This window comes from Pseudomonas sp. NPDC087804, assembly GCF_044742965.1.
GTDB lineage: Bacteria > Pseudomonadota > Gammaproteobacteria > Pseudomonadales > Pseudomonadaceae > Aquipseudomonas > Aquipseudomonas rustica.
On sequence record NZ_JBIUVN010000016.1, the window covers coordinates 1 to 56453 of the forward strand.

The window sequence follows — 56453 nt, forward strand, 5'->3', positions numbered from 1 at the left end:
CTGCGGCGCTGCAGTCGCGGTGAGCTGTTCGGCCCAGGTAACGCGCAACTGCCCGCCCCGAACATGCTGATGGTGGATCGCATCACCCATATCAGTGAAGAGGGTGGCAAGTACGGCAAAGGTGAATTGGTCGCCGAACTGGATATCAACCCTGACCTGTGGTTCTTCGCGTGCCACTTCGAAGGTGATCCGGTGATGCCGGGCTGCCTGGGTCTGGATGCCATGTGGCAACTGGTCGGCTTCTTCCTGGGCTGGCAAGGCCTGCCGGGCCGTGGCCGTGCGCTGGGTTCGGGCGAAGTGAAATTCTTCGGTCAGGTACTGCCGACCGCCAAGAAAGTCACTTACAACATTCAAATCAAGCGCGTCCTCAAGGGCAAGCTGAACCTGGCTATTGCCGACGGTTCGGTGTCTGTTGACGGTCGCGAAATCTACACCGCCGAAGGCCTTCGCGTCGGCGTGTTCACCTCCACTGACAACTTCTAAGGGTTATTCGCATGCGCCGCGTCGTTATCACTGGTCTGGGCATTGTTTCGTGCCTGGGCAATGACAAAGAGACCGTCTCCGCTAACCTGCGTGCAAGCCGCCCTGGCATCCGGTTCAACCCGGAATATGCAGAAATGGGTCTGCGTAGCCAGGTTTCCGGCTCCATCGACCTCAACCTTGAAGAGCTGATCGATCGCAAGATCTATCGCTTCGTCGGCCACGCAGCGGCTTACGCCTACCTGGCCATGAAAGACGCCATTGCTGACTCCGGCCTGACCGAAGAGCAAGTGTCCAACCCGCGTACCGGCCTCGTTGCTGGCTCCGGTGGTGCTTCCACGCTGAACCAGATGGAAGCGCTGGACATCCTGCGCGAGAAAGGCGTGAAGCGCGTTGGCCCATACCGTGTCACGCGGACCATGAGCAGCACCGTTTCCGCTTGCCTGGCCACGCCATTCAAGATCAAAGGCCTGAACTACTCCATCGCTTCTGCCTGCGCCACCAGTGCTCACTGCATCGGTACCGCCATGGAACAGATTCAGATGGGCAAGCAGGACATCGTCTTCGCCGGTGGCGGTGAAGAAGAGCACTGGAGCCAGTCGTTCCTGTTCGACGCCATGGGCGCTCTGTCCAGCAAGCGTAACGACACTCCGGAACTGGCTTCCCGTGCCTACGACAAAGACCGTGACGGTTTCGTCATCGCTGGCGGTGGCGGCATGGTCGTGGTTGAAGAGCTGGAACACGCTCTGGCCCGTGGCGCGAAAATCTACGCCGAAATCGTTGGCTACGGCGCGACGTCCGACGGCTACGACATGGTTGCCCCAAGCGGCGAAGGCGCGATCCGCTGCATGCAGATGGCGATGTCCACCGTTGATACCCCGATCGACTACCTGAACACCCACGGCACTTCGACTCCGGTCGGCGACGTTGCGGAAATGAAAGGTGTGCGTGAAGTGTTCGGCGACAAGGCACCTGCGATCAGCTCGACCAAGAGCCTGTCCGGTCACTCCCTGGGCGCTGCCGGCGTTCACGAAGCGATCTACTGCATGCTGATGATGGAAGGCAACTTCATTGCCGGCTCCGCCAACATCGACGAACTGGACCCTGAAGTGGCCGATCTGCCGGTGCTGACCAAGACCCGCGAGAACGCCACCATCAACACCGTGATGAGCAACAGCTTCGGCTTCGGCGGCACCAACGCCACGCTGGTACTGAAGCGCTGGGAAGGCAAGTAATTCCCCGAGCTTGAGCCACACATAAAAACGCCCCGACTGGTTCGGGGCGTTTTTTTTCGTCTGAAGAAAACTCCTGGCCCAACACAAATCCCCTATCTGATCGTTCCCACGCTCTGCGTGGGAACGATCAACGATGCGGAGCGTGGGAACGATCAAGATCGCAGCCTTCGGCAGCTCCTACACAGGGTTGCGTGCGTCTGGAAATGAAACTTCTGTCATGAAACTTTACCCCCTGCGACCGAATGTCGCGGTTTACGGGGGCTGCAGCACTGTTGCAAAAACCGCAACAACACATTGCATAAATCAGCCGTTTACTTAGCAAGCTAACAAAACATATAAAAGAGTCCTGCACACGCCTTGCTGCAGATAAACCAGAGATTGGAGCTAGCAGATGACTGTAAAAGTAACTGAACGCGACGATTCACACATGTCCCATGAAGGCGTAGCCGCGGGTATACGGATCTGGGATGTGCATCAACAAGACTTGCTGGTCGGCATGTTCCACAACGAGATCGATGCCCACAACTACAAGGCCGAACTGGAAGTGCAAGAACAGCAACGGGATCTACGATCCGCCTGACTCACCACTCTTCAGGGTTGCAGCCTGTCCCTTTCGGGGGGGCAGGCTGCAACAACATCAAAACCTTCACACCACGCGAATCACACTCAAATGAAGGTTGTCGTCGATTTCCTCCGAAGCTATTTCATCGACGATCAGCCCCTCCTCGAGTCTGACCACCTCACATGCACCACGGCCCATGCCGTCATTCCTGATCGAGTATTGCACGGCAGTCGGGTGCTGCTTGTCGTAGTCCAAGGACATGCCGCAGGCAATCAGAAAGTCGATTTTCACTTCAGGGATTTCAACTTCCTTATCCCGCTCACCTTCCCTCAGCACGGCATAGTCAAGGCACACGTTAATGCCGAACGGGCATCCCGGCACCAGGCTATTGATAAACAGCCCTTCGTATCCGTCAAAGTAACTGTGCTCCGCGCTGACGGAACTGTGATCCTTGACCTTGATGACAAACTCATCAAACAGCCTGAAGAACCAGAAACCATCTTCATTGCCAATATGCTGACCAAAATCGATGCCGGAAACATGACGCTTGGGCCACATCGACATCAACGGTATATCTGCCTCGTATTCTTTATTTGTGATGGTCAGCAAATAGTTGATGACCTCGTAATAACTTGCGTCACCCTCGCCTATCTTTACCAACGTCGCACAACTTCCCGCCAACAGTACAATCTTGCCATAGCGTTCCATCGGCAGATCTTTCATTAGCGACGAAATGTACGCGGGGACTTTTTCCAGGTAAGCGGTCGTTAGTTCGTGAAGCTCTTCTTCGCTGTCGACTTCACGCCAAGGGATATTCCAGAAAAACTCTGGCAAGGTGAAGAACAGACAGTCCGCGCCATCGTGATCCGCGGCAGCGGCCTTGGCGGCGATCCTGATCTTGCGGCGTACGTACTCGGCCCGCACATCCAGTTCGCTGATCACGTAATCGGTAATTGACTGGCCAGGCGCCCGCAACTCAAAAAACTGCGGTTCAAAAGTCGGTTGGCGCAACGAAGCAATGCTTAATAACATTAGCAATATCCTTATTCATTCAAGTTAATTCCATTTATTCTCCCCTACAAAAAAACCTATATAAAAATGCAACGCGCTGTTTATAAGCAGCGCAAAATCCTCACACTTCAAACACGTTAATTTCTGCCAAAAGAAAACCCGCCGATCGTATCGATACGAATCGGCGGGTTCAATCTATAAACACTTTCAAAGTACTAGCAAAGATGTAAGCCGCTAGAACATTAAAACCATTACCACATCAGATCATCAGGAATCTGATACGCCGCATACGGATCATCTTCGGTGCTGACTTCTTCGGTCTGCACGTTGAGTTGCACGACGCGCTGCGGATCGCGCTCCTGGATCTTCAGGGCCGCTTCACGCGGAATCACTTCGTAGCCGCCGGCATGGTGGACGATCGCCAGCGAACCGCTGCTGAGCTTGTTGCGCATCAGCGTGTTGACCGAGATCCGCTTGACCTTCTTGTCGTCGACGAAGTTGTAGTAGTCCTCGGTGGTCAGCTTCGGCAGACGCGAGACTTCAATCAGTTGCTTGACCTGAGCAGCACGCGCCTTGGCTTCAACTTTCTCCTGCTGTTGGCGGTTCAGCTCCTGGTCGCGCTTGACCTTCTCGGCCTTGGCTTCCTGAGCGGCGCGCTGTTGCGAGTCATCCAGTTCGATCTGGCCTTTATGCGCCAGACGCTGCTGCTTCTGCTTGTCTTTGCCGACCTGTTTGGCCTGCTTTTGGTTGACCAGGCCTGCTTTGAGCAACTGGTCGCGAAGGGAAATACTCATTAATGCTTACTCACTTGGGCAGTTGCTCAGCCGCAGCTGGGCGCATTCTTTTCCTGACGTTTGGCTTCGCCCCACAGGGCGTCCAACTCTTCGAGGGTGCAATCTTCTATGGGACGGTGGGTGTCGCGCAATGCCTGTTCGATAAAACGGAAGCGTCTTTCGAATTTGCTGTTGGCGCCACGCAGCGAAGTTTCCGGGTCGACCTTCAGATGCCGGGCAAGATTGACCACGGAAAACAGCAAGTCGCCGATCTCGTCCGCCACGGCGACAGGATCGTTTTGTGACATGGCTTCAAGAACTTCATCGAGCTCTTCGCGCACCTTGTCGAATACCGGCAAAGCCTCCGGCCAGTCGAAACCGACCTGCCCGGCACGCTTCTGCAGCTTGGCTGAACGCGACAAGGCTGGCAGCGTGGCCGGCACGTCGTCGAGCAGCGACAGTTGCTCGGGCGCAGTGGATTGCTCGGCGCGTTCTTCGGCCTTGATCTCTTCCCAGCGCTGCTTGACCTGTTCTTCGCTCAAGCGCGGAACGTCCAGCGGCGCGTACAGATCGCCCGTTGGGAACACATGCGGATGACGACGGATCAGTTTGCGAGTGATGCTGTCGATCACCCCGGCAAATTCGAAGCGCCCTTCTTCCTTGGCCAACTGGCTGTAATAGACGACCTGGAACAGCAGATCGCCGAGCTCGCCCTGCAAATGATCGAAGTCGCCACGCTCAATGGCGTCGGCCACTTCGTAGGCTTCTTCAAGGGTGTGCGGAACGATGGTCGCGTAGGTTTGCTTGATGTCCCACGGGCAACCGAACTGCGGATCGCGCAGGCGGCTCATCAGATGGAGCAGGTCTTCAAGGCTGTACATCATTTATCTCTCACCACAAAACCTTGTGGGAGCGAGCCTGCTCGCGAAAGCGGTGTGTCTGCAACAATGATGTCGACTGACACACCCTCTTCGCGAGCAGGCTCGCTCCCACAGTTGATCGGCGTCGATCTTCACGGGGTACGGTTACGCCGCGTTTCGATGATGTTCGGCAACTGCGATATACGCCCCAGCAACCGCCCCAGCGCGTCCAGACCCGGGATCTCGATGGTCAGGGACATCAACGCGGTGTTGTCCTCTTTGTTCGAGCGGGTGTTGACCGCCAGCACGTTGATGCGCTCATTGAGCAGTACCTGCGAAACGTCACGCAGCAAACCGGAACGGTCGTAGGCACGGATGATGATGTCCACCGGATAGGTGAGCACCGGCACCGGGCCCCAGCTGACCTGAATGATCCGCTCTGGCTCGCGCCCCGACAGTTGCAGCACCGAGGCGCAGTCCTGACGGTGAATGCTCACACCACGGCCCTGTGTGATGTAACCGACGATCGCATCGCCCGGCAGCGGTTGGCAGCAGCCGGCCATCTGCGTCATCAAGTTACCGACGCCCTGAATCTGAATGTCGCCGCGCTTGCCCGGTTTGTAACCGGTGGCTTTGCGCGGTATCAGTTCCAGCTGCTCGTTACCACGCTCCGGCTCGACCAGTTGTTGCGCGAGGTTGACCAGTTGCGCCAGACGCAAGTCGCCGGCACCAAGGGCGGCGAACATGTCTTCGGCGGTTTTCATGTTGGCCTTGTCGGCCAGCTTGTCGAAGTCCACCGCAGGCAGACCGAGGCGCGCCAGTTCGCGCTCGATCAGGGTTTTACCGGCGGCGACGTTCTGATCACGCGCCTGCAATTTAAACCAGTGAACAATCTTCGCCCGCGCCCGCGAGGTGGTGACGTAACCGAGGTTCGAGTTCAGCCAGTCGCGGCTCGGCGTGCCGTGCTTGCTGGTGATGATCTCGACCTGTTCACCGGTCTGCAGGCTGTAGTTGAGCGGGACGATGCGCCCGTTGATCTTCGCGCCACGGCAGTTGTGACCGATCTCGGTGTGCACGCGGTAAGCGAAGTCCAGCGGCGTCGCGCCTTTCGGCAAGTCGATGGCGTGACCGTCGGGGGTGAAGATGTAGACCCGATCCGGTTCGATATCGACGCGCAACTGTTCGGCCAGACCACCGATATCGCCCAGTTCTTCGTGCCACTCGAGCACCTGACGCAGCCAGGAGATTTTCTCTTCGTAGTGATTCGAACCGGATTTGACGTCGGTGCCTTTGTAGCGCCAGTGCGCGCAGACGCCGAGTTCGGCCTCTTCGTGCATCGAGTGCGTACGAATCTGCACCTCAAGCACTTTACCCTCAGGGCCGATCACCGCCGTGTGCAGCGAGCGGTAGCCGTTCTCTTTCGGGTTGGCGATGTAGTCGTCGAATTCTTTCGGGATGTGCCGCCACAAGGTGTGGACGATACCGAGCGCGGTGTAGCAGTCGCGCATTTCCGGCACCAGCACACGCACCGCACGCACGTCGTAGATCTGGCTGAATTCCAGACCCTTGCGCTGCATTTTGCGCCAGATCGAATAGATGTGTTTGGCCCGGCCGCTGATGTCGGCGTCAACGCCGGTGGCCTGCAATTCGTCCTTGAGCTGGGTCATCACGTCGGCGATGAAACGCTCGCGATCAAGCCGTCGCTCGTGGAGCAACTTGGCGATCTGCTTGTATTGATCCGGCTCGAGGTAACGGAAGGACAAGTCCTCCAGTTCCCATTTGATATGACCGATGCCGAGGCGGTGCGCGAGCGGCGCATAGATGTCGAACACTTCGCGGGCGACACGGTTACGCTTTTCATCGTCGGCGGTTTTCACCGCACGAATCGCGCAGGTACGTTCGGCGAGTTTGATCAGCGCGACGCGCACGTCGTCGACCATCGCCACGAGCATCTTGCGCAGGTTTTCCACCTGCCCTTGCGTGCCCATCACCATCGACTGACGCGGACTGAGGCTGGCGCTGATCGCAGCCATGCGCTGCACGCCGTCGATCAGTTTGGCCACCACCGGGCCGAAGCGCTGGCTGATGGCCGCGAGTTCGATCTGGCCTTCGCGCACGCCGCGATACAGCACCGCAGCGACCAGCGAATCCTGATCGAGTTTGAGGTCGGCGAGAATCTCGGCGATCTCAAGTCCCGTGCTGAAACTGCCGGAGCCTTCGGCCCACAGATTCTTCTTGGCATTGGACTGTTGTTCGGCCTCGCGAGCGAACTCGCAGGCTTCTTTCAAGGCTTCGCGATCCAGTGCCAGATCGACACTGACCGCGTGATCGAGCCAAGCCTCGAGATTGATACTGCCGTCAGTGTTGATCGGCTGGTGTGCTCTCACCTGTACCATCTTGCTTTACCTTCCCTACGACGCAGATTCAATGCGTCAAATCGCTGACCTCTACTGCCCGTTTGCGCTCGCGGGGCTGATGCGAGCGCTGCGCGGACAGGTCAGGCGGATTCAGACGAGCCGTCCTGGCTCGCTTCAAATAACGCCATGGCCTCGACATGTGCCGTCTGAGGAAACATATCGAGAATCCCGGCACGTTTTAACCGGTAGCCCTGCTTGATCAATTCGACCGTGTCGCGCGCCAGCGTGGCCGGGTTGCACGACACATACACCAACCGCTTCGCGCCCAGGGTCGCAAGCTTGCGTACCACCTCGAAAGCACCGTCACGCGGTGGATCCAAGAGTACCGCAGAAAAACCGTTTCCGATCCACTGAGCATGGCTCAAAGGCTGGGATAAATCGGCTTGAAAAAACTTTGTGTTATGCAAATTGTTACTAGCAGCGTTGGCTGCGGCGCGATCAACCATGGTCTGCACGCCTTCGACCGCAACCACTTCACGCACGGATTTAGCCAGCGGCAAGGCAAAGTTGCCGAGGCCGCAGAACAGATCCAGCACGCGCTCATCGCTGCCCGGCTTCAACCAGTCCAGCGCCTGCGCGACCATCGCCTCGTTGACGCCGGCGTTGACCTGAATAAAGTCGCCCGGCCGGTACGCCAGGTTCAAATCCCACTGCTCCAGGCGATAGCCCAGCGACTGCGTGGCATCGACCGGTTGCGGTTCGCCTTCGCCATGCAGCCACAGTTGCGCTTCATGGAATTGGCAGAAGTCCTTGAGGATGCTCAGATCCGCCTCGGACAACGGCGCCATGTGCCGCAGCAATACCGCCAGCGACGAGCCGCTGAACAACTCGACGTGACCCAACGCTTGCGGCTTGCTCAAGCGACGGAGCATCTCCGGCAAACGGGTCATGATCGGTTGCAAGGGCTGTACCAGCACCGGGCATTCGCTGATCGCGACGATGTCCTGACTGCCAGCCGCGCGGAAACCGACTTCGAGTTTCTTCGCTTTCATGTCCCAGCGCACCGCGATCCGGGCACGACGGCGATAGCCGAATTCCGGGCCGGTCAGCGGCGCTGCCCACTCTTCAGGTTCGACACCGGCAACGCGCGACAATTGCTCGGCGAGCATGCGCTGTTTCAGGGCAAGCTGTTCGCTGTGGGGCAAATGCTGAACGCTGCAACCGCCACAACGACCGGCATGCTGACACGGCGCCGGGCGACGCAGTTCGCTGGCGGTGAACACGCGCTCGGTGCGCGCCTCGACCACTTTGCCGTGGGCGCCGAGCACCCGCGCTTCGACCTCTTCACCGGCAAGGGCGCCGAGGACGAACCAGGTTTTGCCTTCGAAAAACGCGATACCGCGACCGTCATTGGCCAGGCGCTCGATGCTCAAGCGCTGCTTCTTGCCGGTCGGAATTTGCGGGGCCTTGCTGCCGCCAGTGGGCTGAAAGCGCAGGCCTCTCTCGTGCTTGGCCATCAGTTGGGCGCGTCGAAAATGCCGGTCGACAGGTAACGGTCGCCACGGTCGCAGATGATCGCGACGATCACCGCGTTTTCAACTTCTTTGGACAGGCGCAGCATCGCTGCCACCGCACCGCCCGAGGACACGCCGCAGAAGATGCCTTCTTCGCGGGCCAGACGACGGGTGACGTCCTCGGCCTCGCTTTGCGCCATGTCGACGATGCGATCAACACGGTCAGCCTGATAAATCTTCGGCAGGTATTCCTGCGGCCAGCGGCGGATACCGGGAATGGCCGAGCCTTCCATCGGCTGCAAACCGACGATCTGCACGTTGTCGCTCTGCTCTTTCAAGTAGCGCGAAACGCCCATGATGGTGCCGGTGGTGCCCATCGAACTGACGAAATGCGTGATGGTGCCCTGGGTCTGACGCCAGATTTCCGGGCCGGTGGTGGTGTAGTGCGCTTCAGGATTGTCGCCATTGGCGAACTGATCGAGCACCTTGCCACGGCCTTCGGCTTCCATACGCTGCGCGAGGTCGCGCGCGCCTTCCATGCCTTCTTCCTGACTGACCAGAATCAGCTCGGCACCGTAAGCGGTCATCGCCGCTTTGCGCTCGGCGCTGGAATTGTCCGGCATGATCAGGATCATCTTGTAACCCTTGATCGCGGCGGCCATGGCCAGCGCAATGCCGGTGTTACCCGAAGTCGCTTCAATCAGCGTATCGCCGGCATGGATCTGCCCGCGCAGCTCGGCGCGAGTGATCATCGACAACGCCGGACGGTCCTTGACCGAACCTGCCGGGTTATTCCCTTCGAGCTTGAGCAATAGGGTGTTGCTGGTGGCACCGGGCAGGCGCTGCAAACGCACCAGCGGAGTGTTGCCGACGCAATCGGCGATGGTTGGGTACTGCAAGGTCATGGCGTATTCGCAATCCAGACGTGCGGGGGCGCCTATCATACCGGCAAACCCGCGCAGGCCATATCACGCAAAGTACGGTGCTTATGGTTTATGGGAATAAGCAGCATTTGTCTCACCACTGGTGAGAGTTTTAAGGTGAATACTGAATCGAAGGGCCTCATCGCGAGCAGGCTCACTCCTACAGGGGATCGATGCTGTTCAGACGATCTGCGGTGAACGCAAATCCAATGTAGGAGTGAGCCTGCTCGCGATGGCGTCAGTCGGCGCAACACAATCATCCGCCATCAAGCGCAAATTCAGCCGCAACCCCGCCCCGCTATTCTCCGCCCAAATAAACCCGCCCTGACGCTGCACCGCATTGCGCGCAATGCTCAGCCCCAAACCAAACCCTCCGTCGCCGGGCCGCGAGCCGTCGAGTCGGGTGAATGGCAAAAAGATCCGCTGCAGATCCGCGTCAGCCACGCCACCGCCCTGATCCTCCAGCCACAAATGCCAGTAATCGCCATCACGCCGCCCATCGAGCCGGACGATCCCGCCTTCCGGCGAATGACGAATGGCGTTGCGCAGAATGTTTTCCAGCGCTTGCGCCAAGGTATTCAGATTGCCGCGCACCCAGCACGATGCCTCGACCGAACACTGCAATTGCAGGCTCGGCCAGCCGCTTTCGTAACAGGCGTTGTCGGTAAGCATTTCCCACAGCGCCTGAATCTGGATCGCCTCGTCCGGCAGTGGCGTGCGGTCGGTGTCGAGCCAGGCCAGTTGCAAGGTGTCTTCGACCAGCCGTTGCATGCCGTCGACTTCACGCCCGATGCGCTCGCGCAATTGCGGCAGACCTTGCTCACTTTCGCTGGCCACGCGCAGGCGGCTCAGCGGCGTGCGCAATTCGTGGGACAGGTCGCGGAGCAATTGCTGTTGCAGGGCGACGGTGGATTGCAGGCGTTCGGACATCGAGTCAAACGCCCTTGCCAGTTCGCCGAGCTCATCCGGGCGCTGGGTAATCCCGCTCGACAACCGCACATTCAATTGATCAGCACGCCAGGCGTTGGCCTGTTCGCGCAAATTATTCAGCGGCACCACCAGCAAGCGATACAACCCGACACACAACAGCAAAGTGAACAGTCCCGGAATCACGCCGTTGGTGATCACCCGCCAGAACACCCGATATTTGCCCGGCAGAAAACGCTCGGGCAATTCGATCACCAGACTGCCGGCGGCCGGGTCTTTGGGAAATGGAATGCGCAGCCACGGCCGCCCCTGTTTGTGAATCGGCCAGTCGAGGCCGCGCAAAAAGGTCAGGTGCTGGGTTTCCTGATCATTCAGCGGGTCGTTGCTCAGCGACTGCAAATTGCCGCCGATCACGCCGACCCAACTGGCCTCGCGCAATTCCATGCTCTGTAACCAGTCATCAATACCGCTGCGGCCGCCGCGCTGCCAGGCACGTTCGGCCTCCCCGGCATACCGCGCCAGCGTGCCGCGCGCCTCATCGGAGAGAAACTGATTGCGCTCCTCCATATAGCGGCCCCACGACCAGCTCAGCCAGATCATCAGCAGGCAGAAAGCGACCAGCAGACAGGCGAGTTTCCAGAACAGCGAATGGCGGCCCGGCAGTTCAGACAGTTTCATCGGCACCGCTCAGTACATAACCCTTGCCCCACACCGTGCGCACTTCCCGCTCGGTGTAACCGATGGCTTTGAGTTTGCGGCGGATCTGGCTGATGTGCATATCGAGGCTGCGATCGTGGGCCGCGTAGCCGCGTTGCAAAACGTGCTGATAAAGGAAGGCTTTGCTCAGCACTTCTTCATCATTGCGGTTGAGGGTTTCCAGCAGACGGAATTCGCTGCGGGTCAGCCCGGCAGGTTGATCGCGGAAAAACACGTCGCACTGTTCATCGTCAAAATGCAGCGCGCTGATCGTCGCGGCAGGCGCACTCGCCGCCGGACGTCGATCCAGCGCGACCCGGCGCAGGATCGCTTCGATGCGCACATGCAGCTCGGCCATGCTGAACGGCTTGGGCAGATAATCATCCGCGCCCAGTCGGAAACCGCTGATGCGATCCGCCTCGGCACCCAGGGCCGACATCAGCAGCACCGGCGTCGAATGGCTCTGGCGCAATTGCGTCAGCACGTTCAAACCGTCCATGCCCGGCAGCAGAATATCCATCAGCACCACGTCGAACGGCTGGCGCTTGGCAATGTTCAAGCCCTCCTGACCGTTCTGGCACCAGGTCACCTGAAAGCCGCTGCGGCCCAGATGTTCGTGAACATAGGCGCCGAGCACCGGATCGTCCTCGATGGAAAGTATGCGTGGCTGGCCAACGGAAACAGGAGTCATGAGTATCTGCAAGTCATTCTCAGTTGAGGGCGATTATTCAAGATTGCCGGGCATCGGGCAACTGATGGTTAGCCCTTCGGACAAACGAGCACCCACACGCTGACCGATGGCGACACCATTTTTCCGGAGATTGCCCGCGAGCAAATCGCTACACTGCGCCAATGTCGCGTGCCGGATGCACGCATGAGTCAACAGATCAGCGGGATGCAGGAGATAGGCGTGCTCAAGAAACTGGGAATCAAAGGTCGCGTGTTGTTGCTGACCTTGTTGCCGACCAGCCTGATGGCGCTGGTGCTGGGTGGCTATTTCACCTGGATGCAGCAGTCCGACTTGCAGAGCCAATTGATGCAGCGCGGCGAAATGATCGCCGAACAACTGGCCCCGCTGGTCGCGCCCGCCATGGGTCACGGCAACAATGAGTTGCTCGAGCGCATCGCCACGCAATCCCTTGAACAACCCGACGTGCGCGCGGTGACGTTCCTAGCGCCGGATCGCTCGCCGCTGGCCCACGCCGGGCCGACCATGCTCAATCAGGCGCCGAGCGGTGACAGCGCGCAACTGCAACGACGCAGCGGCAATGATGCGACGCGTTACCTGATGCCGGTGTTCGGCAAGCACCGCAACCTCGCCGGCGAACTGATCCCGGCAGAGTCCGATCGCCTGCTCGGCTGGGTCGAACTGGAGCTGTCGCACAACGGCATGTTGCTACGCGGTTATCGCAGTCTGTTTGCCAGCCTTCTATTAATAGTCGCCGGTCTGGCCGGTGCCGCGCTGCTCGCGTTGCGCATGGGCCGCACCATCAACCGTCCGCTGGGCCAGATCAAACAGGCCGTCGCACAACTCAAGGACGGTCATCTGGAAACCCGTCTGCCGCCGCTCGGCAGTCAGGAACTGGACGAGCTCGCTTCCGGCATCAATCGCATGGCCGGCACCCTGCAGAATGCCCGCGAAGAGTTGCAGCACAGCGTCGATCAGGCCACCGAAGACGTGCGCCAGAATCTGGAAACGATCGAGATCCAGAACATCGAACTGGATCTGGCGCGCAAAGAAGCGCTGGAGGCGAGCCGGATCAAATCCGAATTCCTCGCCAACATGAGCCACGAGATCCGCACGCCACTCAACGGCATTCTCGGCTTCACGCATCTGTTGCAGAAAAGCGAACTGACCCCGCGTCAGCTCGATTATCTGGGCACCATCGAAAAATCCGCCGACAGCCTGCTGGGGATCATCAACGAGATCCTCGACTTCTCGAAAATCGAGGCCGGCAAACTGGTGCTCGACCATATTCCATTCAACCTGCGCGACCTGTTGCAGGACACCCTGACCATCCTCGCCCCAGCCGCGCACGCCAAGCAATTGGAGCTGGTCAGTCTGGTGTATCGCGACACGCCGCTGTCGCTGGTCGGCGATCCGCTGCGCCTCAAGCAGATCCTTACCAATCTGGTCAGCAACGCGATCAAGTTCACCCGCGAAGGCACCATCGTCGCCCGCGCCATGCTCGAAGAAGAGCACGAAGACAGCGTGCAACTGCGCATCAGCATTCAGGACACCGGCATCGGCCTGTCGAATCAGGACGTGCGCGCACTGTTTCAAGCGTTCAGCCAGGCCGACAATTCGCTGTCGCGCCAGCCCGGCGGCACCGGGTTGGGGCTGGTGATTTCCAAACGCTTGATCGAGCAGATGGGCGGCGAAATCGGCGTCGACAGCACGCCGGGCGAAGGTTCGGAATTCTGGATCAGCCTGAGCCTGCCGAAAACCCGTGATGATGCCGAAGACCTGCCCGCCGCGCCGCTGCTCGGGCGCCGCGTGGCGGTGCTGGAGAATCACGAACTGGCGCGTCAGGCCTTGCAGCATCAACTGGAAGATTGCGGCCTCGACGTCACGCCGTTCAATACCCTGGAAACCTTGACCAATGGCGTCACCGGCGCACATCAGACCGATCAGGCGATTGATCTTGCGGTCATCGGCATCACCAGCAACGACATGCTGCCGGAGCGTTTGAACCAGCACATCTGGGATCTCGAACACCTCGGCTGCAAAGTGCTGGTGCTGTGCCCGACCACCGAACAGACACTGTTCCATCTGTCGGTGCCCAACCCGCACAGCCAGTTGCAGGCGAAACCGGCGTGCACGCGCAAGTTGCGTCGCGCCCTGTCCGATCTGGTCAATCCGCGCCAGATGCGCAGCGAACCGGGCGAGCCGTTGTCGAGTCGTGCGCCGCGTGTGCTGTGCGTCGACGACAACCCGGCAAACTTGTTGCTGGTGCAGACCTTGCTCGAAGACATGGGCGCCAAAGTCCTCGCGGTCGAGAGCGGTTACGCCGCCGTCAAAGCCGTGCAAACGGAATCCTTCGATCTGGTGCTGATGGACGTGCAGATGCCCGGCATGGACGGGCGCCAGAGCACCGAAACCATTCGCCAGTGGGAAAGCGAGCGGCATTGCACGCCGCTGCCAATCGTCGCCCTCACCGCCCACGCGATGGCCAATGAAAAACGCGCGCTGCTGCAAAGCGGCATGGACGATTACCTGACCAAACCGATCAGCGAGCGGCAACTGGCGCAAGTGGTGTTGAAGTGGACCGGTCTGGCGTTGCGCAATCAGGCGCCGGATCGACTCAGCGACAGCGCTGCGCTCAACCATGAATTGCCGGTGCTCGATCACGACGAAGGTTTGCGTCTGGCCGCCGGCAAAGCCGATCTGGCGGCGGACATGCTGGCGATGCTGCTGGCCTCGCTTGAAGCCGACCGCGAAGCGATTCGCACGGCCCGCGACAGCCACGATCAAAACGCTTTGCTCGAGCGCGTGCATCGCCTGCATGGCGCCACCCGTTACTGCGGCGTGCCGCAATTGCGCGCGGCCTGCCAGCGCAGCGAAACCCTGCTCAAGCAAGACGACCCCAAGGCCTCGGCAGCGCTGGATGAACTGGAACGCTCGATCAATCGCCTGGCCACCCAAGCGAAGATCAGCGCCTGACCCAGCGCAACACCGCTTACCGCTGTTGCCGCTAAAGTGCTCGCGGGTGTTTCAACCCGCGTCGATGCTCCAGGAGGATTTCATGCGCACGATCGTTTTCAGCAGTCAGACCTACGACCGCGACAGCTTCCTCGCCGCCGACTGCCCGGCGGATCTCGAACTGCATTTTCAACCGGCCCGGCTCAGCCTCGACACAGCGGCCCTCGCCGACCAACACGAAGTGGTTTGCGCGTTTATCAATGACGATCTCAGTGCTCCGGTGCTGGAACGCCTCGCCGCTGGCGGCACGCGGCTGATTGCCTTGCGTTCGGCGGGTTACAACCATGTCGATCTGCCTGCCGCCAAGCGTTTAGGACTGGCGGTCGTGCGTGTTCCCGCGTATTCGCCGCATGCTGTCGCTGAACATGCGGTGGCGCTGATTCTCGCCCTCAACCGTCGTCTGCACCGCGCCTACAACCGCACCCGCGAAGGTGATTTCACCCTGCACGGTCTGACTGGTTTCGATCTGGTTGGCAAAACGGTGGGCATCGTCGGCACCGGACAGATCGGTGCGACCTTCGCGAAAATCATGCACGGTTTCGGTTGTGAGCTGCTGGCTTACGATCCCTATCCAAACCCGGACGTTGTCGCTTTGGGCGCGCGTTATCTGAGCTTGCCGGAGCTGCTCGCGCAGTCGCGAATCATCAGCCTGCACTGCCCGCTCAATGAGCAGAGCAAACACCTGATCAACCGCGATTCACTGGCGCACATGCAAGCCGGCGCGATGCTGATCAACACCGGGCGCGGCGGATTGGTCGACACGCCGGCGCTGATCGACGCACTGAAGGACGGGCAACTCGGTTATCTGGGGCTGGATGTCTACGAAGAAGAAGCACAGCTGTTTTTCGAGGATCGTTCGGACTTGCCGTTGCAGGACGATGTGCTGGCGCGATTGCTGACCTTTCCTAACGTGATCATCACCGCGCATCAGGCGTTTCTCACGCGCGAGGCACTGGGCGCGATCGCGGCAACCACGCTGCACAACATCGCGACCTGGGCGGCGGGTGCGCCGCAGAACCAGGTCGAGGGCTGACCGTTATTTCGGCGACAGCGACGACGCCAGAATCAGCAAGGCCAGCCAGCCGAAGCCGAACAGCCGTTGTTTCGCCGAGTGCCCGTTGCGCAGCAGGAACCAGACAAACACCATCGGCAGCAGGAAGATCATGATCTTCAGCCAGCCTTCGACCGGGCGGCTGCCATCGGCATTGATCTGCGGTTGAACCGGTTGCGCCGCTTGCTGACGACGACGGCGCCCTGCTGCGGCGGGCATCACTTTCGGTAGCGGTTCAGCGGCGGGCGGGACAACGGCCTCCGGCACAGCCTTGTTGCGCGGCAGACTGCCGAAAGAAATCGTCGAGGCCTTCGTGGGGGCAGCGGCGGCCTGCGCTTGCACATGCGCCGCTTGCTCGGCCATCGGAGCCCCGCAATGAATGCACACCAAGGCTTCGGAACTGATGTTCCGCTTGCATTCATAACATTCGATCAGCGCCATGTTCCGTTCCTTCAGAGTCGGGTGCGGCAGTTTGCCATGGGTGCGGGTCGATTTGAACCGGATCGAAGGTCGCACGCGCGCATCATCCTGCAATCGAGCCCGTGCTAGCATGTCGCGCATATTTGGAGGACCCATGGTCGAACACGATTTCCGCTACACGCTGATGAACCCGCAACACACCCTCACCGAATGCCGCGCCCTCGTTCCGGGCCGCTATCAGGTCACCGGCAACGGTGGTTCGATCCGCATCGGTGACGCGCTGTTGGTCACCCTCAAAGGCAGCAAGGATTTGTCCATGCGCCTGACCGTCGAAACCGTCCGCCACCTGATCAATCCGCCGGGCCAATGGACTGCGATGACCACCGGCCCGGTGTTCGGCGAACTGGCGATCCACACTTGGCAAGTCAACTGCGACAGCTGCGCCAAAGAGCTGAGCTTTGAATTCGCCGTGGACGCCAAGCTGGGCAAAACCGCAGAGAAACCGGCCGCCACCGCGCGGATTGCCGAGCTGGGCTGGAAAGCCGTTGGCGACAAGCACCTGTGCCCGAAATGCCAGGAGCCTGCGTGATGAAACGCTTTGCCCTGACCGCGTTGGTCGGTGTTGGTCTGGTGGGTTGTGCGGCTGAGCCTGTGCAACTGCAACAAAACCGCAGCTACATTCTGGAATGGATCGGTGAACGGCCATTGATGGATTACAGCCATCTGACCGTGACCCTCGGCGAGGATGGTCGCGCTTACGGCAACGGCGGCTGCAACCATTGGTTCGCGCCGTACACGCTGGAAGGCGACAAGCTGAGCTTCGGCAAAATCGGCAAGACCCGCAAACTGTGCGCGCCGGCGTTGATGGAGCAGGAGCAACGTTTCCTCGAGGCGCTGGAACATGTCGAGCGCTGGGACATCTCGCCGATCGAGCAGATGCGCTTCTGGCCGGCTGAAGGCAAGCCTTTGCGTTGGTGGCTGGAAGAGGGTTGATTGTTCAGCCGCAAAAAAGATCGCAGCCTTCGGCAACTCCTACATGAGTCCGCGTACCCCCTGTAGGAGCTGCCGAAGGCTGCGATCTTTTGATCGTTCCCACGCTCCGGCGTGGGAACGAGCCTGAATGGCAACAATCTATTTAGTCGCCTGCAACGCCTCCAGCTTCGCCATCACCCCCGCCGCCGTCTGCTCGCCCATCAGCTGTTCACGCACCTTGCCCTTGTTGTCGATGATGTACGTCACCGGCAGCGCTTCACTGCGCGGCACGTCGAACAACTCCGCCGGATCCTGCGCCAGCACGGTGAACTTGATACCGAGTTTTTCACTGGCCTCTTTCAGCTCCGCGCCCTGCACGTTGTCGAAGTTAACCCCGAACACGCCGACGTTCTTGCCCTTGAGCTCGTCAGCCAGATGATTGAGTTCCGGAATCTCCGTTCGGCACGGCCCGCACCATTCGGCCCAGTAGTTGAGCACAACCCATTGTTTGTCCAGACGCTCGGACGCGACTTTCTGCCCGTTCTGGTCGATGCCGTAGTCGTTACCGCAGCCCCCCAGCATCAACGCCCCGATAATCGTCAATGCCGCTGCCAATCGCCGTGTCATGTCCTGTTCCTTGTGAAAATTTAAACGCGCCTGCGACCCATCGCCTCTGACGGTTCTGGATTGCGCGCTGCACAGTTAGAATAGCCGCCACTTTACGCCAGAAGCGACCCGCCATGACCGATCTGACGCTTTATCACAATCCGCGCTGCTCGAAATCCCGCGGCGCGCTGGAACTTATCGAAGCCCGCGGCCTGACGCCAAACGTCGTGCGTTACCTCGAAACCCCGCTGAATGCGGCGCAAATCAAGGCCCTGCTCGGCAAGCTCGGGATCAGCGCACGCCAGTTGCTGCGTACCGGGGAAGATGAATACAAAATGCTTCAACTGGCGGATGAAAGCCTCAGCGAAGCGCAATTGATCGACGCCATCGCCCAGCATCCGAAACTGATGGAGCGACCGATTCTTGAAGTCGGCGACAAAGCCGTGATCGGTCGTCCGCCGGAAAATGTCCTGGAGTTGCTGCCGTGAGCGCGCCGTACATTCTGGTGTTGTATTACAGCCGCAATGGCTCGACCAACGAGATGGCGCGGCAGATTGCTCGCGGTGTCGAGCAGGCTGGCCTCGAAGCGCGTCTGCGTACCGTGCCGGCGATCTCCACCGAGTGCGAAGCCGTTGCGCCAAGCATTCCGGACGAAGGCGCGCTCTACGCCACGCTGGATGATTTGAAAAACTGCGCCGGCCTGGCCCTCGGTAGTCCGACGCGTTTCGGCAACATGGCCGCGCCGCTGAAATACTTCCTCGATGGCACCAGCAATCTGTGGCTGACCGGTGCTCTCGTTGGCAAACCGGCCGGCGTGTTCACCTCCACCGCCAGTTTGCACGGCGGTCAAGAAACCACGCTGCTGTCGATGATGCTGCCACTGCTGCACCACGGCATGCTCATCACCGGTCTGCCGTACAGCGAATCGGCGCTGCTGGAAACCCAGGGCGGCGGCACGCCTTACGGCGCCAGCCATCACGCTGGGGCGGACGGCAAAAAAGGTCTGGATCAGCACGAAGTCGCGCTGTGCCGTGCGCTCGGCCATCGTCTGGCCAAGACTGCGCAGAAACTGGAGGGCTGACGGTGGCGAAGAAGCCGAAAATCCTGCCCTCGGTCGAGTGGCTTGAGCCGCGCGTGAAAGCGATGCGGGTGGTCAGTCTGCTGAGCTTTTTTGCTTTGGCCGGGTTGCTCGCTGCGTACTATCTGATCTTCGCCGATCTGCACGGCGCGCGGCCGTGGGTGATTCTGCTGGTCGAGCTGATCCCGTGGCTGGTTCTCGCCCCGGCGATGATCATGGGCAGCGCCCGTGGTCATTCGTGGATGTGTTTTGTGGTGAATCTGTATTTCATCAAAGGCGCACTGGCGGCGTATGACCCGAACCGGCAGTTGTTTGGCGTGCTGGAGATGGTCGCGAGCCTGGCGGTGTTTTGCTCGGCGCTGTTGTATGTGCGGTGGCGGTATCAGTTGAATCGCAAGTTGGCTGGCGAGGGAGAAATCTCCGTCGCCTGATGGAAAAAGATCGCAGCCTTCGGCAGCTCCTACATTTGGAATGCATTTCCCTGTAGGAGCTGCCAAAGGCTGCGATCTTTCAGCGATTCAATGGTTGACGGTATAAGCAAGCATCATCGAAATCTGGCTCATCGGCCGTCCGCCACTCTCTTCATGCCACTGATTGAAGACATTCTGCACAATCGCCAGATCACGCTGGCTGGTCGGCACTTTGTCGACGATCTTCTGCGCATTGAGCGCCGCGACCACGTCGTAGCTCGGCACAAAAGTATCCTTGCCGACCATGCGCAAAAACCGTGGCGCTGACAGCCCGCCGAGTTGATGTCCGTGCTTTTTCAGGTACGTCCACAGGCCGACGATATCGGTCACCGGCCAGTCGGCGATCAGTGCGCCGAAACTGCCCTTGTCCTTTTCCACATCGAGAATGAACTGCGCATTGCGCGGTACGCTTTTCAGCTTGCCGAGGTGGCGGATGATCCGCGCATCCTGCATCAGGCGCTCGAGGTGCTCGGCGCTCATCAGCACGACTTTTTCCGGGTCGAACTTGAAGAACACTTCTTCGAAGGCCGGCCACTTGGCGTCGACCAGACTGTGCTTGAGGCCGGCACGGAACACGCGCAGGGCCATGGTCGAAAGGTAGCGGTCGTCGCTGATTTTGCGCAGTTGTGCGGGAGTCTTGGGAACGGGCAGATGGGCTTCCAGTTCAGCCGCCGAACCGAAGCGGTTCAGACAGTATTCGTGCAGCCACTTGTAATCGCGCATGCCCTCTCCTGGTGAATTGAATAAAGAAACTAATGCGGGGCCCTGTGGTGAGGGGATTTATCCCCGATGGGGAGCGGAGCTCCCCAGAAAAGCTGGGGCTGCTGTGCAGCCCATCGGGGATAAATCCCCTCGCCACAAAAAGCGCGGCCACATAAAAATGGGGTTTACAGATTGACGACGTTCACGAAGCGCGAAGCCGCGGTTTCGTCGATCTTCAGGCTGGTGAAGTCGAACAGGTTGCGGTCGGCCAGTTGCGACGGGATGACATTCTGCAGACTGCGGAAGATGCTTTCCGTTCGACCGGGTGTCTTGCGTTCCCAGTCCAGAAGCATTTCCTTGACCACCTGACGCTGCAGGTTTTCCTGCGAACCACAGAGGTTGCACGGGATGATCGGGAATTCCTTCAAGTCCGAATAGGCCTGAATGTCTTTCTCGTTGCAGTACGCCAGCGGACGGATCACCACGTTGCGGCCATCGTCGGCGCGCAGCTTCGGCGGCATGGCTTTCAACGAACCGTTGAAGAACATGTTGAGGAAGAACGTCTCGACAATGTCGTCGCGGTGATGACCGAGGGCCATCTTGGTCGCGCCGATTTCGTCAGCAAAGGTGTACAGCGTGCCGCGACGCAGACGTGAACACAGCGAGCAGGTGGTCTTACCTTCCGGGATGAGTTCCTTGACCACCGAGTAGGTGTCTTTCTCGACGATGTGGTACTCGACGCCCAGTTCTTTCAGATAGGCCGGCAGCACGTGCTCGGGGAAGCCCGGCTGCTTTTGATCCATGTTCACCGCGACGATCTCGAACTTGATCGGTGCAACCTTCTGCAGGTGCAGCAGCACGTCGAGCATGGTGTAACTGTCCTTGCCCCCGGACAGGCAGACCATGACCTTGTCGCCGTCTTCAATCATGTTGAAGTCAGCAACCGCTTCGCCGGCCAGGCGGCGCAGGCGCTTTTGCAGTTTGTTCTGGTTGACCGTAAGAGTGCCCATGACGCGAAATCCGTGAGGTGTGACGAAAGGCCGGCATTTTACGCAAAAACCCTGGATGCGCGAAGCATCTGTGGCGAGGGGATTTATCCCCGTTGGGTTGCGAAGCAGCCCCAAAACCTGAGAACTCGTATTGCCTGACACTGCGCGATGAATGGCTTGGCGACTGCTGCGCAGCCGAACGGGGATAAATCCCCTCGCCACAAAAGTGTTTCAAGCATCAAAAATGCCTTACCGGCAAGACCTCAAGGCGATTAAGCCCCGTGTTTACAGCGCGATTTGCTCTAAGCCCCTAATACCTGTGCGGTTAAGTCCTTTCTATACTGCGACATAAGGTCGCACACATCCATGACCTGACTTTGCTCGGCCTCATTGGCCCGTAGGCGCTCCGTTGGGGGGCGATGGCAATAACAAGAGGAGTGACTGGCATGATCCATCACGTAGTGGGACTTTTTACCCACCCCGATCAGGAATGGAAGGAAATCCGTGGCGACCAAGAGGAAAGCATCAGCCACATGTACCTGACACACACGCTGATTCTGGCGGCGATCCCCGCCATTTCGGCGTTTATCGGCACTACCCAGGTCGGCTGGGTGATCGGTAACCGCGCGCCAGTAATGCTCACCGTCGAAAGCGCGATCTGGATGACCGTCATGTCGTACCTGGCGATGCTTGGCGGCGTCGCGGTCATGGGCGCTTTCGTGCACTGGATGGCGCGTACGTACGACGCCAACCCGAGTCTGGCCCGGTGTGTCGCATTCGCCACTTACACCGCAACGCCGTTGTTTGTCGGAGGTTTGGCGGCGCTGTATCCGCATATGTGGCTGGGGATGATCGTCGGCACGGCGGCCATCTGTTACACGGTTTATCTGTTGTACGTGGGGCTGCCGACGTTCATGAATATTCCGTCGGACGAAGGTTTCCTGTTCTCAAGCTCAGTGCTGGCGGTGGGTCTGGTGGTGCTGGTCGCCATCATGGCGTTTACCGTGATCGTCTGGGGGCTGGGCGTAGGGCCCGTATACACCAACTAGCAAACGTCTTGTTCATAAAGGCCGCCGCGAGGCGGCCTTGTCGTTTGCCGGACGACCATTCGGCAGCTCGACGATTCGCAAGTCCCCAGGGTTGCGGCATACTCGACGTCTCTGGAGATCCATCAAGCATGCCCGAGCAACTCAATACCCGCGTCGAAGACTGTTACCAACTCGCTGAATCCTTTTTCAAACGTCACTTCCAACGCCCTGTCGTCAGTCTCAAGCTGCGCGGGCAAAAAGCCGGTGTCGCGCATTTGCACGAGAACCTGCTGCGCTTCAATCCGCAGCTGTACCGGGAAAACACCGAACATTTCCTCAAACAAACCGTGGCCCACGAAGTTGCGCACCTGATCGCCCATCAGTTGTTTGGCGACCGCATTCAGCCGCACGGCGAGGAATGGCAACTGATCATGCGCGGGGTTTACGAACTGCCGCCGGATCGCTGCCACACCTACGCCATTAAACGTCGCAGCGTTACCCGCTATATCTACAAATGCCCGTGCGTGGACAGTGATTTTCCGTTTTCGGCGCAGCGGCATAGCCTTGTGCGGCAGGGGCGGCGGTATTTGTGTCGTAGTTGCCGGAATACGTTGGTGTTCAGTGGTGAGATGCGGGTGGAATAGTCAGATTTGTGTTGTCTGTTCTGGCCCCATCGCGAGCAGGCTCACTCCTACAGGTGAAATGCATTCCAATTGTAGGAGTGAGCCTGCTCGCGATGAGGCCGGCACAGGCACTAAAGAACGACTTTGACAGAGCGCAATTCTGCAATTCGCTCAGGACTAAACCCCAACTCCCCCAACACTTCATCCGTATGCTGCCCCAACACCGCCCCGACATGCCGCGGTGCCGGTAAATCCTCGGAAAATTTCAACGGACACGCCATCTGCGCCTGCGTCGTGCCATCCCCGCGCGGCACTTGCGTTACCAGTTCGCGCGCCTGCAACTGCGGATGCCGCACCGCCTCACTCAAATTCAACACCGGCTCGACACACGCATCGATCCCGGCAAACAGCTCGCACAGTTCAGCAAAGTCATGCCGTTCGAACTCGATCTTCAACGCCTCCTTCAGCGCCCGCTGCTGCTCAGGTTTCGGCGACAAGCCTTGCGCCGCCAACTCCGGCCGGCCCAGCGCCGCACACAGTGGCTGCATGAACGCCGGCTCCAGACTGCCGACCGACATCCAGCGCCCATCCCGCGAACGGTAATAGTCGTAAAAGCTGCCGCCATTGAGCATCTGGTCTTCCCAGCCCGGCTCCTCGCCGCACGCCAGATAACCGGCGCCGGCCATGGCATTCAGGCTGAATGCGCAATCGGTCATGCTCACGTCCAGATGGGTGCCCTGCCCCGTTTGCTGCCGCGCAATCACCGCTGCGAGTAAACCGATTACCCCGTGCAACGAACCACCGGCGACATCCGCCACCTGCATACCCAACGGCAACGGCCCGCTGTCGGCGCGACCGGTGTAGCTGGAGAGCCCGGCGAGGGCGAGATAGTTGATGTCATGCCCGGCGCGATCCTTGTACGGGCCGGTCTGGCCGTAACCGGTGATCGACACATAGATCAGCTTGGGATTGATCGCCTTAAGTGCCTCGTATCCGAGACCCAATCGCTCCATCACGCCGGGACGAAACTGTTCCAAAACGATGTCGTGATCCGCCAGCAATTGCTTGATCACCTCGAGCGCTTCGGGCTGCTTGAGATCCAGCGCCAGGCTGCGCTTATTGCGATTGAGATAGGCGTGACTGGCAGACATCCCGCCATCGTGCGGCGGTAATACGCGCAGCAGATCCATGCGCGTCGGCGATTCGATACGCAGCACCTCGGCGCCCATGTCCGCCAGCAACAGCGACGCGAACGGCCCCGGCAACAGCGTGGAGAAATCGAGGATTTTCAGTGAGGCCAGCGGTGCAGACATGAGCGAACTCCTTGGGCGATGCACTCAGCCTAGGCAGCCATTGCCGATGCAGCAATCACCGGATATGTCAGCGGGTGTGACCGTTACGCTCAAATCGCAGGCAATAAAAAACCCTGTGGTGAGGGGGTTTATCCCCGATGAGTCGCGTAGCGGCTCCCTTCTACCACTAAAAAGAAGGGACTGCTGCGCACTCCATCGGGGATGAATCCCCTCGCCACAAGGGCTTTTTTACTTACTTGACGCTGCTCGGGGCCGGGCCTTCAGCCACACCCAGATCATCTTCAGGGCGGGTATCAGCGATACCGCGACCGCCCGATGCCAGTTCGGATTGCAGTACGTCGGTGTCCAGCTCTTTCACCCACTTGGCAACCACGATGGTCGCAACAGCGTTGCCCACCAGGTTGGTCAGTGCGCGTGCTTCGGACATGAAGCGGTCGATACCGAGGATCAGCGCCAGACCGGCCACCGGCAAGTGACCTACCGCCGACAGAGTCGCGGCCAGCACGATGAAGCCCGAACCGGTCACACCGGCTGCGCCTTTGGAGGACAGCAGCAGCACCACCAGCAGCGTGATCTGGTGCGTGATGTCCATGTGCGTGTCGGTTGCCTGAGCAATGAACACAGCGGCCATGGTCAGGTAGATCGCGGTGCCGTCGAGGTTGAACGAGTAACCGGTCGGGATCACCAGACCCACTACCGATTTCTTCGCGCCCAGACGCTCCATCTTGATCAGCATGCGCGGCAGTACCGATTCCGACGACGAAGTGCCGAGTACGATCAGCAGCTCTTCACGGATGTAACGGATCATTTTCAGCACGCTGAAACCGTGCATGCGGGCGATGCCGCCGAGCACGATCAGCACGAACAGCAGGCAAGTGATGTAGAAGCAGATCATCAGTTGACCCAGCTGCACCAGCGAACCCACGCCGTAAGCGCCGATGGTGAAGGCCATGGCACCGAAGGCACCGATTGGCGCGAGCTTCATGATCATGTTGATGATGTTGAACATCACGTGGGCGAAGCGATCGATGAAGTCGAGGATCGGACGGCCGTAGTCACCCAGGCGATGCAGGGCGAAGCCGAAGATCACCGAGAACATCAGCACTTGCAGGATGTCACCGGTGGCGAACGCGCCGACGATGGTGGTCGGGATCACGTTGAGCAGGAAGCCGACAACGCTTTGGTCAGCGCCCGCCGCGACATAGGAAGCGACTTTCGAAGCGTCGAGGGTGGCAACGTCGATGTGCATGCCGTTGCCCGGCTGCACGATGTTGACCACAACCAGACCAACCAGCAGAGCGATGGTCGAAACGATTTCGAAGTACAGAAGCGCGTAACCACCGGTCTTGCCGACCGATTTCATGCTTTGCATGCCAGCGATGCCGCTGACCACGGTGCAGAAGATGATCGGAGCGATGATCATTTTGATCAGTTTGATGAACCCGTCACCCAGCGGCTTTACCGCCACGCCGAACTGCGGGTAGTAATGACCAAGCGCGATACCGATGATGATCGCGATGATCACCTGAAAATACAGGGATTTGTACAGTGGCTGACGAGTCGTCATTGCAAGTTTCCTCAAGAGCCCCGCGTGCAACATCCATCTGTTACGCCGCGAAACCTGAATTGCGAACCCTCCTGCACTGGAGGGATTTGTTGTTGGAGCGGCGTTTTCCGGGCGGGATAAACGCACGCTTCTGTCGCTCTTATCGCAAACGCCGTGCCACTTTGGTGCATTTCCCGGCAAGCCTTTTGACATCAAGGGCTGCAGGTCTTTTTAGTGCCAACGTGCGGTGACTTGAGTGTGGCGGATTTCCGCCAACTCGCCGCTTGTCGTCCTACAATTTGGCGGAAATCCGCCTTGTTGCTCGCATCACCCCCGGCTACCATCCGGCGCCTGAGGAAGGATTTGCCGCTTATGCGCGAACGCACCATCGCCAGTCATTTCGCCCGTGCCGCCCTCGGTGGCGCACGCCGCCTGGGTTTCGACTATTCGAGTCTGTTGCTGCAACTGGGCATCAGCCCGGAATTGCTCGACGAACCTCGCGCGCGTCTCGCGCCGGAGCAGTTCACTCAGTTGATCCAGGGCCTGTGGCTGGCGCTGGATGACGAATACCTCGGTTTCGGCAATGCACCGAGCAAGCCCGGCAGCTTCGCGATGATGTGCCACGCCTCGATTCATTGCCGCAATCTGGAGAAGGCTCTGCAACGCGGCTTATTGTTTTATAGCCTATTCCCGCAAGGCCCGCGCCTGACCCTGAGCCGCGAAGACGAATGGGTACGTTTGAGCCTTGATGATGCGCAATTGTGGGATCCGGATCACTTTCTCACCGAGAGCCTGCTGGTGATCTGGCATCGCCTCGGCAGTTGGCTGATTGGCCAGCGCATCCGGCTGGAACAGGTGACATTCAGCTATCCGCGCCCCGAACACGGCGCGGAATACGATTTGCTGTTTCCCTGTCCGATGACGTTTGCCGGCGATCAGAGCAGCCTGCTGTTTCACAGCCGCTACCTGCACATGCCGTTGTTGCAGGACGAACGCACGCTCAAACACTTCCTCGAACGCTCCCCCGCTGACTTGCTGTCGCGCCCGGATGACGGTGACAGCCTGAGCAGTCGGCTGCGCCGCTTGCTCAGCCGTGACAGTGCGAATTGGCCGGATCTGGAAGCGGTGGCCGCGCAAATGCACATCAGCCCACAGACGTTGCGCCGGCATTTGCGTGAGGAAGGCACAAGTTTTCAGGAGTTGAAGGATCAGCTGCGGCGGGATATCGCCATCTACCATTTGGGGCGCGCGGATTTGTCGTTGCAGCAGATTGCCGAGCAGTTGGGGTTTTCAGAGCCGTCGGCGTTTCACCGGGCGTTCAAGAAATGGACGGGGCTGACGCCGGGGGCTTATCGGGCGCAGGAACAGTGAGGCATTACATCAAAAGCCCCTCACCCTAACCCTCTCCCGGAGGGAGAGGGGACTGATTGGGGGATGCTCGAAATCTCCGCCGACCTGATACTTCGCTGTTGAATCCATAATCGACTGGCTATTTCAGGTCGGTGGATAACGCTAGACACCTCGGTCAGTCCCCTCTACCTCTGGGAGAGGGTTAGGGTGAGGGCAGCCCCCGATCACACCGCCGGAAAATGAATCCTGAACGCCGCCCCACCCATCGGTGAATCCCCCAGCGTCAGCTTGGCGCTGTAACTCTCGATGATGTCCTTGACCACCGCCAAGCCGATCCCTTGCCCCGGATGCTGGGCATCCAGCCGTTCGCCACGCTCGAGAATCCGCGCACGCTGATCCGGCGGTACGCCCGGGCCGTCGTCTTCGATACACAGTTCAACCCCGGCGTGATTTTCACGCACGCTGATGCGCACTTCGCCCAAGCACAGCCGATAAGCGTTTTCCAGCAGGTTGCCCATCATTTCCAGCAAGGCGCCCTGCTCGATCGGCACGTAACAATGCTCCGGCAGATCAAACGCCACGCGCACATGTTTGTCGCGATAGACCTTGTCCAGCGTGTCGCAGAGGCTTTTCAGCACCGGTTGCAGACGCACCTGATGGCGCACCAGGCCGCTTTTGCGCAGGCTTGCGCGTTGCAGTTGGTAGCCGATCTGCTGGCTCATGCGTTCGATCTGCGATTGCAGCACCCAGGCCTGATCGCGATCTTCGGGGCGCTGGGCCATGTCTTCGCTGACGCCTTGCAACACTGTCAACGGGGTTTTCAGGCTGTGCGCCAGATCATCTAGGGAGTCACGATAGCGGCTGCGCTGCTGGCGTTCGCTGTGCAGCAAGCGGTTGAGCGAGCCGGTCAGGCGCAGCAGTTCGCGCGGGTGTTGTTCGGTGAGGCTTTCGCGAGTGCCGCCTTCGATTTCGTCGAGTTCCTGACTGAGTCGGCGCAAAGCTTTTAAGCCCCAGGTCAGGCCGATCCACAACAGCGCCAGCAACACCAGCAAGGCTGCGCCGAAACCGAGGTAGAGGTTTTCGCGCAGGCCTTCGAGCGTGACTTCGTATTCGCGCACCGGTTGCAGGGCGACGATGCTGAACGCCGCGCTTTTGCCGCCGAGCAGTTTGACTTCGACGTCATAGACGAAGAATTCCTGACCGTTGGCCTCACGAATCCGCGCGAACTCGTTGCCGAGGCCGTCGTAGCGCGGTTTGTAGTTGATCTGTTCTTCCTGGGTGGCTTTCGAGCGCCAGACCAAGTGCCCTTCGCGGTCGTAGATGTAGCCGAGCAGGCGGAAGTCGGTGAGGTTGAAACGCTCGTCCGGCAACTGATTCGGCATCACCAGCCGACCGTTTTCAATGCGTGCGGCAGAGATCAGCGTGGTGACGTCCGAGGCCAGCCGTTGTTCGATCGAGTCCTGCAACGCGAGGCTGAACGCGCCCTGCATCGCCGGGAGCAAGGCGAGCATGAACAACACCGCCAACGTGGTGGCGGCGAGCATCAGGCGGACGCGAAGCGAACGAATCAAGTGCAGCGCTCATTGAACAAATAGCCGAGGCCGCGCACGGTGTCGATCGGTTTGAAGCCGGCCGGGCCTTCGAGCTTGCGGCGCAGGCGGCCGACCAGCACTTCGATCACGTTCGGATCGCGCTCGTCGTCGTCCGGGTAGAGCTGCTCCATCAAGCGATCCTTGGGCACCACTTGCTGGTGATGACGCATGAGGTATTCGAGGATGCGGTACTCGTAGGCGGTCAGCGCCAGCGGTTGTTCGTCGAGGGTCGCCTGCTTGCGATTGAGGTCGAGCAGCAACGGTCCGGCGACGATGGTCGACTGGGTGAAACCGCTGGAGCGGCGCAGCAAGGCATTCAGGCGCGCGTCGAGTTCTTCGAACTGGAACGGCTTGACCACGTAATCGTCGGCGCCGGCAGCGAGGCCTTCGACCTTGTCCTGCCAGTTGCCGCGCGCGGTGAGGATCAGGATCGGAAAGGTCTTGCCGCCCGAGCGCAACTGGCGGATCAGGTCGAGGCCGTTCATGCCCGGCAAGCCGAGATCGATCACCGCCAGATCAAAGTTGAACTGTCCGGTCTGGTACAGCGCCTCTTCGGCATTGGCCACGGACTCGACCACGTGACCGCTCTCCGTGAGGCGGGTTTGCAGGTGATGGCGCAACAGCGCCTCATCTTCGACGACCAACAGTTTCATAACGCTCTCCCGGGTAAATCCAGAATCTCCAAAAACACACCTGTATGAGCAAAGCTTGCTCGCGAAAGCGGTGAATCAGTCAATTAGAAGTCGACTGATCCGGCGCCATCGCGAGCAAGCTTTGCTCCTACAATAATTTCGCTGTCGTCCTCAGAAGTTGTAGTTGGCCGACAGGTAAGTCTGCGCGCTGCTGTCCAGATCCAGCGAGCCTTGTTTGCTGCCGCCGCTTTCTTTCATTTCGGTGCTGGCATTGCTCATCAGGTAACGATAACCGAGTTCCACCGAGGTGTTCTGGGTCACTTGTTGCAACACACCCAACTGGCCGCCGACCGCATAACCGATGTCGCTGTCGCGGCTGTAGCCTGGCGAATCCTGAGTGAGTTTAGTCAGACCTGCCGTGGCACCGCCGAACAACTTGGTGCTGCCGCCCACCGGGTAGAACAGATCGTAGCTGCCGAGCAGATTTTCCTGTCGCAGTTTAATGCCATTGTGCGAGCCCGACACGTTGTCGTAGGTGGCGTAGTAGCGACCTTGGCTGTTTTGCTGACCGAGGCGTACGCCGTAAGTGTTGTTGCCATCGATGGCGTCGGTGGCGTTCGGGTGACCGAGGTTGTCGTTCAGCGCGTTGGACTTGTCGATCTTGTCACTGGTCTGGCCGAAGGACAGGCCGGCGAAATTGGTGGTGTCGTCGGCATTGGCCGCGAGGCTGGAGCCTAACAGGGTAAATGCCAGCAGCAGTTTGTTTATACGAGTCATGGGTATTTCCTCTTTCACAGTGCTGTTTGGGTATGGCGCAAGGTTACTGACCAGCCCCTGTACCGCCCCTGAACCGTCTCTGAACCTGACCTGAACCAAATCGTCTAGGCTGTTTTGACCACTTTCGATAAAGAGACCCCGACCATGCGCCTGTTCCTCGCCCTCACTTTGCTGGCGGTCAGCAGCCTGACTCAGGCAGCGATCAAGACCGAAGAAATCCCTTACCAGAGCGCCGACGGCACTAAGTTGATCGGCTATTACGCCTATGACGACGCTATAAAAGGCGCACGCCCGGGTGTCGTCGTGGTGCATGAATGGTGGGGCCTGAACGATTACGCCAAACGCCGAGCGCGTGATCTCGCCGAGCTTGGCTACAGCGCGCTGGCGATTGATATGTACGGCGAGGGCAAGAACACCGAGCACCCGAAAGATGCGATGGCGTTCATGCAGGCGGCGACCAAGGATGCGGCGGCATCGAGCAAACGCTTCGAAGCCGGTCTGGATTTGCTGAAGAAGCAGCCACAGACCGACGTGAACAAACTCGCGGCCATTGGTTATTGCTTCGGCGGGGGCGTGGTGCTGAACGCGGCGCGTCAGGGCGAGCCGTTGTTGGGGGTAGTGAGTTTCCACGGTGCATTGGCGACCAATACACCGGCGACGCCCGGCAGTGTGAAGGCGAAAATTCTGGTGGAGCATGGCGCGCTGGACAGCATGGTCACGCCGAACAACGTCATCGCGTTCAAGTCGGAAATGGACAAGGCCGGGGCCAACTACAAGTTCGTCACGCTTGAGGGTGCCAAGCATGGTTTTACCAACCCGGATGCGGATCGTTTGAGCCATGGCGAACATGGTGGTCCGGATATTGGTTACAACAAGGCGGCGGATGAAAAATCCTGGGCGGACATGAAAGCGTTCTTCCAGAAAATCTTCAGCTAACCGTCCCCGACCCTGATCGTTCCCACGCTCTGCGTGGGAATGCAGCCCGGGACGCTCTGCGTCCCAACGCGGACGCAGAGCGTCTATTGAGGCATTCCCACGCAGAGCGTGGGAACGATCAAGATCGCAGCCTTCGGCAGCTCCTACACGGGCAGGCACTGGTCAGCGTGGGTGCTAACCGGCAAAATGCCCGCCATGAACCTCACCCTCCCCGCCTGCTGCACCCCGCTCGATGCCGATTGGCCGTTGCCCTCGGTGCTGGCCGATACCGTGCTGCTCAGTACTCACTTCGATCCGGCGCAACTGCTCGGCGATGATTTTCGTCGCAGCGCCATCGAGCCGCCGCCGAGCATTCAGCGTTCGGTGGCCAAGCGTCAGGCTGAATTTCTCGCGGGTCGGATCTGCGCTCGGGCGGCGTTACAGCAACTGGAAGGTTCCAGCGTGGTTCCGCCGATTGGCGAAGATCGCGCACCGGTGTGGCCGGCGCATATCTGCGGCTCGATCACCCACAGCACCGGGCGCGCAGCAGCGATTGTTGCCAATAAACAGCACTGGCGCGGTTTGGGCATGGATCTGGAAAACCTGCTCAACGCCGAACGCGCCGAACGCCTCGCCGGAGAAATCCTCACGCCGGCGGAAATGCAGCGCATGGCAGCAGGCTCGCGGGATCAGTTGGCGTTGTGGGTGACGCTGACGTTTTCGGTGAAGGAGAGTTTGTTCAAAGCGCTGTATCCGATTGTGCAGAAGCGCTTTTATTTCGAGCATGCGGAAGTGCTGGAATGGACTGAGGCGGGCGAGGTTCGGTTGCGGCTGCTGACGGATTTGTCGGCTGAATGGTGCAGCGGGACAGAGCTGGATGCGCAGTTTGGGGTGCGGGATGGGCAGTTGTTGAGTTTGGTCAGCATTAAGGCCTGAGGATTTGTAGGGTGGCCGCTGACCCCATCGCGAGCAGGCTCACTCCTACAGGGGAACGCATTCCAAATGTAGGAGTGAGCCTGCTCGCGATGGGGCCAGCAAAATCACTAAATTTCTCAACGGCGTTCCTGATTACGCGGCCAACTCAAACTAAAACACGCCCCGCCCAAACTCTTGCTCTTGCCAATCAACGCCCGGCCGTCGTGCCAGTGAATAATCCGTCGCACAATCGACAACCCCAGTCCATGCCCACCCGACGCCCGCGTGCGGCTGTCATCCAGGCGCAGAAACGGCGTGAAGATTTTCTCCCAGGCAACTTCCGGCACACCCGGCCCGTCATCCTCAACGTCGACCCGGCAACGTAATTGCCCGACCTGATAACTCACCGTCACATTCGAACGCGCATGGCGCATGGCGTTGCTCACCAGATTCTGCAACGCGCGGTGCAGATAACGCGGCTCAGCCTCGACCCACGCATCGTCATTGTCCGCAGCCGACAGACACAGCCCGCGCTGCACCGTGACCTCGGCGCGCAACGGCGCCAATTCTTCGATGACCTGATTGACCAACGCATCCAGATCAATCCGCTGGAAGGTCAGCGCCGGTGAGCCCTGCTCCAGTCGCGCGTAGGTGAGCATTTCATCGACCAGCTTATCGAGATCCTCGATGTCGTGATCCATGCCTTCGCGGTATTTTTCCAGCGCTTGCGGGGTGGTCGCCGAGCCGATCATTTCCAGACCGAAACGCAGACGCGCCACCGGCGTGCGCAACTCATGGGACACCGCGCGCACCAGTTCACGCTGGATCGCCAGCAGTTGTTGCAAGTGCTCAGCCATGCCATTGAACGCCGCCGCCAGCCGCCCGACCGAGTCGGCACCGCGCGCCGGCACGCGAGTTTCCAGACTGCCCTTGGCGATGCGCGTGGCCGCCGCTTCGAGACCGCGTAAACGCCGTTCGAGTTGGCGCACCAGCAAGTAAACGATCAAGCCGATCAGACTCAGCCCGAGCGCGGCGATCAGCACCAGCCACTCCGGCGGATAGGGATTCATCTGGTACAGCGGGCCGATCTCCAGCACCCACGGCGTGCCGACCATACCGGCGAACACGCGGATCGAATCGCCGCCCTTGCCCAGCGCCATCACCGTGTCGCCCTCGGCCACGCGGCGGCTCTGGTCTTCGTCCATGTCGGCGTCATCCACCGTGACCAAACGCAAATCGAATCCGAAGCCCTTCTCTTCCTTTATCTGCGCCAGCCGTTTCGGTTGGTCGGCGACCGGCACGCGCACCAGCTCATCGGCGAGCAGGTAAATTGTCGCGCGGGCCAGTTGCTCGCTGATCTGCTGCACCTCGCCTACGAGCACAAGCTGCTCTTTGTCGCTGACCAGTCGATAGACCTTCGCCGCGTGCGGGCCGGTCTGTTCGACCAAAGCCTGGCCGCGCTGCACGCGGGTGCGTTGGGTCAGGTCGAGATCGGTGTCGGCAAACTTCTTCAGCGCCAGCGGAATCCCCAGCAAACGCTCCCACACCAGCAATGCGCGATGGCGTTCGGTTTCGTTCATCGGTTGCAGGTTGCTGGCCATCAGCGAGAACGTGCCGTGGGCCAGACGCTCGCGGTACTGCTCGCTGCGCACTTGGTTGAGCAGGTTCAGCGCCAGCACGCCGAGCACCGCTACCAGAATGATCGCTGCGCACATGCCGCCGTAAATGCGCAGGAAGATCGAGTTCACAGCGGCAGGTCTACGCAGGCTTCAGGGACGAACAGGTAACCTTTGCTGCGCACGGTTTTGATCAGGCGTGGATGGTCAGGATCGTCGCCGATTTTCGGGCGAATGCGCGAGATGCGCACATCGATCGAGCGATCCTGGCCGTCGTAACCGATGCCGCGCAGGGCGGTGAAGATTTCTTCCCGCGAGAGAATGCGCCCGGCGTTGGAGACCAGCAGCCAGAGCAAATCGAATTCGGCGCTGGTCAGTTCGATGCCGTTATCGCTGAGCCAGGCTTCGCGCAATGCGTTGTCGACCACCAGCGGGCCGAATTGCAGGCGACGGCTTTTTTCGCTGGTCGGCTCGGGTGAGTCACTGCGTCGCAGCAACGCCTGAATCCGCGCCAATAACAAACGCGGGCGCACCGGTTTGCACACGTAATCGTCGGCGCCGAGGTCGAGGCCTTGGATCTGGTCGGCATCGTCGGTGCGCGCGGTGAGCATCAGGATCGGCCCGTCGTAACGGTCGCGGACTTTGCGGCAGATGCTCAGGCCATCTTCGCCGGGCAGCATCAGGTCGAGGATCACCAGATCCGGTTGTTCGTTAATGATCCGCGCTGCGGCGAGCGCACCGTTGCCTTCGATTTCCACGCGCAGTCCATTGGCTTGCAGGTAGTCGCGCGTGAGTTCGGCCAGTCGCTGGTCATCCTCGACGATCAATACCTGCCAGGCTTGTTGCTCCACCGGTGACCTCTGCTTTCTATTGTTATTAATAAAGGAAGACGATTGCCCGAATCCAGACGATCCCCTGTAGGAGCTGTCGATTGAAACGAGGCTGCGATCTTTTGATTTTGTTTTTATCAAGATCAAAAGATCGCAGCCTTCGGCAGCTCCTACGGGGGATCCTCTCGTGCTTTTGTCGCGCTTACATGGCCCGATTGTATAAACGGCGTACAGCCAGAACACAAGTCGGTAAATGCGTTCGGACAAGGCGATTTTTTGTGGTAGGGTTCGCGCCCTTAAAAATCCGCTGAAGCGTTTTTCCCGGTGAGAAAACGGTGACAAACGGTCTAGCTCAGCAGGTTCGCGGCCTACACGAGAATTCCACCTTTCTTACACAATTTACGCACAGGTTTATCCACAGGTAGTACGTTGCAACACCCCTCGAAACGCATTATCTTGTAGCACGGCGCAAAAAAAACCCTACATATAGGGTTTTTGACTGAAAAGCCCAACCACATTTCAGACCTGAAACTCAAGCGATTTATTGCCGGTTTCCGGTTGAACCAAGCAAGTTTTCTGAAGACCAAACCGCACTTGCGGATGGCACCGTTTTTCAGGTCGGAAACGACCGAAACGGTACGGGTGTTGCAGTCATTACTGTCACCCGGGATGGAACCCGGCTCGAGCCTTGGCTCGCAGCCAAAAACTTCGGCAGGGACGCGGCGTCATTAGCCTTTTTCCTACTGGTCCGAAGTTGTTATGCCCGACGCCCGTCGGTTGTAGTGCTTCTGGCCAGAACGGTGGGCACCATGATGGTGCCCAAACAAACTAGAGAATGTGGAGATCACCCCCCATGCAAACCGACACAACTCGCGAGAACCCGCAGGGCACCTTGCCGCAGGCCGCTGATTCGAATTCGGATCTGGCAGCCACCGCGCCTGGTCAACTGCGCGTGATCAAGCGTAATGGCACTGTCGTTCCTTACACCGATGACAAGATCACCGTCGCTATCACCAAAGCGTTCCTCGCAGTTGAGGGCGGCACCGCTGCCGCCTCGTCGCGAATCCACGACACCGTTGCCCGCCTGACCGAACAAGTCACCGCGACCTTCAAGCGTCGCATGCCTTCGGGCGGCACCATCCACATCGAAGAAATCCAGGACCAGGTTGAACTGGCCCTGATGCGTGCCGGCGAGCAGAAAGTGGCGCGCGACTACGTGATCTACCGTGACGGTCGTTCGAAAGAACGCGCGGCCCACGCCCCGACCGAAGAAGCGGTCAACGCTCACCCGTCGATCCGCATCACCCGCGCTGACGGCAGCCTGGCGCCGCTGGACATGGGCCGCCTGAACACCATCGTCACCGAAGCGTGCGAAGGTCTGGAAGAAGTCGACGGCGACCTGATCCAGCGCGAAACCCTGAAAAACCTGTACGACGGCGTGGCCCTGACCGACGTCAACACCGCGCTGGTGATGACCGCCCGTACTCTGGTTGAGCGCGAGCCGAACTACTCGTTCGTCACCGCCCGCCTGCTGATGGACACCCTGCGTGCCGAAGGCCTGGGCTTCCTCGGTGTGGCCGAAAGCGCTACTCACCACGAGATGGTCGACCTGTACGCCAAAGCACTGCCGGCTTACATCGCCAAAGGTATCGAATTCGAACTGCTGAACCCTGTGCTGGCCACCTTCGACCTGGAAAAACTGGGCAAGGCGATCAACCACGAGCGCGATCAGCAATTCACCTACCTGGGCCTGCAAACCCTGTACGACCGTTACTTCATCCACAAGGACGGTATCCGCTTCGAACTGCCGCAGATCTTCTTCATGCGCGTGGCCATGGGCCTGGCGATCGAAGAGAAGCAGAAAGAAGACCGTGCGATCGAGTTCTACAACCTGCTGTCGTCCTTCGACTACATGTCGTCGACGCCGACCCTGTTCAACGCCGGCACCCTGCGTCCACAGCTGTCGAGCTGCTACCTGACCACCGTGCCGGATGACCTGTCGGGCATCTACCACGCGATTCACGACAACGCCATGTTGTCGAAATTCGCTGGCGGCCTGGGCAACGACTGGACACCGGTGCGTGCACTGGGTTCGTACATCAAAGGCACCAACGGCAAGTCGCAAGGCGTGGTTCCGTTCCTGAAAGTCGTGAACGACACCGCCGTCGCCGTTAACCAGGGTGGCAAGCGCAAAGGCGCTGTCTGCGCTTACCTGGAAACCTGGCACATGGACATCGAGGAGTTCATCGAACTCCGCAAGAACACCGGTGATGATCGTCGTCGCACCCACGACATGAACACTGCCAACTGGATCCCTGACCTGTTCATGAAGCGTGTCTTCGACGACGGCAAGTGGACTCTGTTCTCGCCATCCGAAGTACCGGACCTGCACGACCTGACCGGTAAAGCCTTCGAAGAGCGTTACGAGTACTACGAAGCCCTGACCGAATACCCAGGCAAGGTTCGTCTGTTCAAGACCATCCAGGCTAAAGACCTGTGGCGCAAAATGCTCTCCATGCTGTTTGAAACCGGCCACCCATGGCTGACCTTCAAAGACCCGTGCAACCTGCGCAGCCCGCAGCAGCACGTCGGCGTGGTTCACAGCTCGAACCTGTGCACTGAAATCACCTTGAACACCAACAAGGACGAAATCGCCGTTTGCAACCTGGGCTCGATCAACCTGCCGAACCACATCGTCAACGGCAAGCTGGACACCGCCAAGCTGGAACGCACCGTGAACACCGCCGTGCGCATGCTCGACAACGTTATCGACATCAACTACTACTCGGTGCCACAAGCGAAGAACTCCAACTTCAAGCACCGTCCGGTCGGTTTGGGCATCATGGGCTTCCAGGACGCGCTGTACCTGCAGCACATCCCCTACGGTTCCGACGCTGCCGTCGAATTCGCCGACAAGTCGATGGAAGCGGTCAGCTACTACGCAATCCAGGCTTCTTGCGACCTGGCCGACGAGCGCGGTGCGTACGAGACGTTCCAGGGTTCGCTGTGGTCCAAAGGCATCCTGCCACTGGATTCGCAACAGATCCTGATCGAGCAACGTGGCCAGAAGTACATCGACGTTGACTTGAACGAATCCCTGGACTGGGCACCGGTTCGCGCCCGTGTACAGAAAGGCATTCGTAACTCCAACATCATGGCCATCGCACCGACCGCGACCATCGCCAACATCACTGGCGTCTCGCAGTCGATCGAACCGACTTATCAGAACCTGTATGTGAAATCGAACCTGTCGGGCGAATTCACCGTGATCAACCCGTACCTGGTTCGCGACCTCAAGGCTCGCGGTCTGTGGGACTCGGTCATGATCAACGACCTGAAGTACTACGACGGTTCGGTTCAGCAAATCGAGCGCATCCCGCAAGAACTCAAAGAGCTCTACGCGACTGCCTTCGAAGTGGACACCAAGTGGATCGTTGACGCGGCCAGCCGTCGTCAGAAGTGGATCGACCAGGCCCAATCGCTGAACCTGTACATCGCTGGCGCATCGGGCAAGAAACTCGACGTGACCTACCGCATGGCTTGGTACCGTGGCCTGAAAACCACCTACTACCTCCGTGCCCTGGCCGCGACCAGCACCGAGAAGTCGACCATCAGCACCAGCAAGCTGAACGCTGTATCCAGCGGCGGCAACCACGGTGATGATTCGGTCCTGGCTGCTCCAGCCGGCCCAGCGCCAGTGCCAAAAGCCTGCGCGATCGACGAGCCGGATTGCGAAGCTTGCCAATAAGCTGAGCGAAATCGGGTGTTGAAAAACACCTGATTGAAAAAGCCCCTGACAGACCTCTGGTTTGTTGGGGGCTTTTTTTTGGCTGGTTGAAATGGATTGAATATGAACAGCTATCGCCAGCAGGCTCACTCCCCCAATCAAATCAAAAGCAAACCCTCACCCTAGCCCTCTCCCGGTGGGAGAGGGAACTGACCGCGTGGATTGGGAGAGGTACGCCGACATGAAATACCGAGCCGAACACAAATCCTGAGAAGCCCAAAAATCGGCTCCCTCTCCCTCGGGAGAGGGCTGGGGTGAGGGGCGAATCCAACGAAAATCAAAAGCCGACCACGCTGTGCTCTTCACCACTCAACACGATGAGCGCAAGCTCGGGTGCAGCTTTTGATCTTGATCTCAAGGCCCGTCGGGAGGCTGAGTGGAGGGATTCATACGGGGAAAGCATCGAGAGGAGGTGCAGCGAAGCAAACCGTAGGCGATGCCCCCGGATGAACCCGGAGCGAAGGAACCCGAGCCTTAGCGAGGGCCGGACGTCAGGGCACAGACCTTTTGGTTACTTTTGGGGCGTTTGCCAAAAGTGACTCGCCGTAAGGGCGAAACCATAATCAGCGACACCCGCAGCAACGGATATATACCCAAAAAAAAGCCCCTCAAAAAAGAGGGGCCCTTGGCACAACCCAAACCAAAAATCAGGTCATCTGAATAATGGTCTGCATAATCGTGCTCTGCGTAGAAATCGTCTTCGCATTCGCCTGATAGTTACTCTGACCCTTGATCAAATCAACCAACTCATTCGTCAGGTTAACGTTCGACTCCTCCAGCGAGTTCGACGCGATCGAACCCAAAGTCCCGGTCTCCGGCGCATCGTACCCCGGAATACCCGAAGCAAACGTCTCCTTCCAGCTAGTACCACCAACCGCCTGCAAACCCTGCTCGTTAGTGAAACTGGCCAACGCCACCTGCCCAATCGCCTTACTCTGATTGTTACTGAAGTTGGCGAACAAGGTACCGGTGCCATCAATCGTCAGGTTAGTGATCTGCCCGGTGGCATAACCATCCTGAGTCGGAATCGAACGCGCAGTATCAGCGTTGTACTGAGTGGTCTTGGCCATGGAAATGGTCACACCGTCAGCATTCGCAGCCGCACCGTTAGGCGTGAAGGTGCCATCTTTCACAGTCCCCGGTACCCAGCCTTTCAGCGTCAGGTCACTGCTGAGAATCGGCTTGGTCGGATCCGCTGGATTCGGCGTGCTGACCTGAGTCAGTTTGCCCGAAGAGTCGAACGACAGCGTCGAAGCCACGGGCGGGGTCTTGGTTGGATCACTGCCGGTAGCGTCCGGGTTGCGGCCATCCACCAGCGTGTAAACCTTCCAGGTGTTTTCACCGGTCTTCACCATGTATTGATCCATGACGTGCGAGTTGCCTTGCGTGTCATAGATCGGGGTGCTGAAAGACTTGGTGTACGACGTGGTCTTGCTCGGATCAAACGGGTTGGCCGTTTCATCGATCGGCGCCACCGAGGAATTCAGGTTGATGCTCGAGGTCACCGACGATGTCGATTTCGGCGCCAGGTTCGAGGTGTCGATTTTCAGGTCAGTCAGTACACCGTTGATGATCTTGCCATCGGCATCCACACCGTAACCCTGCAAACGCGAGGTGTAATCGGTGTTGGTGATGTAACCGGCGTTGTCGACCTTGAACGTACCGGCACGGGTATACGACACCGAACCGTTGTTGCTCATGGTGAAGAAGCCCGAACCGTTGATGCCCATGTCGAGCACGTTACCGGTGTTGCTGATGTCACCCTGGGTGAACTGCTGCGAAACGTTGGCCAGGCGCACGCCGTTACCAATCACTTTGCTACCGCTGCCCAGACGAGTCGCCGAGTAGACGTCTTCGAATTCTGCGCGCGAGGATTTGAAACCGGCGGTGGCAACGTTGGCGATGTTGTTGCCGGTCACGTCCAGTTGTTTGTTGGCTGCATAGAGACCGCTAAGGCCGATATTGAAAGACATATTCCACTCCTTTGTGCCGGGTTAATCGGCTCTATATACCAATGGTTTGTACTTTGGACAGGGCAACGCTGCCCTTGCCGGCCAGGTTGAGCATCAGCTCGCCGCCGGTCTGGCTGATGGTCACGCTGTTGACCGTGGCCGGCAGGTAAGTGGCCAGATCCGTTGCGGCGCCATCGATCGGTGCGCTGGCCTTAAAGGTGTAAGTACCGACCGGCACCACGGTGCCGGAAGAATCCTTGCCGTCCCAAGTGAAGCTGGCATCACCGGCCGCGCGGCTGCCCAGGTCGATGGTGCGAACAGCTTTGCCGTCCTTATCGGTGATGGTGACGGTGCCGCCGGCGATCGACGAAGGCACGGTGACCGAACCGGTCAGGCCTTTGGTTGGGTCGTCGAGCTGCGCGGTGTTGGTCTGCACGATCACGTTGCGACCGACCAGCGACGACGCCTGCAAGGCTTGCGAGGAGTTGTAGTTGCCGGCCAGCGAGCTGACGGTGCTGTTCAGTGTGGTGATGCCTTCCAGACTGCTGAACTGCGCCAACTGTGCAACGAACGCACTGTTGTCCTGCGGATCGAGCGGGTTCTGGTTTTTCAGCTGGGTCACCAGCAATTGCAGGAACGCATCTTTGCCCAGCGCCTGGCCACCGGTGGCGCTGTTGGTCGCCGAAGCGATGCCGCCGGAGGTGCTGCTGCTGGCCGTCTTCGACGAGTTGGCCAGAATGTCGTTCATGCTCAGGGAGCTGGTGGTATCGGTAACGCTCATGGCAGTCGCCCCTTATTACTGACCGAGGGTCAGTACCTTCTGCATCATGGTTTTGGCGGTGTTCATCATTTCGGCGTTGGTCTGGAACGAACGGCTCGCGGAAATCATGTCAGCCATTTCTTCCACCACGTTGACGTTCGGGTAGTAGACGTAGCCTTTGGCGTCGGCCGCCGGATGGTTCGGCTCGTAACGCGCTTCGAGGTTGCTCTGGTCTTCGACCACACCGAGTACCTGCACGCCCTGCCCCGCGGCGTCCTGACTCTGGAACAGCGAGTTGCTGCCAGCGTTTTGGCCGCCCTGAAACATGGTGGCGAACACCGGGTGACGGGCGCGGTAGGTCTGGTCGATGCTCGAGGAAACGGTTTCGGCGTTGGCGATGTTCGACGCCACGGTGTTCAGACGCGTGGTTTGTGCGCTCATGCCGCTGCCGGCAATGTTGAAAACGCTGGACAGGGACATGGATTACTCTCCGCGCAGGGCTGAGACCAGCCCTTTGAATTTGCTGTTGAGCAGCGTGAAGCTGGCCTGGAAGCCCACGGCGTTTTCCGCGTAGTTGGACTGTTCCAGTTGCGCATCCACGGTGTTCTGGTCGATCGAAGGTTGCATCGGCGTGCGATACAGCAGCGATTCGTCGCCATTGTCCAGGCCTTCAGCTTCGATGTGACGGCTGTTGGTCATGTTCAGGGCGATGGTGCCGTTGGCGTTCTTCTGGGTCTGTGCTTCGAGCACTTTCGAGAAGTCCAGATCCCGCGCCTTGTAGTTCGGGGTATCGGCGTTGGCGATGTTGTTGGCCAGCACTTCGGCACGCTGGGCGCGGAAGCCCAATGCTTTTTCGTGAATGCCGAGCGCTTTATCGAAGCTGATGCTCATGTCGGGAACCTTCAGGTGACCGGTTTTTCGTACATGAGCTTTAGCAAGCCGCGTGCCAAACAGAAGAAACCCCGTAAACCGGGGCTTTGCGGGCAGCCGGCAAAGCGGCAATGCCAGAAAAGCGGCAAGCGGTTTCCGCCAGATGCCGCTTTTCTGCCGCTTCGCCCTGCGAGCACCTCCCCCTGTAGGAGCTGCCGAAGGCTGCGATCTTTAGATCTTGATCTTAAAAAACAAAATCAAAAGATCGCAGCCTTCGGCAGCTCCTACGTGAAGCATGCGGCAAAAAAAAGGAGCCCCTGAGGGCTCCCTTCTTCTGCACATGCTTCATTTCGCCTGGTAAATAATCCCCGGGCTGCACTGCACCATCTGGTAATGATCCGGCAAACCGTTCAGCGCTTCCGATGCGCCAAGGAACAGATAACCGCCCGGCTTCAGCGTGCTGTGAATGCGCAGCAGGATGTCTTTCTTCACTTCGGCAGAGAAGTAGATCAACACGTTGCGGCAGAACACGATGTCGAACTTGCCCAGCGCGGCATAGCTGTCGAGCAGGTTGAACGAGCGGAACTCGACGCGGCTTTTGATCGGCGCCTTGATCACCCAGCGCCCCGGGCCTTTCGGATCGAAGTAACGCTGCAGACGTTCCGGCGACAAACCGCGGCCAATGGCCAGGCTGTCGTACTCGCCGGTCTTGCAGTTGTTGAGCATCAGGCCGGACAGATCGGTGGCAACAATCTGCACGCCCATCTTCAACTGACCGAGGTTAGTGCGCTCAAACTCATCGATCGACATCGACAGCGAATACGGTTCCTGACCCGACGAGCACGCCGCCGACCAGATCCGCAGACGCTGGTTGGGGCTGGCCTTGATCGCTTCGGGCAGGACTTTTTTCTTCAAGACTTCAAACGGATAGGTGTCACGAAACCACAGGGTTTCGTTGGTCGTCATGGCATCGACCACCTGCTCACGCAAACCGCTGCGCGGCTGGGTCTGGATGCGCTGCACCAGCTCACCCAGGGATTTGATGCCTTGCTGTTCCATCAGTTTGTTGAGACGGCTCGAGACCAGGTACTGCTTGTTTTCACCGAGCAAAATGCCACAGGCTTTTTCCAGGAAGACCCGGAACTGTTCGAAATCCAAATTACCCGTAGACAATGATGCCGCCTCTTAAATCGTGTTGACCGCCAGGAGCAAAGCGCTCCTAACTGATATCTGCTGCTTTGATCCGGTCGACTACCCGGGATGCCAGGTCATCAGGGCGGAATTTGGCCAGAAAGTCATCGGCGCCGACTTTCTTGACCATCGCCTGATTGAATACCCCGGACAACGAAGTATGCAGGATGATATGAAGCTTTTGCATGCGCGGGTCGCTGCGGATCTCCGCCGTCAAAGTGTATCCGTCCATCTCCGGCATCTCGATGTCGGAAATCATCATCAGGAACTCTTCTTCCGGCTTCTTGCCCTCATCGACCAGTTTGCGCAGGTAATCCAGCGCCTGTTTGCCGTCGTTCAGCGCCACCACTTCGACGCCGACCGTTTGCAGACAACGCGACACCTGCTTGCGCGCCACCGACGAGTCATCGACCGTCAGCACCCGCAGCGACAACGCTTTGGTCTGGGTCTCGACATCGACCACGCCCACCGAAATCGCTTCCGGCGTCGGCGCAACTTCCGCCAGCACTTTCTCGACGTCGATGATTTCGACTAACTGATTGTCCACCCGAGTCACAGCGGTCAGGTAATGATCGCGACCCGTGCCCTTGGGCGGTGGATGAATCTCTTCCCAGTTCATGTTGACGATGCGCTCCACCGAGCGCACCAGGAAACCCTGGGTCTTGGTGTTGTACTCCGTGATGATCACGAACGGGTTGTTCTTGTCTTTCAACGCGCCGGAGCCGGTCGCCATCGCCAGATCAAGGATCGGAATGGTCGCCCCCCGGATATTTGCCACCCCGCACACGACAGGACTGGACTTGGGCATCAACGTCAGCGACGGGCATTGCAGCACTTCCCGCACCTTGAACACGTTGATTCCGTAGAGCTGCTGACCGTCGAGACGGAACAACAACAGCTCCAGGCGATTCTGCCCCACCAGTTGCGTGCGCTGGTTTACCGAATCCATTACACCAGCCATGCCCAGACTCCTACCTCAACGCCAAGTGTTGTTGCGACGCACATTCATTGCTAAACGGCACGGCGCTTGCTTTTTAACTCGTATGAACGCTCAAACGACATTTTTCCGACACCTGACCTCTCCCCTTCGCAAAGGGCTTTGCGCGGTGTCTGCCGCCTGCTGTTTGCTCGCTGGCAGCCCTGCCATTGCGGATTCGGTTACCTTGCCTGACATGCTTATCGGCGTCACTCAGGGCTTTCTTGAGTTCACCGTAGAAGACTATTTGGCAACCAGTCAAACCGAAGGCCGCTACGAGATCGAAGTCAAGCAGCTCGATCCGCGTATGCGCATGCCGATGTGCGACAAGGAATTGACAGCGTCGCTGGAGAACACCCCCCGTCCTTTGGGCCGGGTGACGGTCAAGGTTCGCTGTGAAGGCAGTTCGCCCTGGACGGTGTTCGTGCCCGCTCAAGTCCGCCTGTTTCGCGAGATTGTCACCACCACCCGAGCGCTCAGGCGCGCCGGGATTATCGAACCTCAGGACGTGACCTTGCGCGAACGCGATGTCAGTCAGATCAATCAAGGTTTTCTGACCTCGGTAGACGAAGCGATCGGGCAGAAATTAACCCGACCAACGGTCGCCGATCAGGTGATTACCCAAGTCCACCTGGAACAGGCCGAAGTCGTGCGCAAAGGTGATCAAGTGGTCATCACCGCGCGCAGCGGCACACTCGCCGTGCGCATGCCCGGCGAAGCCCTGTCCAACGGCGGACTGAAAGAACAGATCCGAGTGAAAAACCTCAATTCGCAACGGGTGATCAAGGCGCAAATCATCGCGCCGGGACAGGTGGAAGTTTCCATGTAAACACCGAGGAGAAAACTGGCGCTGGCCATGGCTGTTCCCTAAACTGTGCCGCAGCAGGACGCGCGCGGGTGCATGCAGCTTTCATTGCTAAATGTGCCTAAAGTTTTCCAGGAGATGGCCGAAAACATGGCAAGCGTCCAAATTCCCAGAGGTTTTTATCATGGTCATCGATTTCAGCCGTTTGAACAGCTCCTCGTCACTGACAGGCAGTACACGTACCAGCGCGCCCAAGGAAACCGCCGAAAACGGCACTTCCGCGCCGCTGAATACCCAGGCCGAAACGGCCAGTACCGCTAAAAGCGGGGAATCGGTACACCTCAGCAATGAGGCTCAACAGTTGCAGAAGGTCACTGACAAGCTGCGCGATCAGCCTGCTGTCGACAAAGCCCGTGTGGCCGAGTTGAAAGCCGCGATTGCCGATGGCAGCTATAAAGTCGACAGCAACCGTGTAGCCAGCAAACTGCTCAACTTCGAAGCCCAGCGCTAGGCTTTTGCCAGCGCGAGGCTTTTGGACGCTTAAAACCCAAGGCCAGCCATGCACGACACTAATTTATTGCAACTGATCAACGACGACTTTGCTCCAGCTCAACAATTGCTGGAGTTATTGCAAACCGAGTCCCTCGCTTTGCACGGTCGCGACATGCCCCTGCTCGAAGAGATTCTGGCAACCAAACAGGCACTGATCATTCTGCTTGAACAGCATGGACGCAAGCGCAGCGAAATTCTCGTCAGCCTCAACCTGACGCCAGACCGTCAAGGCCTTGAGCAACTGGCCGCGCAATCGAGCGTTGGCCAGCAGCTGCTGACCCAGGGCGATGCCCTGACCGATCTCATCGCCCAATGCCAGGCGGCCAACGTCAAAAACGGCCAGTCGATCCTGATGCAACAGGCCGCGACCAGCAATCAACTGAAGATCCTCACCGGGGGCGAAGCGCCAGCGTTGTATGACGCCAGCGGCACGTTTGCCAAACCCGCGATGCCGCGTCCGCTCAGCCAGGCATGAGTCGTTGATGCGCCAGCTCTATCAACTCGCGAAACATGCTGGCAAAATGCTGGCTAGTCGTCATATTTTGTCTGGAGATTGATAAACCGTGTCCAACGCCCTCAGCGCGGATGATGCTCCGCAGCCTCCAAAGGTGCTCACCACACCTCTGGAAATCTCCAGCAACCTGCGTCAGCTGCAAGACAGCCATGATCCGCTGATCATCACCTTTCACGAGCGCAGCCAGCGTTTCCAGAGCTACCTGATCAAGGTCGATCGCGATACAGCTTCGATTAACCTCGATGAAATGGTGCCACGTGACGGTGAACGCTTTCTGCTGGCGGGCGAGCCGTTCAAGGTTGAGGGTTTCCATGAAGGCGTGCGCATCGCCTGGGAATGCAATGGCACGCTGGACATCGTCGATGCCGACGGCGACCGCTTCTACACCGGCGAACTGCCGACCGAAGTGGTTTACCACCAGCGCCGCAACGCCTTCCGCGCCGCGCTGAAGCTGACCGATCTGGTCAACGTCGAACTCGGCGGCGAGAAACTCAAGGCGCCGATCAACGGCAAGCTGCTGGACATCTCCGCCACCGGTTGCAAGCTGCGCTTTGAAGGAGACATCACTGACCGCCTGCAACTGGGCCAGGTCTACGACCGCCTGATCGCCCCGCCGCTGTTCGGCAATCAGCCGACTTCGGTTGAACTGCGTTATCTGCATTTCGAAGAAAAACTCAACATCACCTTTGCAGGTCTGCGCTTCCACAACATCAGTGGCCAGGCGGCGCGGAACGTTGAGCGCTTTGTGTATCAACTGCAGCGTGAAGCACGGCGTTTCGATAAAGACGATATGTGATTTATAGCGGCAAATAAAAAAGGGCAGTCCTTGGCGGGACTGCCCTTTTTTGTGCCTGATCGAAAATCCAATTAACACTGAGATCCCTGAGGCGAGGGGATTTATCCCCGCTGGGCTGCGAAGCGGCCCCAAATCCTGACTGCACAATGTTCCTGTTGAACCGAGCTGGATGGTTTTGCGACTGCTGCGCAGCCGAACGGGGATAAATCCCCTCGCCACAGGTTAAGTGTTTCCCTCTTACACCTATGTGATTTATAGCGGCAAATAAAAAGGGCAATCCTTGGCGGGACTGTCCTTTTTTTGTGCCTGAGAGAATTCAACCAAGAATCTGTGGTGAATGATTACTTGTGGCGAGGGGATTCATCCCCGACCGGCTGCGCAGCAGTCGCAAAACCATGCAATGTGGTGTGTCAGGAAGAATGTGGATTCAGGGGTTGGGGCTGCTTCGCAGCCCAGCGGGGATAAATCCCCTCGCCACAGGTTAAGTGTTTCCCTTTAGGATTTTGCGCCTATGTGATTTATAGCGGCGAATAAAAAAGGGCTGTCCTTGGCGGGACTGCCCTTTTTTGTGCCTGAGAGAATTCAGCCAAGAATCTGTGGTGAGTGAGTTCTTGTGGTGAGGGGATTCATCCCCGACCGGCTGCGCAGCAGTCGTAAAACCATGCAATGTGGTGTGTCAGGAAGAATGTACATTCAGGGTTTGGGGCTGCTTCGCAGCCCATCGGGGATGAATCCCCTCGCCACAGGTTAAGTGTTTCCCTTTAGGATTTTGCACCTATGTGATTTATAGCGGCGAATAAAAAAGGGCTGTCCTTGGCGGGACTGCCCTTTTTTGTGCCCGAGAGAATTCAATCAAGAATCTGTGGTTTATGAATTACTTGTGGCGAGGGGATTTATCCCCGCTGGGCTGCGAAGCGGCCCCAAATCCTGACTGCACATTTTTCCTGTTGAACCGAGCTAGATGGTTTTGCGACTGCTGCGCAGCCGAACGGGGATAAATCCCCTCGCCACAAGAATTCACTTACCACAGGGTTATCCATTCATCATTAAATCTGTGTTCACCACAGGTAAATGTTGCAGTCAGATTCAGGGTCTTGCACCGCTGATGTCTGGCGTCGGTTTATCGCTGCCATCATCCGGCTCTGTTGCCACCACTGGCTCCGGCGGAGTCTCAGATTCAGGCTCCACTTCCGGCTCTGGCTCAGGCTCGGCCGGTGTCTGCATCTGATCCTGCACCACCTGTTCATCCACCCGTGGATCCAGCGCTGCCACCAGCGGTGAGCTGGACATACTGTCCGGCATCGCCACGTGATGCAGCGGCGCGTCATCAACCTGGTGCAGATTGGTCACGGCTTTCGGACGGATTCGCCACACCAGCACCAACGCAAAGAAGCTGAAAAACGCATACAGACTCTGGCTGCCGAGAAACTTCATCAACACACCCGCCAGCAACGGCCCGATGCTCGCGCCGACGCCGTACGTCACCAGCAGCATCGCCGTCAGCGAAACCCGGCGATCGCCCTCAACGTGGTCATTGGAAAACGCCACCGCCAGCGGATAAAGACAGAACTGCACCAGCGAGCAGAAGAAGCCGACCACAAACAGCACCTCCAGCGGCACCTCCGGCATGATCGCCAACGGCAGCGCCGCCACCGCGAGGAACCCGGCAAAGCAGCGAATCAGCAGCGCACGATCGTAACGGTCGGACAACCACCCCAGCGGCCACTGCACCAGCAGCCCGGCAAAAATGCAGCTACCCATGAACAGACCGACCTGCTCGGTCGAGAGCCCTTGCTGCGAGGCATACAACGGCGCCAGACCGTAAAACGCACCGATGATCAAACCGGCACCCAGCACCGTACTCAGCGACTGCGGCACACGTTTAATGAAGAAGCGCGGTTCCATCGGCGCAGGATGCAGCGGCGCCGGGTGAATCCGTCGGGTCAGCGTCACCGGCACCAGGCACAGGGCGAAACACAGCGCGACCAACATCAACAGCTCCGGCCCCAGCCCAGGGTGCATGACCAGAATTAGTTGACCCAACACCAGCCCCAGATACGAAGCGATCATGTAACCGCTGAACACCATCCCACGCTGATTGGCATCGGCCTGCTCGTTGAGCCAGCTCTCGATCACCATGTATTGGCACATCATGCCCAGACCGACAATCGTCCGCAGCACCAGCCACGCCGGCAGCCAGTCCACCAGACCATGCCCGAGCACCGCCGCACCGACGATCCCGGCGCACGCCGAATACGCCCGGATATGCCCAACACGCGCGATCAAGCGGTGACCGATCTTGCCGCCCAGCACCAGACCAAAATAGTTGCAGGCCATCAGCGCACCGACCCACAGCCCGTCGACATTGTCGGCGGCCAGGCGCAAAGCCAGATAAGTAGACAAAAGGCCCGAGCCGATCAACATCATCAGCGAGGCGAAATACAGCGCTCGAAAGGATTTCCAGATTTGGCGCATCGGCGTTCCGAGCGGCTCCTTGCAGTGAGTCCGGGCTATCAAACGATAGCCCGGTGGCGACAGTTCGTCAGGCCTGGGCTGCTAGAACACGTCGTTCCCAGGGGGTAATTTCATCAAAGAAACTCGTCAACTCCATGGTCTTCGAAGCGATGTAGCCTTCGATGAACTCCTTGCCGAACAGTTCCATGGCCAATTGGCTACGTTTCAGACGTTCGAGTGCGGCATGCAAGGTACACGGCAGCGACAGATTGTCCGGCACTTCGAATTCGCCCTGAATCGCTTCGGTCGGTTCCAGCTCATGCTCGATGCCATGCAAGCCCGCGGCCAGGCTGGCGGCGATTGCCAGATACGGATTGGCGTCGGCGCCCGGCAAACGGTTTTCGACGCGACGGGCCACCGGCGAGCTGGCGGGAATCCGTAAGCCGGCGGCGCGGTTGTCATGCGACCAGCAGGCATTGTTCGGCGACGCAAATGGATGACACAGACGCTGATAGGAATTCACGTTGGGCGCAAACAGCGCGGTGAATTCAGCCATGCCCGCCTGCTGTCCGCCGATGAAGTGGCGGAACATTGCGGTCGGCTGACCCTTCTCGTCGCTGAATACATTTTTGCCGCTGCCGATCTCGACGATGCTCTGGTGAATGTGCATCGAACTGCCCGGCGTGTGCGCCAGCGGTTTGGCCATGCACACCACGGTCAGCCCGTGTTTGAGCGCGACTTCTTTGAGCAGATGTTTGAACAGGAAGGTCTGGTCGGCCAGCAGCAGCGGATCACCGTGCAGCAGGTTGATCTCAAACTGGCTGACGCCCATTTCATGCATAAAGGTGTCGCGCGGCAAACCGAGGGCCGCCATGCATTTATAGACTTCGTTGAAGAACGGCCGCAGACCGTTATTGGAACTGACGCTGAACGCCGACTGCCCATCCTCGCGGCGACCGTCGAGACCAACGGGTGGGCGGAACGGTTGATTCGGATCGGTATTGGGTGCGAAGACAAAGAATTCCAGCTCGGTCGCCACCACAGGCGCCAGGCCCAACGCCGCATAACGGGCGATGACTTTCTTTAACTGGCCACGGGTCGACAGGTTGGAGCTTTCGCCGGTCAGCTCATCGGCATCGCAGATCGCCCATGCGCGCGGTTCGTCGCTCCATGGCAACGGATGGATCATGCTCGGTTCGGCCACCAGCGCCAGGTCACCGTCATCGCTGCCGTAAAACTTCGCCGCCGGGTAACCGCCCATGATGCATTGCAGCAGCACACCCCGCGCCATCTGCAAACGCCGCCCTTCGAGGAACCCCTCGGCGGTCATCACCTTGCCTCGCGGCACGCCGTTCAAATCCGGCGTGACACATTCAATCTCATCAATGCCCGTCAATCGCTGTGCGAGTGAGCGCTGGCCATCGGTTGTCATGACGCAATCCTTGTTGTTGTGCGAGCCGCGAACGGCGACCCGGACAAAATAGGCTGCGGCTGTTCGGAATATCAAGCAGCGTCAAATAAATATCCGATCTTCTGTAGGAGCTGCCGAAGGCTGCGATCTTTTGATGTTGCCGTTAGAAACAAGATCAAAAGATCGCAGCCTTCGGCAGCTCCTACACGGGGAGACCGTTGCGGTCAGGATCAGTCGAACGTCTCAGGGGAGAAAGAGGCTGAAGAGGCCGCCACCGAGTGGGCCGCCGTTGCTGATTTCGGTGCGTCCTTCGACGCCGTTGCGCTGATGCAACGCCGCAATACGTTGGGCGAAATAGAGGCCAAGCCCCGTGCTGCCGCTGCTGTGATTGATGCCCTGCACGTAATCGGCCTGACGCTCGAGCATCTCGGCCGGGTAACCGTCGCCATCATCATTAATGGTCAGCACCAACTGCCCCGCCTCGTCGCTGACAGTAATCAGCAACGACTCGCGGGCATAACGGATCGCATTGTTGATGCAGTTGCCGAGCACTGAAGCAATCAGTTCACGGTCGAAGAAACCCAGCGGACACAGCGGATCAATTTCATAGGTGGCGATGATCCCGCGACTGGCGAACACTTCCTGATGCGCCGCCAGTTGCGCCTCGATGAAGTCGTCGAGCTCGTGATACGCCGGCTGCAACGGCATCTGATTAACACCGAGCTTATACAGCCCGAGCAACTGCACGAGCATGCCGTTGAGATGAGCGAATTCGAAGTCGATCACGCCCAGCTCGGATCCCTCGCGCTGCGCCTGTGGCAACCGCGCCAGCCATTGGCTGTGGGCCTGCATGAGCATCGCCAGCGAGTTCTTCATGTCGTGAACGGTGGAGGCGATCACCGTGGAAAAATCCAGTGTTTGCTCGTCGTGGTTCATTCGCCAAACGCCTTGCTTTTCAGCTTCTGGTAACGCGCATGACGCGCGTCGGTGTCGGGCATCAGGCCGACCATTTTCAGGCAGGCCCGACATTCTTCCAGCTCCGCCGACGGCACCGACGTGTCGGTACCGTGCAGCAGCGACTGGGCCAAGTTCAGCGCAATACTGATGTTCTTCGGCTGCAACTTCAGCGCCTTGCGGAACACCTCGCGGGCCTCCACCAGATTGCCGGTCTTGTACACGCGCACGCCCTGACGGTTGAGGTCGGCAGCAGCGTTGCTCGAACTGAGGATAGACGGGTCATCGGTGAGCTTGGCGATATCCTTCATCACCGCCGGATCATCGCCGTAGATCTCCGCGCAGCTCTTCAGCATCGAAGTGCCCGCCTCGGCCTGACCGAGCATTTGCAGTTGCTTGGCCACCAACAACGCGGCCTCAGGACTCATGAATTGCTCCATGCCGTCGAGACGCAACATCGCTTGTTCGGTGAGTTTGTCAGCGGTTTCGGCATCGTTGAGCAACAGGCTGGTGGCCTTCATCAACCGCGCACGAATTTGCAGGCCCGGGTCGCTCGGGTTTTCCTTGGCCACGGCGCTGAGCGTGGTGTTGATCTCCAGTCGTGTGCGCGTATCGAGACCGCGCTCGCTGCCCTTGCTGATCAACGCGTGAGCCAGACCGAGATTGCTTTCCGCATCCTTGAAACGCGACTGCGCGCCCTGCGCCACGGCCTGCCGATAAGCCCGCGAGGCGGTGTCAAAATCTTCGTTGGTCATCGCCAGTTTGCCGAGCAAGGCCTGCCGGCGCACCGCCAGCGGCGACAAGCGAATCGCCTCTTCAAGGACCCGTTGCGCGCCTTTGGTATCACCCTCAGCCACCAGCACATCGGCCATGCCGTCATACAGCGACGGCATCATCGGAAACACCTTCAGAGCTTTTTCGTAAACACCTTTGGCCTGCGCAATCTGCCCGCGCTTGAACAACAGTTTGCCCAACCCGGCAAACGCCCACGGCAACGGCCGGTCAGCAATGATGCCGTTGTAGAGGCGCTCCAGCGCTTCGTTCTGATTGAGATCACGCAACGCATCGGCGCGGTAACGCAGGCACAACGGCGAGTAGCGGATGTCCTGCTTGCACAACGCAATGCAGGCGTTAAGCACCTCGACCGGTTTGCCACGGTCGAGGGCCTGCAGAATCGGTTTGAGCAAAGTCTTGCGCTGCTCCAGACGCTCCAGTCGCTGCGCCAGACCCGAACGGTTGAACGGCTTGGTCAGATACGCGTCCGGCTCATGCTCCAACGCACTGAGCACCATCGCCTGACTGGTCTCGGCGGTGACCATGACGAACACCGCTTCATGACTGATGAGCTTTTCCAGCATCAGGTCTTCAAGCACCTGCTGACCGTTCTTCTTGCCGTCGCCGAGATGGAAATCCTGCAGGATAAAATCGTAGGACTTCTGCGCACACATCTTCAGCGCCTGCTCACCGGTGTCCGCAGTGTCGACGTCCTTGACCCCAAGCTCACGCAGCATCGAGCGAACCGAACTGCGAAAATCCGAGAAATCATCGACGATCAGAAAACGCTTTTGGTGATACGACAGCATCGAAGATTTCCAGGCAATTGAAGTGAGGGCAATTTCGGGCGCGACGATGATAGCTGGCGGCAAAATGCTATCAATCAATTTAACGCGACTTTGAAGTCACCGAGTACGTTATCGGCAACGGGTGGCGTTCCCTGAGGGTGGGTGCCTGAAGATTCCTGATGTGTTTGTCGGAGCGCGAAGCTGAACTGGAAACCAACTCAGCCAGATAACTTTTACATTGCTGGAAACCCCAAACGAAAGGCACAAAAAAGCCCCACCGGGACTGTCCTGAATGGGGCTTTGAAATGTGGTGTCCCAGGCGGGGTTCGAACCTGCAACCTTCCCCTTAGGAGGGACAATTTAGCTGTAGGCCCAAGCACTCATACCCCATAGAAATAGGACTTTCCGTCCGGTTGCATCCGTGAAAACTGCACCGTATAGTTCTTTTTGCTGCCACGATGCTGTCACGGAGCTGCATTTCTTGAAAACCAAGATCACCCAGAGGCTCATTCACAGCTTACTTACCGAGCCGAAGGCTTACCGGGTGCATGACACCTTGCAGCCGGGCCTGTTCATCCGCGTGCTGCCGAGCGGGCACAAGTCCTACATGGTCACATGGGGCCGCAACAAAAATGCCACCCTCGGCCGCGTAGGGGTAATGACGCTTGATCAGGCTCGCACAGAGGCTGCTCAGTACTTAGCCGATGCGCACGCACACGGGGAACCGCTGGCCATAACCCAAGGACGAAAAGGCACCGCCCTCCCTTCCTTGCGTCAGTTCATCGACGACACCTATATGCCTTGGTTCGAGGCCCACCATAAAGGGCATGAGAAAACCCTGCATACGCTCCACAACGACTTCGACCCGATCATGTCTCAGCGCCTCGATTCAATCACAGGCCGTGACTTGGATCAGATCCGCACCGTATGGATGCAGTTGGGCAACAAACCGTCGACGGTCAATCGTAAAATGGGTTCGATCAGCGGCCTCTTCAGTCGAGCTGTTGAATGGGAGTACATCAGCAACCACCCGATGGAGAAGCTCAAGGCGCTAAAAGTCGACTCCATGGGTCTGGTTCGCTATCTAGAAGCTGACGAAAGCAGCCGCCTTCGTGAAGCACTGGACGCGCGCCAGGATGAAGCACGCGTCGAGCGCGAAACGGCGAACAAGTGGCGAGCAGAACGCAGCAAAGAGCAAATGCAAAGCTTGCAGCATTTGCCGTTCACCGATCACTTGAAGCCTATGGTGCTGGTGTCACTGAATACTGGGATGAGGCGTGGCGAGCTATTCGACCTGAAATGGTCTGCAGTAAACTTCCAAACGAAGACGATCACCGTCGCCGGCACCACCAGCAAAACAAGCGACACGCGACATATACCGATGAACAAAGAAACCGTCGGCGCATTGAAGGACTGGAAAAAGCAGGCCGCGAATTCCCTGTACGTCTTTCCAAGCCAGGATGGTGGCCGCCTCAAGGATGTTAAAAACGCCTGGCTCAAACTCTTGGAGCGGGCGAAGATCGAGGACTTCCGTTGGCACGATATGCGCCACGACTTCGCATCACGCCTGGTAATGGCCGGAGTACCGCTCAACACGGTAAGGGATCTTCTTGGGCACGCAGATATCAAAATGACGCTTCGATATGCTCACCTAGCTCCAGGCACAAAGGCCGCGGCGGTCGAGCTAATTTGATTACTAACCCTGCAAATCAAGGGGAGTAATTGTGAGACTGGCTTTGTACAGTTCCACGTGCCGCGTCAAGTCACTCCAACCCGCCCGAACTGCATCAAAATCCAACCTATCCGCACTTGAGTCAAACGACCCATCTGGATACTTACGCCAAAAAAATGAGCTTACCTTAATTGTTTCCCAGATTCGAAACTCGTCATACGTAAGCGCTTGAGGAAGATGAAGCGCAAGCATCACCAGCCTTGTGGACTCATCCGTAGACCATATTTTTTCTAGCATTGTAGATAGCGATGTACCAATTTGATCTGTAGGTTGCTGCTCAATCGCTTGAGATATCGACCACTCGATGACAGCAGTCAACGATCGTTTTTGAAGTCGCCCCATTACGTCCAGAGCGAATTTTATTTTCGGATCAATGCGAATCCCAACGCTCACCGTCGTACTTGTTTCACCAGTTCGTTTACTCGTTTTCGTAGCCATTTCCCCACCTGAATTTATATCCACTGGTTAGATTATCTATCCACTGGGTAGATAATCTAACCAAAAAAACCAGCTTGCGCGACGTGAAATTCCATGCGCACATACACAAACACTCAATCGTATAGCAATTGCTTGCATGTTAGAAAATCGCACTGTACTTTAGCTGGCAACTGGCAGTTGCCAGCTGAACCTAGGAGTCAGTATGGAACAAGCACAGCGCGTCACCCCGCTCTCAGTGGGCGTTGAGGAAGCGGGACGGATTCTTGGAATCTCTCGCTCGGCCACGTACGAGTTTATTGCCAAGGGAGAAATCAGAACCTTCAAGATCGGCCGCCGCCGACTGGTGCTCATGTCCGAGTTGAAAGCATTTATTGAACGAACCGCGAAGGAGAACGCCCGGTGATCAACGCCCTTTTTCATCAATCATTGAAGTACGTCACCTGAATATTGCCCTCCGCCATCCGTGATCCTCTTAGTGCACCTGCCTCTCCCATGAACCAGATCGTCCCTACCTAAAAACGATAACGACTACTAGCGCTAGTTCGCTCCTGAAGGACTAAACCATGAATTACTATCAACGCGACCATTTGGCCGCGCGGGGTTCGGCTTGCCTGAAGAACGTCATCGCCATGCCGGTCATGCTGCCACGCAACACCATGCTGCTGGTGATGCTGCTAGTTTTGGAGACGTTGCCGTGGGCGTAACCTCCATCGAAAAACTGCTGGCAACTCTGGATAAAGTGAAGCTTGTGAAGCCCGGGCATTGGACTTCCTGCTGTCCCGCGCACCACGATCGGAATCCTTCGTTGAGTATCAGGGAGACTCAGAAAGGCATCGTACTTATCAAGTGCTGGGCGGGTTGCGACCTCCCCCGAATCGTAGCCTCTGTCGGTTTGGAAGAGCGCGACCTGTTTCCGACGCGCGTCGGTAAGCCCCGTAAGCCAGGCCCAAGTCGTGAAGCCATCAACTATGAACTCCTCGTCATCGCCTTTGGCAAGGCTCAGCTTGCCAGGGGTAAAGGCTTGACCTCGAAAGATCAGGCCCGCTTCGACTTGGCCACCGCTCGACTCGAACGGTTGATGAAGCCATGACTGAGACGGATCTTTTCAATAAGCAATGGACTGAAATCGACGCTCAACCGACATCGTTGAATGACGACCGCAGCGTAGATGAGACTGAAAATGAACGGCAAAGCCAAGCGTCGCAACTGGTCGCCTATGTCCAAACCCGCGCT

The 56453-nt window shown here is 58.6% G+C and carries 55 protein-coding genes (1 of these 55 running past the window's edge); 25 read left to right on the forward strand and 30 right to left on the reverse strand.

Annotation, left to right across the window (positions count from 1 at the left end):
* From fabA to ACIOMO_RS18720, 3 genes are all read left to right on the forward strand, one after another.
* On the forward strand, nucleotides 1–483 hold a 483-nt coding region (gene fabA / locus ACIOMO_RS18710; protein ID WP_401242753.1), incomplete at its 5' end, for a 3-hydroxyacyl-[acyl-carrier-protein] dehydratase FabA.
* Between the two features lie 11 nt (nucleotides 484–494).
* Complete coding sequence (gene fabB, locus ACIOMO_RS18715; RefSeq protein ID WP_053122750.1) at nucleotides 495–1715, forward strand: beta-ketoacyl-ACP synthase I; 1221 nt, start codon at nucleotides 495–497, stop codon at nucleotides 1713–1715.
* Between the two features lie 391 nt (nucleotides 1716–2106).
* The gene (locus ACIOMO_RS18720) at nucleotides 2107–2295 is read left to right on the forward strand and encodes a hypothetical protein (RefSeq protein WP_008079144.1); all 189 of its coding nucleotides are present in this window, start codon (nucleotides 2107–2109) and stop codon (nucleotides 2293–2295) included.
* 66 nt (nucleotides 2296–2361) lie between these two features.
* Here the strand turns inward: ACIOMO_RS18720 and ACIOMO_RS18725 are convergent, their stop codons facing one another.
* The 8 genes from ACIOMO_RS18725 to ACIOMO_RS18760 all read right to left on the reverse strand — a co-directional run bounded on the left by ACIOMO_RS18725 (nucleotide 2362) and on the right by ACIOMO_RS18760 (nucleotide 12029).
* Nucleotides 2362–3309, reverse strand: coding sequence for a hypothetical protein (locus ACIOMO_RS18725; protein WP_401242756.1), 948 nt, complete (start codon nucleotides 3307–3309; stop codon nucleotides 2362–2364).
* 230 nt (nucleotides 3310–3539) lie between these two features.
* Complete coding sequence (locus tag ACIOMO_RS18730; RefSeq protein ID WP_401242759.1) at nucleotides 3540–4082, reverse strand: DUF2058 domain-containing protein; 543 nt, start codon at nucleotides 4080–4082, stop codon at nucleotides 3540–3542.
* Between the two features lie 26 nt (nucleotides 4083–4108).
* Nucleotides 4109–4942 (reverse strand): nucleoside triphosphate pyrophosphohydrolase, encoded by an 834-nt coding sequence (gene mazG / locus ACIOMO_RS18735; protein ID WP_401242887.1) that lies wholly within the window; start codon nucleotides 4940–4942, stop codon nucleotides 4109–4111.
* Between the two features lie 131 nt (nucleotides 4943–5073).
* Complete coding sequence (gene relA / locus ACIOMO_RS18740) at nucleotides 5074–7317, reverse strand: GTP diphosphokinase (protein WP_053122760.1); 2244 nt, start codon at nucleotides 7315–7317, stop codon at nucleotides 5074–5076.
* A 101-nt stretch (nucleotides 7318–7418) separates the two neighbouring features.
* A complete protein-coding gene (rlmD, locus tag ACIOMO_RS18745; protein WP_212543816.1) occupies nucleotides 7419–8795 on the reverse strand; it encodes a 23S rRNA (uracil(1939)-C(5))-methyltransferase RlmD in 1377 nt (458 codons plus the stop codon).
* A complete protein-coding gene (cysM, locus tag ACIOMO_RS18750; RefSeq protein WP_053122764.1) occupies nucleotides 8795–9697 on the reverse strand; it encodes a cysteine synthase CysM in 903 nt (300 codons plus the stop codon). Before cysM ends, rlmD begins: the two co-directional genes overlap by 1 nt.
* Before the next feature lie 198 nt (nucleotides 9698–9895).
* Nucleotides 9896–11320, reverse strand: a complete 1425-nt coding sequence (locus ACIOMO_RS18755) for a histidine kinase sensor domain-containing protein (RefSeq protein ID WP_401242762.1) — start codon at nucleotides 11318–11320, stop codon at nucleotides 9896–9898.
* Complete coding sequence (locus ACIOMO_RS18760; RefSeq protein WP_159814985.1) at nucleotides 11307–12029, reverse strand: response regulator transcription factor; 723 nt, start codon at nucleotides 12027–12029, stop codon at nucleotides 11307–11309. Before ACIOMO_RS18760 ends, ACIOMO_RS18755 begins: the two co-directional genes overlap by 14 nt.
* A gap of 219 nt (nucleotides 12030–12248) precedes the next feature.
* Between ACIOMO_RS18760 and ACIOMO_RS18765 the strand changes: the two genes are divergently transcribed.
* Both ACIOMO_RS18765 and ACIOMO_RS18770 read left to right on the forward strand, forming a co-directional pair.
* Complete coding sequence (locus ACIOMO_RS18765) at nucleotides 12249–15002, forward strand: response regulator (RefSeq protein ID WP_053123306.1); 2754 nt, start codon at nucleotides 12249–12251, stop codon at nucleotides 15000–15002.
* An 82-nt stretch (nucleotides 15003–15084) separates the two neighbouring features.
* Nucleotides 15085–16074: a 2-hydroxyacid dehydrogenase gene (locus ACIOMO_RS18770; protein ID WP_400754158.1), complete on the forward strand. Its 990-nt coding sequence runs from the start codon at nucleotides 15085–15087 to the stop codon at nucleotides 16072–16074.
* A gap of 3 nt (nucleotides 16075–16077) precedes the next feature.
* On the opposite strand, the gene ACIOMO_RS18775 is transcribed toward ACIOMO_RS18770, so the two are convergent.
* The gene (locus tag ACIOMO_RS18775) at nucleotides 16078–16533 is read right to left on the reverse strand and encodes a hypothetical protein (RefSeq protein WP_212548943.1); all 456 of its coding nucleotides are present in this window, start codon (nucleotides 16531–16533) and stop codon (nucleotides 16078–16080) included.
* 133 nt (nucleotides 16534–16666) lie between these two features.
* Between ACIOMO_RS18775 and ACIOMO_RS18780 the strand changes: the two genes are divergently transcribed.
* Nucleotides 16667–17101 carry a hypothetical protein gene (locus ACIOMO_RS18780; protein WP_038367468.1) on the forward strand — a complete coding sequence of 145 codons (435 nt, stop codon included), beginning with the start codon at nucleotides 16667–16669 and terminating at the stop codon, nucleotides 17099–17101.
* A complete protein-coding gene (locus tag ACIOMO_RS18785; protein WP_053122774.1) occupies nucleotides 17101–17505 on the forward strand; it encodes an META domain-containing protein in 405 nt (134 codons plus the stop codon). Before ACIOMO_RS18780 ends, ACIOMO_RS18785 begins: the two co-directional genes overlap by 1 nt.
* 138 nt (nucleotides 17506–17643) lie before the next feature.
* On the opposite strand, the gene ACIOMO_RS18790 is transcribed toward ACIOMO_RS18785, so the two are convergent.
* On the reverse strand, nucleotides 17644–18111 hold the full coding sequence (locus tag ACIOMO_RS18790) for a TlpA disulfide reductase family protein (protein ID WP_159814989.1): 468 nt from the start codon (nucleotides 18109–18111) through the stop codon (nucleotides 17644–17646).
* A gap of 113 nt (nucleotides 18112–18224) precedes the next feature.
* On the opposite strand from ACIOMO_RS18790, the gene arsC reads away from it, so the two are divergent.
* Genes arsC through ACIOMO_RS18805 form a run of 3 tightly spaced genes read left to right on the forward strand, consistent with a single transcriptional unit; the run spans nucleotide 18225 to nucleotide 19599 of the window.
* Nucleotides 18225–18578: an arsenate reductase (glutaredoxin) gene (arsC, locus tag ACIOMO_RS18795; RefSeq protein WP_212543819.1), complete on the forward strand. Its 354-nt coding sequence runs from the start codon at nucleotides 18225–18227 to the stop codon at nucleotides 18576–18578.
* Nucleotides 18575–19171: an NAD(P)H:quinone oxidoreductase gene (wrbA, locus tag ACIOMO_RS18800; protein ID WP_053122780.1), complete on the forward strand. Its 597-nt coding sequence runs from the start codon at nucleotides 18575–18577 to the stop codon at nucleotides 19169–19171. The genes arsC and wrbA overlap by 4 nt, the downstream gene beginning before the upstream one ends.
* A gap of 2 nt (nucleotides 19172–19173) precedes the next feature.
* Nucleotides 19174–19599, forward strand: a complete 426-nt coding sequence (locus ACIOMO_RS18805) for a DUF2069 domain-containing protein (protein WP_053122782.1) — start codon at nucleotides 19174–19176, stop codon at nucleotides 19597–19599.
* An 87-nt stretch (nucleotides 19600–19686) separates the two neighbouring features.
* On the opposite strand, the gene ACIOMO_RS18810 is transcribed toward ACIOMO_RS18805, so the two are convergent.
* Together ACIOMO_RS18810 and ttcA are read right to left on the reverse strand one after the other, a co-directional pair.
* Nucleotides 19687–20361: a DNA-3-methyladenine glycosylase I gene (locus ACIOMO_RS18810; RefSeq protein ID WP_159814991.1), complete on the reverse strand. Its 675-nt coding sequence runs from the start codon at nucleotides 20359–20361 to the stop codon at nucleotides 19687–19689.
* Between the two features lie 164 nt (nucleotides 20362–20525).
* Complete coding sequence (ttcA, locus tag ACIOMO_RS18815) at nucleotides 20526–21350, reverse strand: tRNA 2-thiocytidine(32) synthetase TtcA (protein ID WP_038367448.1); 825 nt, start codon at nucleotides 21348–21350, stop codon at nucleotides 20526–20528.
* 425 nt (nucleotides 21351–21775) lie between these two features.
* Here ttcA and ACIOMO_RS18820 point away from each other — a divergent pair, with 425 nt between their 5' ends.
* Together ACIOMO_RS18820 and ACIOMO_RS18825 are read left to right on the forward strand one after the other, a co-directional pair.
* The gene (locus ACIOMO_RS18820; RefSeq protein WP_053122787.1) at nucleotides 21776–22378 is read left to right on the forward strand and encodes a Yip1 family protein; all 603 of its coding nucleotides are present in this window, start codon (nucleotides 21776–21778) and stop codon (nucleotides 22376–22378) included.
* Nucleotides 22379–22506: 128 nt separating this feature from the next.
* Nucleotides 22507–23001 (forward strand): SprT family zinc-dependent metalloprotease, encoded by a 495-nt coding sequence (locus ACIOMO_RS18825; protein WP_053122789.1) that lies wholly within the window; start codon nucleotides 22507–22509, stop codon nucleotides 22999–23001.
* A 110-nt stretch (nucleotides 23002–23111) separates the two neighbouring features.
* Here the strand turns inward: ACIOMO_RS18825 and ACIOMO_RS18830 are convergent, their stop codons facing one another.
* Complete coding sequence (locus ACIOMO_RS18830) at nucleotides 23112–24293, reverse strand: CaiB/BaiF CoA transferase family protein (RefSeq protein ID WP_401242769.1); 1182 nt, start codon at nucleotides 24291–24293, stop codon at nucleotides 23112–23114.
* A 232-nt stretch (nucleotides 24294–24525) separates the two neighbouring features.
* Nucleotides 24526–25860: a dicarboxylate/amino acid:cation symporter gene (locus ACIOMO_RS18835; protein WP_159814994.1), complete on the reverse strand. Its 1335-nt coding sequence runs from the start codon at nucleotides 25858–25860 to the stop codon at nucleotides 24526–24528.
* Between the two features lie 351 nt (nucleotides 25861–26211).
* Between ACIOMO_RS18835 and ACIOMO_RS18840 the strand changes: the two genes are divergently transcribed.
* The gene (locus ACIOMO_RS18840; protein ID WP_401242772.1) at nucleotides 26212–27210 is read left to right on the forward strand and encodes an AraC family transcriptional regulator; all 999 of its coding nucleotides are present in this window, start codon (nucleotides 26212–26214) and stop codon (nucleotides 27208–27210) included.
* A 203-nt stretch (nucleotides 27211–27413) separates the two neighbouring features.
* Here the strand turns inward: ACIOMO_RS18840 and ACIOMO_RS18845 are convergent, their stop codons facing one another.
* The 3 genes from ACIOMO_RS18845 to ACIOMO_RS18855 all read right to left on the reverse strand — a co-directional run bounded on the left by ACIOMO_RS18845 (nucleotide 27414) and on the right by ACIOMO_RS18855 (nucleotide 30190).
* Nucleotides 27414–28760 (reverse strand): ATP-binding protein, encoded by a 1347-nt coding sequence (locus tag ACIOMO_RS18845; protein WP_053122797.1) that lies wholly within the window; start codon nucleotides 28758–28760, stop codon nucleotides 27414–27416.
* Nucleotides 28757–29434: a response regulator transcription factor gene (locus ACIOMO_RS18850; protein WP_053122799.1), complete on the reverse strand. Its 678-nt coding sequence runs from the start codon at nucleotides 29432–29434 to the stop codon at nucleotides 28757–28759. Before ACIOMO_RS18850 ends, ACIOMO_RS18845 begins: the two co-directional genes overlap by 4 nt.
* Before the next feature lie 150 nt (nucleotides 29435–29584).
* Nucleotides 29585–30190 carry a hypothetical protein gene (locus tag ACIOMO_RS18855; RefSeq protein ID WP_401242775.1) on the reverse strand — a complete coding sequence of 202 codons (606 nt, stop codon included), beginning with the start codon at nucleotides 30188–30190 and terminating at the stop codon, nucleotides 29585–29587.
* Nucleotides 30191–30334: 144 nt separating this feature from the next.
* On the opposite strand from ACIOMO_RS18855, the gene ACIOMO_RS18860 reads away from it, so the two are divergent.
* Together ACIOMO_RS18860 and ACIOMO_RS18865 are read left to right on the forward strand one after the other, a co-directional pair.
* Nucleotides 30335–31126, forward strand: coding sequence for a dienelactone hydrolase family protein (locus tag ACIOMO_RS18860; RefSeq protein ID WP_212548939.1), 792 nt, complete (start codon nucleotides 30335–30337; stop codon nucleotides 31124–31126).
* A gap of 195 nt (nucleotides 31127–31321) precedes the next feature.
* Nucleotides 31322–32041, forward strand: a complete 720-nt coding sequence (locus ACIOMO_RS18865; protein WP_159812693.1) for a 4'-phosphopantetheinyl transferase — start codon at nucleotides 31322–31324, stop codon at nucleotides 32039–32041.
* Between the two features lie 116 nt (nucleotides 32042–32157).
* Here ACIOMO_RS18865 and ACIOMO_RS18870 read toward each other — a convergent pair whose 3' ends face one another.
* Together ACIOMO_RS18870 and ACIOMO_RS18875 are read right to left on the reverse strand one after the other, a co-directional pair.
* The gene (locus ACIOMO_RS18870) at nucleotides 32158–33768 is read right to left on the reverse strand and encodes an ATP-binding protein (RefSeq protein WP_212548937.1); all 1611 of its coding nucleotides are present in this window, start codon (nucleotides 33766–33768) and stop codon (nucleotides 32158–32160) included.
* On the reverse strand, nucleotides 33765–34487 hold the full coding sequence (locus ACIOMO_RS18875; protein WP_159812697.1) for a response regulator: 723 nt from the start codon (nucleotides 34485–34487) through the stop codon (nucleotides 33765–33767). The genes ACIOMO_RS18870 and ACIOMO_RS18875 overlap by 4 nt, the downstream gene beginning before the upstream one ends.
* A gap of 832 nt (nucleotides 34488–35319) precedes the next feature.
* On the opposite strand from ACIOMO_RS18875, the gene ACIOMO_RS18880 reads away from it, so the two are divergent.
* Complete coding sequence (locus ACIOMO_RS18880) at nucleotides 35320–38214, forward strand: ribonucleoside-diphosphate reductase subunit alpha (RefSeq protein WP_053122809.1); 2895 nt, start codon at nucleotides 35320–35322, stop codon at nucleotides 38212–38214.
* A 686-nt stretch (nucleotides 38215–38900) separates the two neighbouring features.
* Here the strand turns inward: ACIOMO_RS18880 and flgE are convergent.
* The 6 genes from flgE to ACIOMO_RS18910 form a co-directional block, all read right to left on the reverse strand.
* Nucleotides 38901–40226, reverse strand: a complete 1326-nt coding sequence (gene flgE / locus ACIOMO_RS18885) for a flagellar hook protein FlgE (protein ID WP_053122811.1) — start codon at nucleotides 40224–40226, stop codon at nucleotides 38901–38903.
* 31 nt (nucleotides 40227–40257) lie between these two features.
* Nucleotides 40258–40986, reverse strand: coding sequence for a flagellar hook assembly protein FlgD (gene flgD / locus ACIOMO_RS18890; protein WP_053122813.1), 729 nt, complete (start codon nucleotides 40984–40986; stop codon nucleotides 40258–40260).
* Nucleotides 40987–41001: 15 nt separating this feature from the next.
* A complete protein-coding gene (gene flgC, locus ACIOMO_RS18895) occupies nucleotides 41002–41445 on the reverse strand; it encodes a flagellar basal body rod protein FlgC (protein WP_053122816.1) in 444 nt (147 codons plus the stop codon).
* Between the two features lie 3 nt (nucleotides 41446–41448).
* Complete coding sequence (gene flgB, locus ACIOMO_RS18900; RefSeq protein ID WP_401242782.1) at nucleotides 41449–41856, reverse strand: flagellar basal body rod protein FlgB; 408 nt, start codon at nucleotides 41854–41856, stop codon at nucleotides 41449–41451.
* Between the two features lie 324 nt (nucleotides 41857–42180).
* On the reverse strand, nucleotides 42181–43008 hold the full coding sequence (gene cheR, locus ACIOMO_RS18905; RefSeq protein WP_053122821.1) for a protein-glutamate O-methyltransferase CheR: 828 nt from the start codon (nucleotides 43006–43008) through the stop codon (nucleotides 42181–42183).
* 46 nt (nucleotides 43009–43054) lie between these two features.
* Nucleotides 43055–43987, reverse strand: coding sequence for a chemotaxis protein CheV (locus ACIOMO_RS18910; protein ID WP_159812703.1), 933 nt, complete (start codon nucleotides 43985–43987; stop codon nucleotides 43055–43057).
* An 82-nt stretch (nucleotides 43988–44069) separates the two neighbouring features.
* On the opposite strand from ACIOMO_RS18910, the gene flgA reads away from it, so the two are divergent.
* From flgA to ACIOMO_RS18930, 4 genes are all read left to right on the forward strand, one after another.
* The gene (flgA, locus tag ACIOMO_RS18915) at nucleotides 44070–44831 is read left to right on the forward strand and encodes a flagellar basal body P-ring formation chaperone FlgA (RefSeq protein ID WP_082341472.1); all 762 of its coding nucleotides are present in this window, start codon (nucleotides 44070–44072) and stop codon (nucleotides 44829–44831) included.
* Between the two features lie 160 nt (nucleotides 44832–44991).
* Nucleotides 44992–45318: a flagellar biosynthesis anti-sigma factor FlgM gene (gene flgM, locus ACIOMO_RS18920; protein ID WP_053122828.1), complete on the forward strand. Its 327-nt coding sequence runs from the start codon at nucleotides 44992–44994 to the stop codon at nucleotides 45316–45318.
* A gap of 48 nt (nucleotides 45319–45366) precedes the next feature.
* A complete protein-coding gene (locus ACIOMO_RS18925) occupies nucleotides 45367–45834 on the forward strand; it encodes a flagella synthesis protein FlgN (RefSeq protein ID WP_053122830.1) in 468 nt (155 codons plus the stop codon).
* A gap of 88 nt (nucleotides 45835–45922) precedes the next feature.
* Nucleotides 45923–46669, forward strand: a complete 747-nt coding sequence (locus tag ACIOMO_RS18930) for a flagellar brake protein (protein WP_053122832.1) — start codon at nucleotides 45923–45925, stop codon at nucleotides 46667–46669.
* 1086 nt (nucleotides 46670–47755) lie between these two features.
* Here ACIOMO_RS18930 and ACIOMO_RS18935 read toward each other — a convergent pair.
* The 4 genes from ACIOMO_RS18935 to ACIOMO_RS18950 form a co-directional block, all read right to left on the reverse strand.
* Nucleotides 47756–49144 (reverse strand): MFS transporter, encoded by a 1389-nt coding sequence (locus tag ACIOMO_RS18935; RefSeq protein WP_401242788.1) that lies wholly within the window; start codon nucleotides 49142–49144, stop codon nucleotides 47756–47758.
* 67 nt (nucleotides 49145–49211) lie between these two features.
* Nucleotides 49212–50453 carry a glutamine synthetase family protein gene (locus tag ACIOMO_RS18940; RefSeq protein WP_212543940.1) on the reverse strand — a complete coding sequence of 414 codons (1242 nt, stop codon included), beginning with the start codon at nucleotides 50451–50453 and terminating at the stop codon, nucleotides 49212–49214.
* 324 nt (nucleotides 50454–50777) lie between these two features.
* A complete protein-coding gene (locus ACIOMO_RS18945) occupies nucleotides 50778–51470 on the reverse strand; it encodes a sensor histidine kinase (RefSeq protein ID WP_401242791.1) in 693 nt (230 codons plus the stop codon).
* Nucleotides 51467–53071, reverse strand: a complete 1605-nt coding sequence (locus tag ACIOMO_RS18950) for a response regulator (RefSeq protein WP_401242793.1) — start codon at nucleotides 53069–53071, stop codon at nucleotides 51467–51469. The genes ACIOMO_RS18945 and ACIOMO_RS18950 overlap by 4 nt, the downstream gene beginning before the upstream one ends.
* 460 nt (nucleotides 53072–53531) lie before the next feature.
* Here ACIOMO_RS18950 and ACIOMO_RS18955 point away from each other — a divergent pair, with 460 nt between their 5' ends.
* A complete protein-coding gene (locus tag ACIOMO_RS18955) occupies nucleotides 53532–54743 on the forward strand; it encodes a tyrosine-type recombinase/integrase (RefSeq protein WP_401242796.1) in 1212 nt (403 codons plus the stop codon).
* Between the two features lie 3 nt (nucleotides 54744–54746).
* On the opposite strand, the gene ACIOMO_RS18960 is transcribed toward ACIOMO_RS18955, so the two are convergent.
* Complete coding sequence (locus ACIOMO_RS18960) at nucleotides 54747–55220, reverse strand: hypothetical protein (protein WP_401242798.1); 474 nt, start codon at nucleotides 55218–55220, stop codon at nucleotides 54747–54749.
* A gap of 202 nt (nucleotides 55221–55422) precedes the next feature.
* Between ACIOMO_RS18960 and ACIOMO_RS18965 the strand changes: the two genes are divergently transcribed.
* The 4 genes from ACIOMO_RS18965 to ACIOMO_RS18980 form a co-directional block, all read left to right on the forward strand.
* A complete protein-coding gene (locus ACIOMO_RS18965) occupies nucleotides 55423–55623 on the forward strand; it encodes a helix-turn-helix domain-containing protein (RefSeq protein ID WP_401242801.1) in 201 nt (66 codons plus the stop codon).
* A gap of 160 nt (nucleotides 55624–55783) precedes the next feature.
* Nucleotides 55784–55924 (forward strand): hypothetical protein, encoded by a 141-nt coding sequence (locus tag ACIOMO_RS18970; protein ID WP_401242803.1) that lies wholly within the window; start codon nucleotides 55784–55786, stop codon nucleotides 55922–55924.
* Entirely contained in the window at nucleotides 55915–56310 is a 396-nt protein-coding gene (locus ACIOMO_RS18975) for a virulence-associated protein E (protein ID WP_401242806.1), read from the forward strand. The genes ACIOMO_RS18970 and ACIOMO_RS18975 overlap by 10 nt, the downstream gene beginning before the upstream one ends.
* On the forward strand, nucleotides 56307–56453 hold the beginning of the coding sequence (locus ACIOMO_RS18980) for a hypothetical protein (RefSeq protein ID WP_401242809.1). The gene runs 1413 nt beyond the window's last position; the window shows 147 of its 1560 coding nt (coding positions 1–147); it begins with the start codon at nucleotides 56307–56309; its stop codon lies beyond the right edge, outside the window. Before ACIOMO_RS18975 ends, ACIOMO_RS18980 begins: the two co-directional genes overlap by 4 nt.

Bases quoted from the DNA above. Each gene is read 5' to 3' on its own strand.
- fabB (WP_053122750.1), top strand. From the start codon at position 495: ATGCGCCGCGTCGTTATCACTGGTCTGGGCATTGTTTCGTGCCTGGGC.
- ACIOMO_RS18720 (WP_008079144.1), top strand. From the start codon at position 2,107: ATGACTGTAAAAGTAACTGAACGCGACGATTCACACATGTCCCATGAA.
- ACIOMO_RS18725 (WP_401242756.1), bottom strand. From the start codon at position 3,309: ATGTTATTAAGCATTGCTTCGTTGCGCCAACCGACTTTTGAACCGCAG.
- ACIOMO_RS18730 (WP_401242759.1), bottom strand. From the start codon at position 4,082: ATGAGTATTTCCCTTCGCGACCAGTTGCTCAAAGCAGGCCTGGTCAAC.
- mazG (WP_401242887.1), bottom strand. From the start codon at position 4,942: ATGTACAGCCTTGAAGACCTGCTCCATCTGATGAGCCGCCTGCGCGAT.
- relA (WP_053122760.1), bottom strand. From the start codon at position 7,317: ATGGTACAGGTGAGAGCACACCAGCCGATCAACACTGACGGCAGTATC.
- rlmD (WP_212543816.1), bottom strand. From the start codon at position 8,795: ATGGCCAAGCACGAGAGAGGCCTGCGCTTTCAGCCCACTGGCGGCAGC.
- cysM (WP_053122764.1), bottom strand. From the start codon at position 9,697: ATGACCTTGCAGTACCCAACCATCGCCGATTGCGTCGGCAACACTCCG.
- ACIOMO_RS18755 (WP_401242762.1), bottom strand. From the start codon at position 11,320: ATGAAACTGTCTGAACTGCCGGGCCGCCATTCGCTGTTCTGGAAACTC.
- ACIOMO_RS18760 (WP_159814985.1), bottom strand. From the start codon at position 12,029: ATGACTCCTGTTTCCGTTGGCCAGCCACGCATACTTTCCATCGAGGAC.
- ACIOMO_RS18770 (WP_400754158.1), top strand. From the start codon at position 15,085: ATGCGCACGATCGTTTTCAGCAGTCAGACCTACGACCGCGACAGCTTC.
- ACIOMO_RS18775 (WP_212548943.1), bottom strand. From the start codon at position 16,533: ATGGCGCTGATCGAATGTTATGAATGCAAGCGGAACATCAGTTCCGAA.
- ACIOMO_RS18780 (WP_038367468.1), top strand. From the start codon at position 16,667: ATGGTCGAACACGATTTCCGCTACACGCTGATGAACCCGCAACACACC.
- ACIOMO_RS18785 (WP_053122774.1), top strand. From the start codon at position 17,101: ATGAAACGCTTTGCCCTGACCGCGTTGGTCGGTGTTGGTCTGGTGGGT.
- ACIOMO_RS18790 (WP_159814989.1), bottom strand. From the start codon at position 18,111: ATGACACGGCGATTGGCAGCGGCATTGACGATTATCGGGGCGTTGATG.
- arsC (WP_212543819.1), top strand. From the start codon at position 18,225: ATGACCGATCTGACGCTTTATCACAATCCGCGCTGCTCGAAATCCCGC.
- ACIOMO_RS18810 (WP_159814991.1), bottom strand. From the start codon at position 20,361: ATGCGCGATTACAAGTGGCTGCACGAATACTGTCTGAACCGCTTCGGT.
- ttcA (WP_038367448.1), bottom strand. From the start codon at position 21,350: ATGGGCACTCTTACGGTCAACCAGAACAAACTGCAAAAGCGCCTGCGC.
- ACIOMO_RS18820 (WP_053122787.1), top strand. From the start codon at position 21,776: ATGATCCATCACGTAGTGGGACTTTTTACCCACCCCGATCAGGAATGG.
- ACIOMO_RS18825 (WP_053122789.1), top strand. From the start codon at position 22,507: ATGCCCGAGCAACTCAATACCCGCGTCGAAGACTGTTACCAACTCGCT.
- ACIOMO_RS18830 (WP_401242769.1), bottom strand. From the start codon at position 24,293: ATGTCTGCACCGCTGGCCTCACTGAAAATCCTCGATTTCTCCACGCTG.
- ACIOMO_RS18835 (WP_159814994.1), bottom strand. From the start codon at position 25,860: ATGACGACTCGTCAGCCACTGTACAAATCCCTGTATTTTCAGGTGATC.
- ACIOMO_RS18840 (WP_401242772.1), top strand. From the start codon at position 26,212: ATGCGCGAACGCACCATCGCCAGTCATTTCGCCCGTGCCGCCCTCGGT.
- ACIOMO_RS18850 (WP_053122799.1), bottom strand. From the start codon at position 29,434: ATGAAACTGTTGGTCGTCGAAGATGAGGCGCTGTTGCGCCATCACCTG.
- ACIOMO_RS18855 (WP_401242775.1), bottom strand. From the start codon at position 30,190: ATGACTCGTATAAACAAACTGCTGCTGGCATTTACCCTGTTAGGCTCC.
- ACIOMO_RS18860 (WP_212548939.1), top strand. From the start codon at position 30,335: ATGCGCCTGTTCCTCGCCCTCACTTTGCTGGCGGTCAGCAGCCTGACT.
- ACIOMO_RS18865 (WP_159812693.1), top strand. From the start codon at position 31,322: ATGAACCTCACCCTCCCCGCCTGCTGCACCCCGCTCGATGCCGATTGG.
- ACIOMO_RS18880 (WP_053122809.1), top strand. From the start codon at position 35,320: ATGCAAACCGACACAACTCGCGAGAACCCGCAGGGCACCTTGCCGCAG.
- flgE (WP_053122811.1), bottom strand. From the start codon at position 40,226: ATGTCTTTCAATATCGGCCTTAGCGGTCTCTATGCAGCCAACAAACAA.
- flgD (WP_053122813.1), bottom strand. From the start codon at position 40,986: ATGAGCGTTACCGATACCACCAGCTCCCTGAGCATGAACGACATTCTG.
- flgC (WP_053122816.1), bottom strand. From the start codon at position 41,445: ATGTCCCTGTCCAGCGTTTTCAACATTGCCGGCAGCGGCATGAGCGCA.
- flgB (WP_401242782.1), bottom strand. From the start codon at position 41,856: ATGAGCATCAGCTTCGATAAAGCGCTCGGCATTCACGAAAAAGCATTG.
- ACIOMO_RS18910 (WP_159812703.1), bottom strand. From the start codon at position 43,987: ATGGCTGGTGTAATGGATTCGGTAAACCAGCGCACGCAACTGGTGGGG.
- flgA (WP_082341472.1), top strand. From the start codon at position 44,070: ATGAACGCTCAAACGACATTTTTCCGACACCTGACCTCTCCCCTTCGC.
- flgM (WP_053122828.1), top strand. From the start codon at position 44,992: ATGGTCATCGATTTCAGCCGTTTGAACAGCTCCTCGTCACTGACAGGC.
- ACIOMO_RS18925 (WP_053122830.1), top strand. From the start codon at position 45,367: ATGCACGACACTAATTTATTGCAACTGATCAACGACGACTTTGCTCCA.
- ACIOMO_RS18935 (WP_401242788.1), bottom strand. From the start codon at position 49,144: ATGCGCCAAATCTGGAAATCCTTTCGAGCGCTGTATTTCGCCTCGCTG.
- ACIOMO_RS18940 (WP_212543940.1), bottom strand. From the start codon at position 50,453: ATGACCGCCGAGGGGTTCCTCGAAGGGCGGCGTTTGCAGATGGCGCGG.
- ACIOMO_RS18945 (WP_401242791.1), bottom strand. From the start codon at position 51,470: ATGAACCACGACGAGCAAACACTGGATTTTTCCACGGTGATCGCCTCC.
- ACIOMO_RS18950 (WP_401242793.1), bottom strand. From the start codon at position 53,071: ATGCTGTCGTATCACCAAAAGCGTTTTCTGATCGTCGATGATTTCTCG.
- ACIOMO_RS18960 (WP_401242798.1), bottom strand. From the start codon at position 55,220: ATGGCTACGAAAACGAGTAAACGAACTGGTGAAACAAGTACGACGGTG.
- ACIOMO_RS18965 (WP_401242801.1), top strand. From the start codon at position 55,423: ATGGAACAAGCACAGCGCGTCACCCCGCTCTCAGTGGGCGTTGAGGAA.
- ACIOMO_RS18970 (WP_401242803.1), top strand. From the start codon at position 55,784: ATGAATTACTATCAACGCGACCATTTGGCCGCGCGGGGTTCGGCTTGC.